The sequence below is a fragment of the Paenibacillus sp. GM2 genome (assembly GCF_900069005.2).
Lineage (GTDB): Bacteria > Bacillota > Bacilli > Paenibacillales > Paenibacillaceae > Fontibacillus.
Genome location: NZ_LN831279.1, coordinates 2020686 through 2078356 on the forward strand (window position 1 = coordinate 2020686; position 57671 = coordinate 2078356).

At 48.0% G+C, this 57671-nt stretch carries 50 protein-coding genes (1 of these 50 only partly in view); 6 read left to right on the forward strand and 44 right to left on the reverse strand.

Annotated features, from left to right (window positions below; translation table 11 throughout):
- Window positions 1–62: 62 nt before the first annotated feature.
- From BN1360_RS18835 to BN1360_RS18850, 4 genes are all read right to left on the reverse strand, one after another.
- On the reverse strand, window positions 63–1199 hold the full coding sequence (locus BN1360_RS18835) for a mannitol-1-phosphate 5-dehydrogenase (RefSeq protein ID WP_068781364.1): 1137 nt from the start codon (window positions 1197–1199) through the stop codon (window positions 63–65).
- Entirely contained in the window at window positions 1196–1633 is a 438-nt protein-coding gene (locus tag BN1360_RS18840) for a PTS mannitol transporter subunit IIA (RefSeq protein ID WP_068781365.1), read from the reverse strand. Before BN1360_RS18840 ends, BN1360_RS18835 begins: the two co-directional genes overlap by 4 nt.
- A gap of 6 nt (window positions 1634–1639) precedes the next feature.
- Window positions 1640–3787 (reverse strand): BglG family transcription antiterminator, encoded by a 2148-nt coding sequence (locus BN1360_RS18845; RefSeq protein ID WP_068781366.1) that lies wholly within the window; start codon window positions 3785–3787, stop codon window positions 1640–1642.
- Window positions 3788–3867: 80 nt separating this feature from the next.
- Window positions 3868–5331 carry a PTS mannitol transporter subunit IIBC gene (locus BN1360_RS18850; RefSeq protein ID WP_068781367.1) on the reverse strand — a complete coding sequence of 488 codons (1464 nt, stop codon included), beginning with the start codon at window positions 5329–5331 and terminating at the stop codon, window positions 3868–3870.
- A gap of 317 nt (window positions 5332–5648) precedes the next feature.
- On the opposite strand from BN1360_RS18850, the gene BN1360_RS18855 reads away from it, so the two are divergent.
- Window positions 5649–6791, forward strand: a complete 1143-nt coding sequence (locus BN1360_RS18855; RefSeq protein ID WP_068781514.1) for a family 8 glycosyl hydrolase — start codon at window positions 5649–5651, stop codon at window positions 6789–6791.
- Between the two features lie 198 nt (window positions 6792–6989).
- Entirely contained in the window at window positions 6990–7385 is a 396-nt protein-coding gene (locus BN1360_RS18860; protein WP_068781368.1) for a hypothetical protein, read from the forward strand.
- A gap of 201 nt (window positions 7386–7586) precedes the next feature.
- Here the strand turns inward: BN1360_RS18860 and BN1360_RS18865 are convergent, their stop codons facing one another.
- The 22 genes from BN1360_RS18865 to BN1360_RS18970 form a co-directional block, all read right to left on the reverse strand.
- Window positions 7587–8837 carry an MFS transporter gene (locus BN1360_RS18865; RefSeq protein WP_068781369.1) on the reverse strand — a complete coding sequence of 417 codons (1251 nt, stop codon included), beginning with the start codon at window positions 8835–8837 and terminating at the stop codon, window positions 7587–7589.
- A gap of 148 nt (window positions 8838–8985) precedes the next feature.
- Window positions 8986–9459, reverse strand: a complete 474-nt coding sequence (locus tag BN1360_RS18870; RefSeq protein WP_068781370.1) for a MarR family transcriptional regulator — start codon at window positions 9457–9459, stop codon at window positions 8986–8988.
- 188 nt (window positions 9460–9647) lie between these two features.
- The gene (gene nhaC / locus BN1360_RS18875) at window positions 9648–11036 is read right to left on the reverse strand and encodes a Na+/H+ antiporter NhaC (RefSeq protein ID WP_068781371.1); all 1389 of its coding nucleotides are present in this window, start codon (window positions 11034–11036) and stop codon (window positions 9648–9650) included.
- 184 nt (window positions 11037–11220) lie between these two features.
- A complete protein-coding gene (locus BN1360_RS18880; RefSeq protein WP_068781372.1) occupies window positions 11221–12081 on the reverse strand; it encodes an alpha/beta hydrolase in 861 nt (286 codons plus the stop codon).
- A gap of 2 nt (window positions 12082–12083) precedes the next feature.
- On the reverse strand, window positions 12084–13112 hold the full coding sequence (locus BN1360_RS18885) for an ABC transporter substrate-binding protein (RefSeq protein ID WP_068781373.1): 1029 nt from the start codon (window positions 13110–13112) through the stop codon (window positions 12084–12086).
- Between the two features lie 49 nt (window positions 13113–13161).
- Entirely contained in the window at window positions 13162–14412 is a 1251-nt protein-coding gene (locus BN1360_RS18890) for an AraC family transcriptional regulator (RefSeq protein ID WP_229521048.1), read from the reverse strand.
- Window positions 14413–14795: 383 nt separating this feature from the next.
- On the reverse strand, window positions 14796–15704 hold the full coding sequence (locus BN1360_RS18895) for an alpha/beta fold hydrolase (RefSeq protein ID WP_068781374.1): 909 nt from the start codon (window positions 15702–15704) through the stop codon (window positions 14796–14798).
- Between the two features lie 4 nt (window positions 15705–15708).
- Window positions 15709–16320 carry a TetR/AcrR family transcriptional regulator gene (locus BN1360_RS18900; RefSeq protein ID WP_068781375.1) on the reverse strand — a complete coding sequence of 204 codons (612 nt, stop codon included), beginning with the start codon at window positions 16318–16320 and terminating at the stop codon, window positions 15709–15711.
- Between the two features lie 130 nt (window positions 16321–16450).
- Window positions 16451–18220, reverse strand: a complete 1770-nt coding sequence (locus tag BN1360_RS18905; RefSeq protein ID WP_068781376.1) for an oleate hydratase — start codon at window positions 18218–18220, stop codon at window positions 16451–16453.
- 179 nt (window positions 18221–18399) lie between these two features.
- The gene (locus tag BN1360_RS18910) at window positions 18400–18960 is read right to left on the reverse strand and encodes a TetR/AcrR family transcriptional regulator (protein ID WP_068781377.1); all 561 of its coding nucleotides are present in this window, start codon (window positions 18958–18960) and stop codon (window positions 18400–18402) included.
- Between the two features lie 149 nt (window positions 18961–19109).
- Window positions 19110–20846, reverse strand: coding sequence for an ABC transporter ATP-binding protein (locus BN1360_RS18915; protein ID WP_068781516.1), 1737 nt, complete (start codon window positions 20844–20846; stop codon window positions 19110–19112).
- Window positions 20815–22647 carry an ABC transporter ATP-binding protein gene (locus BN1360_RS18920; RefSeq protein WP_068781378.1) on the reverse strand — a complete coding sequence of 611 codons (1833 nt, stop codon included), beginning with the start codon at window positions 22645–22647 and terminating at the stop codon, window positions 20815–20817. Before BN1360_RS18920 ends, BN1360_RS18915 begins: the two co-directional genes overlap by 32 nt.
- Before the next feature lie 24 nt (window positions 22648–22671).
- The gene (locus tag BN1360_RS18925; protein ID WP_068781379.1) at window positions 22672–23667 is read right to left on the reverse strand and encodes an ABC transporter substrate-binding protein; all 996 of its coding nucleotides are present in this window, start codon (window positions 23665–23667) and stop codon (window positions 22672–22674) included.
- Between the two features lie 67 nt (window positions 23668–23734).
- Window positions 23735–24922, reverse strand: coding sequence for an MFS transporter (locus BN1360_RS18930; RefSeq protein WP_068781380.1), 1188 nt, complete (start codon window positions 24920–24922; stop codon window positions 23735–23737).
- A gap of 205 nt (window positions 24923–25127) precedes the next feature.
- A complete protein-coding gene (locus tag BN1360_RS18935) occupies window positions 25128–26105 on the reverse strand; it encodes an AraC family transcriptional regulator (RefSeq protein ID WP_068781381.1) in 978 nt (325 codons plus the stop codon).
- A 152-nt stretch (window positions 26106–26257) separates the two neighbouring features.
- Window positions 26258–26914, reverse strand: coding sequence for an ABC transporter ATP-binding protein (locus BN1360_RS18940; protein WP_068781382.1), 657 nt, complete (start codon window positions 26912–26914; stop codon window positions 26258–26260).
- On the reverse strand, window positions 26904–27614 hold the full coding sequence (locus BN1360_RS18945; RefSeq protein ID WP_068781383.1) for an ATP-binding cassette domain-containing protein: 711 nt from the start codon (window positions 27612–27614) through the stop codon (window positions 26904–26906). Before BN1360_RS18945 ends, BN1360_RS18940 begins: the two co-directional genes overlap by 11 nt.
- Window positions 27607–28392 (reverse strand): ABC transporter permease, encoded by a 786-nt coding sequence (locus BN1360_RS18950; RefSeq protein WP_068781384.1) that lies wholly within the window; start codon window positions 28390–28392, stop codon window positions 27607–27609. Before BN1360_RS18950 ends, BN1360_RS18945 begins: the two co-directional genes overlap by 8 nt.
- A complete protein-coding gene (locus tag BN1360_RS18955; protein WP_068781385.1) occupies window positions 28392–29330 on the reverse strand; it encodes an ABC transporter permease in 939 nt (312 codons plus the stop codon). The genes BN1360_RS18950 and BN1360_RS18955 overlap by 1 nt, the downstream gene beginning before the upstream one ends.
- 1 nt (window position 29331) lies before the next feature.
- The gene (locus BN1360_RS18960; protein ID WP_068781386.1) at window positions 29332–30903 is read right to left on the reverse strand and encodes an ABC transporter substrate-binding protein; all 1572 of its coding nucleotides are present in this window, start codon (window positions 30901–30903) and stop codon (window positions 29332–29334) included.
- Entirely contained in the window at window positions 30900–31586 is a 687-nt protein-coding gene (locus BN1360_RS18965; RefSeq protein WP_068781387.1) for a class I SAM-dependent methyltransferase, read from the reverse strand. The genes BN1360_RS18960 and BN1360_RS18965 overlap by 4 nt, the downstream gene beginning before the upstream one ends.
- A 247-nt stretch (window positions 31587–31833) precedes the next feature.
- Window positions 31834–32376 carry a GNAT family N-acetyltransferase gene (locus BN1360_RS18970; protein ID WP_068781388.1) on the reverse strand — a complete coding sequence of 181 codons (543 nt, stop codon included), beginning with the start codon at window positions 32374–32376 and terminating at the stop codon, window positions 31834–31836.
- Window positions 32377–32695: 319 nt separating this feature from the next.
- Here BN1360_RS18970 and BN1360_RS18975 point away from each other — a divergent pair, with 319 nt between their 5' ends.
- Window positions 32696–33877, forward strand: a complete 1182-nt coding sequence (locus tag BN1360_RS18975; protein ID WP_068781389.1) for a multidrug effflux MFS transporter — start codon at window positions 32696–32698, stop codon at window positions 33875–33877.
- A gap of 102 nt (window positions 33878–33979) precedes the next feature.
- Here BN1360_RS18975 and BN1360_RS18980 read toward each other — a convergent pair whose 3' ends face one another.
- Window positions 33980–34723, reverse strand: a complete 744-nt coding sequence (locus tag BN1360_RS18980; RefSeq protein ID WP_068781390.1) for an HAD-IIB family hydrolase — start codon at window positions 34721–34723, stop codon at window positions 33980–33982.
- Window positions 34724–35099: 376 nt separating this feature from the next.
- Between BN1360_RS18980 and BN1360_RS18985 the strand changes: the two genes are divergently transcribed.
- Complete coding sequence (locus BN1360_RS18985) at window positions 35100–35789, forward strand: Crp/Fnr family transcriptional regulator (RefSeq protein ID WP_068781391.1); 690 nt, start codon at window positions 35100–35102, stop codon at window positions 35787–35789.
- Between the two features lie 65 nt (window positions 35790–35854).
- Here the strand turns inward: BN1360_RS18985 and BN1360_RS18990 are convergent, their stop codons facing one another.
- From BN1360_RS18990 to BN1360_RS19015, 6 genes are all read right to left on the reverse strand, one after another.
- Window positions 35855–39166: a discoidin domain-containing protein gene (locus tag BN1360_RS18990; protein ID WP_476445257.1), complete on the reverse strand. Its 3312-nt coding sequence runs from the start codon at window positions 39164–39166 to the stop codon at window positions 35855–35857.
- A gap of 284 nt (window positions 39167–39450) precedes the next feature.
- On the reverse strand, window positions 39451–40005 hold the full coding sequence (locus BN1360_RS18995) for a GNAT family N-acetyltransferase (protein ID WP_068781393.1): 555 nt from the start codon (window positions 40003–40005) through the stop codon (window positions 39451–39453).
- 160 nt (window positions 40006–40165) lie between these two features.
- Window positions 40166–42400, reverse strand: a complete 2235-nt coding sequence (locus BN1360_RS19000; protein WP_068781394.1) for an amylo-alpha-1,6-glucosidase — start codon at window positions 42398–42400, stop codon at window positions 40166–40168.
- Window positions 42401–42499: 99 nt separating this feature from the next.
- Window positions 42500–43378 carry a carbohydrate ABC transporter permease gene (locus BN1360_RS19005; protein ID WP_068781517.1) on the reverse strand — a complete coding sequence of 293 codons (879 nt, stop codon included), beginning with the start codon at window positions 43376–43378 and terminating at the stop codon, window positions 42500–42502.
- Between the two features lie 18 nt (window positions 43379–43396).
- The gene (locus BN1360_RS19010) at window positions 43397–44287 is read right to left on the reverse strand and encodes an ABC transporter permease (RefSeq protein ID WP_068781395.1); all 891 of its coding nucleotides are present in this window, start codon (window positions 44285–44287) and stop codon (window positions 43397–43399) included.
- 21 nt (window positions 44288–44308) lie between these two features.
- Entirely contained in the window at window positions 44309–46021 is a 1713-nt protein-coding gene (locus tag BN1360_RS19015; RefSeq protein WP_068781396.1) for an extracellular solute-binding protein, read from the reverse strand.
- Between the two features lie 269 nt (window positions 46022–46290).
- Between BN1360_RS19015 and BN1360_RS19020 the strand changes: the two genes are divergently transcribed.
- On the forward strand, window positions 46291–47835 hold the full coding sequence (locus BN1360_RS19020; RefSeq protein WP_068781397.1) for a response regulator: 1545 nt from the start codon (window positions 46291–46293) through the stop codon (window positions 47833–47835).
- A gap of 2 nt (window positions 47836–47837) precedes the next feature.
- Window positions 47838–49547 carry a cache domain-containing sensor histidine kinase gene (locus BN1360_RS19025; RefSeq protein ID WP_068781398.1) on the forward strand — a complete coding sequence of 570 codons (1710 nt, stop codon included), beginning with the start codon at window positions 47838–47840 and terminating at the stop codon, window positions 49545–49547.
- An 81-nt stretch (window positions 49548–49628) separates the two neighbouring features.
- Here BN1360_RS19025 and BN1360_RS19030 read toward each other — a convergent pair whose 3' ends face one another.
- The 11 genes from BN1360_RS19030 to BN1360_RS26030 form a co-directional block, all read right to left on the reverse strand.
- The gene (locus tag BN1360_RS19030) at window positions 49629–50288 is read right to left on the reverse strand and encodes a copper amine oxidase N-terminal domain-containing protein (RefSeq protein WP_068781399.1); all 660 of its coding nucleotides are present in this window, start codon (window positions 50286–50288) and stop codon (window positions 49629–49631) included.
- A 99-nt stretch (window positions 50289–50387) separates the two neighbouring features.
- Entirely contained in the window at window positions 50388–50768 is a 381-nt protein-coding gene (locus BN1360_RS19035; RefSeq protein ID WP_082790122.1) for a VOC family protein, read from the reverse strand.
- A 105-nt stretch (window positions 50769–50873) separates the two neighbouring features.
- Window positions 50874–51455, reverse strand: coding sequence for a YdeI/OmpD-associated family protein (locus tag BN1360_RS19040; protein ID WP_068781519.1), 582 nt, complete (start codon window positions 51453–51455; stop codon window positions 50874–50876).
- 178 nt (window positions 51456–51633) lie between these two features.
- On the reverse strand, window positions 51634–52305 hold the full coding sequence (locus BN1360_RS19045; RefSeq protein ID WP_068781400.1) for a phosphatase PAP2 family protein: 672 nt from the start codon (window positions 52303–52305) through the stop codon (window positions 51634–51636).
- 146 nt (window positions 52306–52451) lie between these two features.
- The gene (locus tag BN1360_RS19050) at window positions 52452–53171 is read right to left on the reverse strand and encodes a YebC/PmpR family DNA-binding transcriptional regulator (RefSeq protein ID WP_068781401.1); all 720 of its coding nucleotides are present in this window, start codon (window positions 53169–53171) and stop codon (window positions 52452–52454) included.
- Window positions 53172–53413: 242 nt separating this feature from the next.
- The gene (locus BN1360_RS19055) at window positions 53414–55372 is read right to left on the reverse strand and encodes a GTP-binding protein (RefSeq protein WP_068781520.1); all 1959 of its coding nucleotides are present in this window, start codon (window positions 55370–55372) and stop codon (window positions 53414–53416) included.
- Window positions 55373–55469: 97 nt separating this feature from the next.
- Window positions 55470–55961, reverse strand: a complete 492-nt coding sequence (locus tag BN1360_RS19060; RefSeq protein ID WP_068781402.1) for a GNAT family N-acetyltransferase — start codon at window positions 55959–55961, stop codon at window positions 55470–55472.
- Window positions 55962–55990: 29 nt separating this feature from the next.
- Window positions 55991–56605 (reverse strand): cyclase family protein, encoded by a 615-nt coding sequence (locus tag BN1360_RS19065; protein WP_068781403.1) that lies wholly within the window; start codon window positions 56603–56605, stop codon window positions 55991–55993.
- 16 nt (window positions 56606–56621) lie between these two features.
- A complete protein-coding gene (locus tag BN1360_RS19070; protein ID WP_157259355.1) occupies window positions 56622–56777 on the reverse strand; it encodes a hypothetical protein in 156 nt (51 codons plus the stop codon).
- Between the two features lie 23 nt (window positions 56778–56800).
- The gene (locus BN1360_RS19075; RefSeq protein WP_068781404.1) at window positions 56801–57412 is read right to left on the reverse strand and encodes a histidine phosphatase family protein; all 612 of its coding nucleotides are present in this window, start codon (window positions 57410–57412) and stop codon (window positions 56801–56803) included.
- A gap of 149 nt (window positions 57413–57561) precedes the next feature.
- Window positions 57562–57671, reverse strand: partial view of a hypothetical protein gene (locus BN1360_RS26030; RefSeq protein WP_229521049.1) — the end only. It continues 175 nt past the right edge of the window; only the last 110 of its 285 coding nucleotides appear in the window; its start codon lies off the right edge, out of view — the gene reads right to left on this strand; it ends in the stop codon at window positions 57562–57564.

Below are 57671 nucleotides of genomic sequence, written 5' to 3' on the forward strand. Positions count from 1 at the left end.
AATCCCTCCTATTGTAGAAGCCCAGCTGGAATACTCAGGAGCTCGGCTTCCTCTTTCTCTATTTATTTCTCATATGCCTCCATAACGGATTGGGTTAATTCATGCGTAAGAGCAAGCCCGCTTATGTCAGAAAAAGCCTGGCGAACGCCCTTTTCAGCAATCCATTCCTGCAGCTTCATGGCTTCATGATCCCCCGCGTAATCAAACTTGAGGGCCAGTGCCATGACCTTGGCCAAATGCTCGGTAACGCCCCCCTGTTCCCAGGCTTTAAGCGCCGGGCGAACCAGGCGATCCTCAGGTGACAGCTTACGAATCGGTGAACGCCCAACTCGAACAATCTCATCGCTTAGATAAGGGTTGCGGAAACGGTTCATAATTTTACGGATATATTCCTCATGCTCCTCTTCCTTGAAGCCGTAAGCTTCCACCAGCATGCTCCCTGTCTCCCGCAGCGCTCCATATACGAGGTTGATGACTTCTTCATCTCTCACCGCTTCCAGGATTGTTGCATACCCTTTGCGATAACCGGCGTAAGCCGTGCTGCAGTGACCCGTATTCACGGTGAAGAGCTTGCGCTCAATGTAAGGGATCAGATCGTCAACATAGCGAACCCCGTTAATCTCCTGAGCCTCGTTGAACATTTGCTGCCGATCAATAACCCACTCATAGAACGGTTCCACCGTGACTTCAAGCGGATCTTCATGGTGTTGCATAGGTACAATACGATCTACAGCCGAATCTGGAAAAGCAATCAGCGAGGCTGCCGTTTCCTGCTCCTGAACGGATAACAGCTCCATAACATGCTCTTTTAATTGCGTACTCGCTCCGATCGCATTTTCGCAAGCAATAATATGCAGCTTAGAGCCGCCGCGCTCCAGGCGTTGTTTAATTCCTGCAGCAATGCCCGGAGCGATATGTTTAAGCGTCGTTACGCCAACAGCTGTCGTAATGAGATCCGCTGAGGCCACCTCTTCGGCAATTACAGCAGGATTTCGCCCATCAATAGCCGATACATTATGCACCGGGATGCGCTGCTCCGATTCATCTGCGATCTTGACCTCATAACTTCCGCGCTCTTGCAAAGCCCGAACAACCGTCTCATTTACATCCGAGAAGACGACATCATAACCCGACTCGGACAATAAGAGCCCGATAAAACCTCTACCGATATTGCCTGCTCCAAAATGAAGGGCCTTCATTCTTCCATCCCGCTTTCAAAGATCTTCAGAATCTCTTCAGCGGATGTGGCGGTACGCAAACTTTCCATGCTGTCATCATCGGAGCAGACCATAGCGAGGTTGGTCAGAATTCCCATATGCTCTCCTCTTTGTGCCGCAACCCCGACAACAAGCACTGCCGGCTCATCCCCGCCAAAATTCACACCGTCCGGAATTTGCAATACAGCAAGTCCTGTCGATTTGATCATGGCTTTGGATTCATTGGTGCCATGAGGGATCGCCAGCCCAGACCCCATATAAGTAGACAAATTGTTTTCGCGTTCAATCATTTTGTCGATATAGTCCTCATCAACATGCCCGGTATCAACCAACATTTGACCAACCAGGCGAATCGCTTCGTATTTATCTGATACCTTTACGTTTAATCGAATCTGTTCTGCGGATAAAATACTCATCGATGATCACTCTCTCTCCAGTTTGTTTAATAGATAAGTGCGAAGATGGGCCGACATCAGCTCTCTGATCTGCTGCTCCTGACCATTCGCAAGCGCTTCCATGATTTCTATATCTAACAGGGTAGCGCTTATTTCACTTAACACTTCAATACTTTCTCTAGATAACTGCTTTGGTGCCAGCATCAGCAGAAACCGTGACAATTCAGCGGCCCCTGGCTCCTCCATACTGAAGCTGTGGTCAAGCTCAAATAACATCAGTAGAGGCCTCTTCACCGTATCCGATCGGGTATGAAAGAGCGCTAATTCCGTTCCGGGAATCATCTGCGTTCCATTCTTCTCCCGATCAAGCAGGAGTCTCGCAACTACATCGGGCTCTTCAACGGCTTCCTGAATCTGAGGATGATGACATGCGGCCTGCAGCCATTTCATGAGACTTGGCGTGCCGCTGATCTGCAGCGGAATCACACGGAATGCTTCCAATATCTCGATGCTCAGCTGAACACTTTTGTTGAGATAACGCAGATCCTCTATTGCCGCCATTCCAACCGGCTGTTCTTGATTCACTGCCGTCTTCTCAGCCGTACGCAAGTCTTCCTTTATCGTGTGATGCAGTAAACTATCTTGCATTTGCTCCTGCAACAGCTGCCTTGAGCCTCGCCCTTTAATATAGTTCCGAAGCTGAACCGTCTCCTCTTCATTCAACAGCGGACTTAACTTCAAATATTGATCTTCGCGCAGAGGAAGTTCCACCGTGCTGATGATCAGATCGTAATCCGATCTTGGAATTCGCACTGCCTCATACCATGAAGCCTGACCAACGATCTTGATCTGTGGGAACTCCCTCCGCAGTCGTACAGCCAACAGCTTGGAGGAACCGATCCCGCTCGTACAGACGATGACCACCCGCATGTTCGGATGAATCTGCCCGATCCGTTCCCGGGAAGCTCCAAAATGCATGACTAGAAAAGCGATCTCTTCATCCGGGATATTGCTGTTGGGAAAAGCCGCACGGGCGGCTTGCCGAACCCGGCCGAACAATTCCCCATATTCCTTGCGAATCGTATCCATTAATGGATTGCGAATGCGCTGTCCGGCAGTGATCCGTTCCAGAGCGGCTCCCAAATGAGTGAATAACCCGTCCCTCAACGAACGGTCCGCCATATAATCCTGATCATCGAATTCTGCCATATAATGAATCAGGGATCGGACCGCTCCCGCCAGCTCCAGGTCATCAGCAGGCAATGATTCGCTCGCGTGCCCTCTCGCCTTCTCCAATAAGCTGGCGGTATATCTCATCTCAAACGTTGAATATTCGAGCTTCAATGCTTCGCCAAGATGGTGACACAAGCTTTCGACCTCCGCGATTTGTTCGTCAGGGGCTCCCTGTCTGTCGCGGAGCATCCGACCCGCCTCCGCCTCGCTGATCTCCCTCTTCGACCCTATACGGTCCGCAGCGATCGACAGGTGAATGAGCAGATCCGTATAAGCCTCTTCACTGAACGACTCCTCCAGAGACTGCTCTTCCCACTTCCACAATATCTCTTCGATCGTCCTAATCGAGTTGACGCCAGCCATCGACGCTATCCGGCGATCCACAGGGTGAAGGAAGTTCTGATCAGCTCCCGAGATAAGTGTCAAGTCATCGAAGCGAATTCCAACAAGATCCCGAATAGCTTCACGGATGGCGGGTTCAGAACCCTTGATCTCAACTCCATAACCTCGCCGCCGTATAAGCCGAAGCTTCTGCTTGTCAATCCAATCGGTCAGATCATCGAGATCTGCGGAAATTGTGGACACCGTTACCTTCATCTCGTGAGCCAACGCATACAATTTGATCGGTTCATGAGATTCAAGCAATCTGTACAGCAGGTAGATCTGGCGTTCATCCGCTGAGTATTCCGCGTTAGCCGGAGTGAGGAGTTCTGACTTAATATGCTCAAGCCGCTCAGGCTCCCCATCCAGACTAAGACCCGAACCCGCTTTCCGGTGAAGCAAGATCCCCCTGCGATGCAAATAGCTCTCTACCGCATCGAGTTCCCTATGCACCGTTCGCGGACTCACGCGAATACTCTGGGCAATCTCGGCAACGGTGGATTCATAGGGACTGCGGAGAAGCAAGTCCAGGATCTGTCTCATGCGCTGTGTAATTTCCATAGATCATGCCTCCAAAAAAGCGGTTGCAATAAGCGTAGGATGCTGACAATTGCCTACCCTGTGGCTTATCGGTGTAACTGTTATTTCAATCGTTCAACAAGCACGTCATATTCCGGACTCTTCAGGAAATTATCGATAGAAATATGCTCGGCCTGCGGTGCAATTCCACGGGCGCGATCCGTTAAGGTCTTATGCGTAACTACGATATCTGCGTCGGACGGAATGTCGCCAATCGCGGTATTACTAACTTCGATCGCTGACCCTACCGCTTTCATTTTCTTGCGTAAAATGGAGGCTCCCATAGCGCTTGATCCCATTCCCGCATCACAAGCAAAAATAATCTTACGAACCTCTTCCTTGCTCTTCAGTCCACCTGAAGCTTCCATCGCGATGGATGCGCTTGCTTCTCTTGCTGCAACCCCACTTGCAGCGAGCGAACCTGCCGCTTTCATATCCTTGACACGCTTGGTTGCTTCCTCCAATTCATCGCGGTCCTCTTCTTGTTTCTTCTCCGTCTTTAGCAATAGCGCTGAAACACCAAAGGAGACAATCGCTGCGGTAATCACACCGCTCAATGCCGGAATAATCTCTCCACGCGGAGCCATAGCCAAATAAGCGATAATACTTCCCGGCGAAGGCGGACCAACAAGTCCGGCGTTCAGCAGCGAGAATGTAAGCGTACCTGTTATACCACCAGCTATAGCGGCGAGAATGAGTCGAGGCTTCATTAAAATGTACGGGAAGTAAATCTCATGAATCCCGCCGAAGAAATGTATAATCGCCGCTCCTGACGCTGACTGTCTGGCGCTGCCTCGACCGAAGAACATGTAAGCCAGCAGGATGCCAATACCGGGACCCGGGTTGGATTCCAGCATATACAGCAGCGATTTACCCGCACTAAGCGCTTGCTCGGCGGCAATTGGACTTAGTACGCCGTGGTTGATCGCATTGTTAAGAAACAGGACCTTGGCTGGTTCGATCAGTATGTTGACCAGTGGAATCAGATGATTGCTGACCAGAAAATCCACACCCGCCGAGAGCGCGCTTGTAACCGCTTCAATAATACGCCCGACGATGGAGTATGAGATCAGAACGAGCCCACCGCCGATAATGCCCAGCGAGAAATTGTTTACCAGCATTTCAAAGCCGGATTTGATTTTGCCTTCTACTGCTTTATCGAATTTCTTAAGCACCCAGGCGGCTCCAGGTCCAACAGCCATGGCGCCGAGGAACATCGGAATATCCGTACCGACGATCACTCCCATCGTAACGAGGGCACCGATTACCCCACCGCGCTGCTTATGAACCATCGTACCCCCGGTATAGCCGATTAAGAGCGGAAGCAGAAACTTGATCATCGGATCAACGAGTTTGGCTAAATATTCATTCGGGATCCAGCCTGTTGGAATGAACAAAGCCGTAATCAAGCCCCATGCGATGAACGCCCCGATATTTGGCATCACCATGCCGCTTAGGAAACGTCCGAATTTTTGGACTCCCACCCGTGCAGATCCAGATGAAGTGGAAGATGTTGTTTGGGCCATATGACAGCCTCCCTATAGTTTTTTGCGAGCGGACTATTGGGATAATTACCGCTCGTTATGTACCTATCGTATTGGACATCGGAGAGATACTCAACAAAATGAAAACGCTATATTGTCAGCATGACTACTGACAAGACTTCACTAATCCGCCACCAAACCTTTAAAGGTAAGCTTTCTTTAATATGTGAATTCCATCACAATTATGGTTTTTTCTTACTGATTCCCTTCGGAAATCTATATTATTTAGGGGAAACACTTTAATTTATACATCTTTCAATATGGTATACTTTGGACAAAAAGATATCCTGGAGGAAGCGATGACAACTTTCGAGCAAGCGGCTTATAACACGAAGCAATATAGAAATTTGTTCAGGGAAATCGGCTATTCTGAGGAAGAAATCAACGCAAAGCTTGAAAGCACATGGAATGAACTGTTCTACGGGGATTCGGATGTGCGGATCTACTACCAGTTGGACGAGAATAAAGGATATTTGCTGGATACCGGCAACCTTGATGTAAGAACCGAAGGCCTATCCTACGGAATGATGATGGCTGTTCAGATGAACAAAAAAGAGGAATTTGATCGGCTGTGGACATTCGCTAAGCAATTCATGCAGCATACGGAAGGACGTTATAAAGATTATTTCGCTTGGCATTGCAAACCGGATGGAACGAGGTTGTCTCCGGGACCCGCACCAGATGGTGAAGAATTCTTTGCCATGGCGTTATTCTTCGCCTCAAATCGCTGGGGAGACGGGCCAGAGCCTTACGACTACTCGGCACAGGCGAGAACAATTCTCCGCGCTTGCCTGCATCAAGGCGAAAACGGAGAAGGCGATCCGATGTTTGATCCGGCAACCAAGCTGATCAAATTCGTGCCGGAATCTTCCTTTAGCGATCCTTCCTATCATCTCCCCCATTTCTATGAGTTGTTCGCCCTGTACGCGGATGAGCAGGATCGAGCCTTTTGGAGCGAAGCCGCTGAGGCAAGCCGAAGCTACCTGCATAAAGCCTGTCATCCGGTCACCGGACTGGCAGCAGAATATGCGAATTACGACGGAACACCTGCCGAGCCCCAGCCCCATGGCGACTACCGACATTTCTTCAGCGATGCGTACCGGGTTGCCGCGAATATTGCCCTCGATTGGGAATGGTTCCGGAAGGACCCTTGGCAGGTGGAGCAATCGAACCGGATTCAACGTTTCTTCCGCGATATTGACGTGTCGGACTACCGTCGCTATACGATTGACGGCCAGCCTTTTGAAGAAGCGGCGCTGCATCCTATAGGGCTGCTGGCGACCAATGCGGCGGCATCGCTGGCTGCGGACGGACCTGATGCGGAACGATTTGTACACCTGTTCTGGAATACCCCCCTTCGCAGCGGCAAACGGCGCTATTACGACAATTGTCTGTATTTTTTTGCCCTACTTGCTCTAAGCGGCAATTTCCGAATTTATTGATCAGTCAGGCAAATCAGAGGCAGCTTCCATACTGGAAGCCGCCTCTTTATTTTATTAACCTATTCTGCCCTATTTTTAAATTGGTCTTAAAGAACAATTAAGGTTAGCTTCAGGTTCGTTGTCTACAATAGTATTAGAATTCATTTCTCACTTAACCCAACATCAGGTACTCAAAACTATGAAACGAGGTTCTTCTATATGAACATAAAGCGAGTGATGATCGTCGGAACGATGGTAGCCGTAATTTCCTTCGGAAACACCGCGTTAAGCGGCTCCATCACAAGCGCAAGTCCGGTCGCCAGACTATCAGCAACCGACAATAAGAATCCTGGTAAGGATGATTTGCTAGAAGCTTTGAATCAACCCTCTGACAAGGAACTGTACGAGTCGTTATATGAGGGAAAATCATTGTATGACATTGCGGCGGATCAAGACGGCGATATTGATCAAGTCATTGAGCTACAGACCCACCAATTGCAAAAGCAGCTGGATGAGCGCCTAAAAAGCGGAAGCATTACTGCCAAGCAGTACGAAGCACATTGCCAAGAACTCAAGGAGCTTATTGAACAAAGCGTGCTCACCTCCTTTGGCTAACGAATCATTGAAAAACCTTCTCTAACGAAACTGAGCATCGCTAATCGGCCTAAAAAGGTGGTTTCAAATTCTAACGAAACTAGGTATCGCTATTAAACGCAATGATTGGCTTAAAGCTGGTTTTTCCTTTAAATAACGATACGGAGATTCGTTAGAATAAATTTACCACCGTTTTCGAGGAAATAACGATCCGTAGTTTCGTTAGGGATGACTTATATTTCTATCCGCCTGCGTCCGCTTATACAAAATGGGGATTGCTGCTGCAATGAGGATCAACCCCATAAAAGCAGGTGCGGCATGACCCATAGTTACATAGATTTGACCTCCAATGATAGGTCCAATCATTCTCGCTAAAGCCTGAATAGATTGGCTCCCCCCTTGAATCCTCCCTTGTTCACTGGAATCTACAGACTTGGACAGCATCCCGTTAAATGAAGGCCCAAAGATCGAATCGCCAAAACCAAATATGAACATGCCAGCGATAAGAAGCGGATAGAAAGAGAGCAAAGCAGACAGCGCAATAAGGCCGTAGCCCATAATTTCTGATCCCATTCCAAGAATTGCGATTTGTTTATCAGTAAGTTTTATCAACAGCTTCGGCATGATGAAACCTTGTGAGACGATATCCTGGACACCCAATATTGAGAACATAAGCCCGATGATTGCTGGCTTCCAGCTGAAGGTATCCAGCGTAAATTGCGAGAATACCGCCTGTAAAGATCCGTTTGGCAACCAAAGCAAAAATGCGGAGACAAGCAGCCATTTCAAGTTTTTCATGGAAAGGATATTGGCAAGCTGTGCCAATGGATTCAGCCTCACAAAGGTAATCTCTTTCAGTCTGTTCTTCTTGTCGAGGCTCTCCGGCATAAAGAAAAATCCATAAGCCACATTCAATAACGTTATTACGGCTCCAAAATACATCGGTACAGCATAACCAAACTTGGCCAGTAATCCTCCCAAAGTTGGCCCGATGACGGTGCCCACACCTACAACAGCACTCACCCATCCAAAATATTTGGTTCGTTGTTCCGGAGGAATGATGTCTGCAAAATATGCGAAAATCGTACCTATGCTGCCGCCTGTGATCCCTTCTATGATGCGACCTGCGAATAACACCCATAGAGCTCCGCCGATACCAAAAACGAAGTACCCGATTGCGGAGCCCAAAAGGCATACCAAGAGTAGCGGACGCCGTCCATATTTGTCGCTCAAAGTTCCAAGTACAGGGGCCGCCAAAAATACGCAGACTGCATAAACGGAGGTAAGCAGCGTAACTACTATAGCTTGTTCTCCCGGATTGCTTATATAAGGCTGCACTAAGAATGGGACAACAGGTGCGATGATGCTGAAGCCTATTCCACAAAGAAACACAGAAATGAGACCGAATATTAAAGCGTGTTTATCTACCGCTTGATCTGTTTTCTGTTTATTATCAGATGGATGTCTAAACATTACATTCTCCTTTCGAAACTCATTGTTTTGTTTCCTCGTCAACAATAATATGGTAGTTTTGTTTCCTTGTCAACAAAAAAGTAGAGAAAAAAACAGCCCGTACTCTGTAGAGTTAGGCTGTCTGTTGGTTTTATCTTCATTATTCAATTTACTCCGACTTCATGTCCATACCCATTTTTTTTATTTCTCCATCCAGATGCTTACTATACTTTTCCACGAAGCTAAGCATGCTGTCGAATTGTTCCACAGTCACCTGCTCAAATACGGCTTTATCCCGCTCCTGAAACTCTTTGTGCAATTTCTCATGAATTTCATAAATGACTTTCCCCTGCTCAGTAAGCCTATAATAGATTTCTTTCTTATTATCCTGTTTCTGATAGCTTTCAATAAGGCCCTTTTCTATGAGCCTTTTAGTTATTTTGCTCATAGCGCTTCTAGTCATATAAAAGGATTCAGCAAGCTTGGTGACGTTGGAATCCACATTTTTCTCAATGTATTCGATGCAATGTACTTCGGTAGGCTTATATCCCTTAAGACTGTCTTCCATCTTAAACTTATTAAGCCAAGCCATCTTGTTGAATACGTCCCTTAAAGCCATCATGACCTGTTCTTCTTTATTCACGGCCTGTCCTCCCACCCATTGGTGCATTAATCCTATTATATACAAAGTGGGCACCATAAAAAAGCGATCCTCTGACACATACCATAGATTTGGCAGCAAAATAAATAAACAGGATTGAAACGGAATTAACTCGTTCCAAAACCCTGTTTGTTTGTAAGCCGGACCCCTATACCAGGCTCCATATTTTTTTACCCTGAGACTACCTGCTCCTGACCAAGCGACTTCTTCTGCAAGCTCGGGATCAGGGCATAGGCAAATGTGATGAACGGACTCAGCCACAAGAAGGTCGCGTAAGGCAGATATTCGATGACAGGAACCCCAAGGGTCGCGGCAAAGAAAGCACCACTGACTCCCCATGGAATCAACGGATTGACAAGTGTGCCGCAATCCTCCAGCGTACGCGACAGCGTCTTGGCCGGAATGCCTCTGCGATTATATTCGTCCTTGAACATTTGGCCAGGCAGCAGGATCGACAAGTATTGTTCCCCAGTCATCCCGTTTACCGCGATGGACGATGCGCCTGTCATTAGAACGATAGCGCTGCTTCGCTTCAAGGGCTGAATTACTTTGCGGAAAAAAGCATCGATTACACCGCAATGCTGCAACAAGCCACCTAGAGAAAGAGCGATCAGAATTAGCGATACCGACCACATCATCGACTGCAAGCCACCGCGATTCACGATGGAAGCTACAGTCCCGTTAGCGATCGTGCTATGATACCCACTCTGCATAACGCTGAACCAGACATCGATTGCCGTCTGATGCTGAACGAATGCCGTAATCAGAAGTCCGGTGACGATCCCTATGACTAGGGTTGGTATGATAGACACCCGTTTGACCGAACAAGCGATGACAGCGATTGGCGACAGAAGCGTCAACCCGTGGATCCGGAACCCTTCTTCCAGGGCCAGCTTGATCTGCTGGATAGAAGATAGATCCATTGCCTCAGGCCGTGGCGCGAACATAAAAAATATAGTTGTAATAACCAGTGCCGGGATCGTTGTGTACATCATATTGCGAATATGTGTGAATATGGAGACGCCTGCTACAGCGGGGGCAAAATTCGTCGTGTCCGATAGCGGCGACATTTTATCGCCAAAGCAGGCCCCACAGATGATCGCCCCTGCAGCCAAGGTTGGAGATATTCCCGTCGTTAAGGCAATGCCCATGAAGGCAACACCAACCGTACTCACCGTAGTAAATGAACTGCCGGTAAACATCGAGACGATGATCGTAACATATAGCGCACTCACCGCAAAAAATTGCGGTTTAATATAGTCCATCCCATAGTATAAAATCGTTGGAACTGTTCCGCTCATCATCCATACCGCGATAAGAATGCCGATCAGTGACAAAATAAGAATCGGCATAATCGCCGTCTGGATTCCCTGAATAATCGCCGATTCGAGCTTCTTCCAGGGGAAGCCAAACAGGCGCAGCATCGTTGCTGTACCCACGGTTGTTGCCAACAGTGGCAAATGCGGCTCCGATTTCAAGAGAAATATGGAGACAAATAAAAGCGCCAGAATAAAAACAATAAGAAAAATACTTTTTGAGAAACTTAGCTCTCGGTTCATGGTGTAAGGACTCCTTATTCAATGGTTGCTGCCCGGAAATAAATATTCTCAGCTCCGCTGAAGCTGCAGAATGATTTATCGCCTTTGCGCTTCCCTGCTTTCAGGCTTTCTTGCATTGAAGCACAAAGGTACTATAACGATAAAAGCATAAGGAGTCAATGTCTAGGTGATGAACATTCCCCGATTATTCCTCTTCAGAGCATGGATGTAATGCGAACCTCAGCGCGCGGCTGATCAATACCGGCAACACTGACACATGGCCTTCCCCAGCGAATTCCTGGTATTCGGCCCTAACCCCGATGTCCGCCGAAATTGCTGCCAGTCGTTCGCTAAGCGCTTGGGCTCGAGCACAGTTGCCGCATTCATGCGATTTTTCCAGTTCCCCTACACCAAAGAGCACCCTGACCCGGACTGGCAGCTTTCTGGCCAGAGCGATAAATTCCCTTTCCAAGTCCAGCATATATTCCTGGTTCCAGTGCAGCGATGGACTGCCTGCGATGTAATATTGAAAGGCTTCCGGCTTGCTGAACAGCGCATACACGGTGAACAATCCACCAAGAGAATGTCCGAACAGCGCCTGCCGCGTGCGATCGACCGGGAATCTCCCTTCGATTCGCGGCTTCAGCTCCTCTTCAATAAAGTGCAGGAATTCCCTTGCCCCGCCTTGCTCAGGAATCCGTTCATTATCGAAACGCCTGCGATATTCCATCGACGGCAGCGGTGTAAGGTCATAGAAGCGTTCCGGCGCATACGGACCGTTCGTCTCATAACCAATAGCGACGACTATTGCAGGCATCACTCCTGTATGATCCGGTCTGCGACATTGCAGCCTCAGCGCTTCTACCATCGTGCCGAATACGGAATTCCCGTCCAGCAAGTAGATAACCGGATATCCGGCGGGCGGAGGCTCTCCCAAGGGACGAGCTGCAATAATCCGATAGGTTCGCCCCTCGCGTGAAGTCATTCCCCATTGCTCGGCATAGGGGATGTTCACTTGCTGATATGCAGCATCCGAAGGCGCTGCTTCTGATATTATCGGTTCCATCGCTAGCCCTCCTGCGGAATCAGAAACCGCAGCACATCATCGATAATTTTCTCATAAGCAATCAGGCCGCTTCCGAGCCAATAGCCGCTGTCCACCTCATAGACATGTCCCTGCTTGACAGCCGGCATGCTCTTCCAGATCGGGCTATCCATCATCGCCCGGTCTCCCCCTTGATCGATAGCAAATATGTAATCCGCGTCCAGCTCGGGAACGACCTCCAATGAGAGGGCAGCGCTGTTGGCATCCCCGATCAGCTTTGTCTTGCCGAGTCCCAGCTCTTGATGGAGCACATACCCGGCTAAATAGTTGCCTCCCATCATATTGATTCCTTTAGGAGCAAAGCGGATAATTGCAATCTTTTTATTCTCCATAACCTTGCTTAATTTCTCTTTAGCCTCATTGATTTTCTCGCGGTAATCCTGCAATGCCGCCTCAGCCTCAGCCGATTTACCGAGTAAATCCCCTATGACAGCAAGCGACTGCTCCATATTGCCGGAGGCATTTTTAAAAACATAAGTCGGTGCAACCTTCGCATAGCTCTCATAAACCCCATTTGCCGCAAAGGTTTCCGTCTGCAAGATGATAAGGTCCGGACTATACGACATCATAACTTCAGGCGAAGGCAATCCTTCGGAAAAATCCAGGATCGGCACATCGTTTAAGCCCTCTATCCAATCGCGATGTCCATCCTTGGCATTAGAATATCGGGCAACAGGAGTTACCCCCAGCTTCAGCAGAGACTCTTCCAGATAAGGAGCAATGATCTTCGCCGGTGTACCGGTCAGCTTAACCTCGTGCCCAAGCTCGTCCTTTATGATCCGTTCTTGCTTTTCCTCACTGCCATTTCCTTTATTGCCAGAATCAGCGGATGCTTTAACCTCTCCGGCCTGCTGTTCAGGTTCGAGTGCCGCACCGCCGTTCTTCGCCTGGGAACTGCATCCCGCCAGCAGACTCCCTGCAATCACACAGCTTAATAAAACCAAAAATAGAGTTTTCCTTCCCTTTTCTCTCGTACCCCAAAGTCTTGACATGATATATCCCCCTTAGTTGATAATCGTTCTCAATCGACTTTGAGTATACTTATTTTGCCAAGGATTCACCATAGTCATTATCCGGAAGTATATTTGGACAATTTCCGGTAAATAAGAGCAGTGCTTCATCCAGCATCCGGGCCATGGCCACCGCTGAATATTCAAACCAGGGATCGGCATTAATCATATATACATGATCGTTCCGTACAGCCTGGAGCTGCTTCCACTCGGCCGAATGCTGCAATGCCAACCAGAATTTGCGTGTTGAAGCCTCCGGACATATGGTCAACAAAATCCGCTCAGGATTTATCTCTTGCAGTTCCTGCAGCGCCATAGGCAAGTGGCTGTGCAGTTCTCTGCTGCCAGCAGGCCGAAGTTTTAAATCGTCGTAAAGCAGCTCCTGGAGTCCCCGATTCCGGTATGCGAACATTTGCGTACGGTAAATCCGCAGCACCAGAATACGATCCCTCCCCAGCGAAGCGCTTAACTGCTCCCGCGCAGCCTGGACCTTACGCTCGTAATTGCGTATCCACTGCTGTGCAGCAGCCTCTTTGTCCAAATATGCGGCGATATCAAGCAGTTGATCTCTCCAGCCTTTTTGGTCTGTGATGTAATGTACTGGCGCGATTGAGTTCAACCGGTTATCTTCGCTCATTTGCAGCCGTTCAGAACCGATAATAACATCCGGATGGGCCTGACTCAGCCTACCCAGATTGGTCTCAAATGTTAATTTGTAATAAGGGCTGGTGAGAATAAGATGCGACTTGATCTCGCTGCTGTAAAGGTTGTAGTAATACGGAGTCCATTTGGGATCGAGGGGGGCGATCTGCGGAATGATATTCAGCGCAAGCAAATGTCCGATCGCTGAGGGGGAACATGCCGCCACACGCTTGCGGGTATTTTTAGCGAATTCAGAGGGCGCTACACCCACTTCCTTTTTAAATTTACGACTAAAATAAAATTCATCCTTATACCCTACCTTCCTGGCAATATCCCGCAGCCGCTCTTCGGATTCCGCCAAATACCGCTTGGCATGCCGAATGCGGACATCCGTTAAATATTCCATCGCACTTTGGCCGAACGTTTTTTTAAATAAATCCACAAAATATTTGGGGCTAATGTTTGCCATCTTGGCCAGCTGTGCGATCGACAACGGTTCATCATAGTGACTCTCCATATACGTCTTGATTTCCAGCAGATCCGCCCTATTATATGTGCCCGCTCTTTGCGCTTTAGTCGCATGCACGCCATCTGTTGCAGTAAAGCCGCTTTTTGTATGTGATGTTTCATTGGTATGCACAGAGAACCTCTCCCTTGGAAAGATGTAATAACGAAAACGATAATATGATAATGATAATCATTATCATATTATCGTTAAAATTAGCATACCTTCCCGGTGAGATCAAGTCCTGTGCTAGAATGTATACCTTTGAGACCGCAAAACGGGGTCTGCTCTAGTGCTCAACAACTTGTAACGAAACTGGGCATCGTTATTTGCCTCAAAACGAGAGATTTCAAACTTTTACGAAACTGGGCATCGTTATTTGAGTAAATAAAGGGATAAAGGGCGGATTTTCTCCAAAATAGCGTTACAGTGTTTCGTTAAATTTGAGTAGGTGCTAATTTCCCGAAAATAACGATATGGTGTTTCGTTAGAGCTATGGACTATCTACCCTACACCATCTACACCGTAACATTCCCCGCATGCTTACCCAGAAATTTCATCACCAATTGATTAATCCGCTGCTTCTGTTCAATACTTAGGAGATGCCCGGCCTTGGGCACGGTTGCGAGGGTTATATCGGGAAGCAGGCGCGCCTTCGCCTGTACATCCGAAAGGGAGTGACGGTAGATCACCTCATCTTCCCCGACGATCAATAGAGTTGGAAATGAGCATTGAGCAAGCTCCGCTTCTGTAAAGACCGTAGGAAGCAGACCCAGCCGTGGAAAACAGTTCTTATAGCTTGCTGACATCAGCGCCCGGTAAGAAGCGGGTAATTGATCGAGGCTATTATGCCTCGACATGCACCAGGCAAATGCCCGGTCGATCAACCACTGTGTCTTCAGCATCACCGCCGGAAACATATGCCAATAAAACATCCTGGACAAAGGTGCAAAGGAGCCGGCAGGCGCCAGCAAAGTCAGTGAACTCACGCGTTCCGGATGAACCACCGCAAAATTCAAAGATATAAATCCGCCCATCGAATGCCCCAGTAAATGAAACTTCTCCAAGCCAAGCTCCCGGGTCAGCTCCAATAACCACTGTGCGGCCGCCTCTTTACTGGATAACGGCTTCAGCAGCGTGCTCTTGCCAAAATCACCAGGAACATCGACGCAATATACGTAATACCCGCTGCACCACTCAGCGATATTAGCGCTCCACATCAGGGACGTAGCGGTCATGCCATGAATAAGCAGCAAAGGCGGATCGGCTGGATCCCCGCAACGGATAAGATGCGTATCCCCAAATTGGGTGGATACATAGCTTATTTCGTAGGAGACCGGCCACTCGCTTAATGCTTGGTCATAGGCTGCCACGAAGCGGTCTCTCCCCTGCTCGTTTCTATATATGGATAATCCCTTCATTTCCATAAGATCACTCCTCTGCACGTGCATGCACGAAAATTCGCAAGATTTGATCCACCTGCGGGAAGTCCTCCAGTTCGGGATAGGTCAGGCGTGTGAATACAACCCCGTTCAGCATGGAAGAATACATAAGGGCTTGCTTCAAGGGATCGGCATCAATGAACTCCCCTTGCTCCTGACCCTCGCGAAATAATCGCTCAAGCCATCGCATGCTTTGTTGAGCGTATTCCCTCGATATTGCCGTGGCCTCTGCGGGCACCGTCTTCGAAGTATTGGTTTGCAAAGCGATCAGGAAGAAATAACCGCTTTCTGCAGTATGAGCAAAGATTCCTTCCGTCAGCGCCTTCAGCCGTTCATACGGACTTCCGCCGCTCTCCACAACCTCACGGATCGTCTCATAGGACGTTATAAACGCAGTTCTGGCCAGCTCGATATAAATATCCTCTTTGGAAGCAAAATAATGATAAATCAGACCGTGGCTTAATTTGGCTTCTCCGACAATATCGCTTATTTTTGTTCCCGCATAACCTCGTTCCCCAAACACCTTCGCCCCGGCTTCGAGCAATTGCTGCTTGCGCGCATCACGAATTTGCTGATTCTGTTCATCGATTCTTGGGGACATAACGTACCGCCTCCTTCATGCAAGTTTAGCTTATAAAAGAATCATAATGTTCATTGATTAAATAGTCAATCAAAAATATATAAAAAGGAAACCGCCCATCCAGGCGATTTCCCGATTAATGCTCCCCAGTTTAAATCAACTTATATTCTTTTAACAGCTGCATGATTCTGGTGTCTGAGATCTTCTTTATCCCCGTCATTGCAGCTAGTTTCACGGTATCAGGAAGCTCCATGTCGGTAAGCTTGTTGCCATCCATCATTTTCGCGGTGGAATCCAAAAGCACACGAACATCATAAGCAGATCCGAATACTTCCGGAACACCGCGGTCAATGTCCAACAAGGTATATACGGCTTCCATCGCGGTACGGACGGAGTATTCCGTAGTAAACACCGTATCGCGCGGTGTCTCGGCGAAGTTGCCGATAAAAGCAGCGTTGACACAGCCATCAGGCACGACGTTCGGACGGTCCCCTGCTGCTCTTGGCATGAAGTATGAGGTAACATACGGCATCATGCAAGGAACACAGTTGGCGGAGTTTACGGCCATATCGTGAATCTCTGCTACAGGTACGCCCATATGATAGAGCCACTCTTCGGTGATTTCAATCCCTGTACAGTCTTTCATCGGTTTTTTGATGTAATCGCCTGGCACGTCGCAATACAAGCTATACACCCATACGACGAGCTGATCCTTCGGCTGGGATTTGAAGTGAGGCTGGCGATTCAACGTAAAGCTCATCAGCCATTTCGAATCCTTCACCGTAACAATACCGCCGGTTACAACTTTGCCGCTGAATGGGTCCCGTTTGCAAATTTTCTCGATGTAAGGAGGGATGCGGTCATCCAGCGTTGTAACGGTAGCGGATTCCCAGTTGCTTTCCGCAATGTTGCCGCAGAATTTATCCGGACGGCCAAAGGCAGGGTCCTGCTCCGCGATTTTCTTCCACAGCTCCCAGCTTCCGCCGAGGGAAGTATTCATTACAGCAGGAGTATTGTTATCTCCTAGCGTAGAGCTTTCGGTATTGCTGCCGTTTGTAATAAAGACCAGATCATTTTCAGTCAGATCAATGTGCTTTTCTTGTCCTCTTTGTACATATACGAGCTTTTTAGCCACTTTCTTTGTTCCCGTAATCTCAAATTCTACATTCGTTACGGTCGTCGCGAATTGGAAGGTTACACCATGTTCTTCCAAGTACTTCATCAGCGGCAGTGCAAGTGACTCATACTGATTATATTTAGTGAATTTCAGGGCCGAGAAGTCAGGCAATCCTCCGATATGGTGAATAAATCTAGTCACATATCTGCGCATCTCCATCGCGCTATGCCATGGTTCAAACGCAAACATTGTCTGCCAGTAAAGCCAGAAATTCGAGTTGAAGAAATCTTCGGAGAAGACATCTGTAATTTTCAAATCTTCAAGCGCTTCTTCCGGAGTAAAGAACAATTTGATAATTTCCATAGAAGCGGTTTGTGTCAGTGTAAATTTGCCATCGGTATGCGCATCCTCGCCCCGATTGAGAATCGCACGCTGTAGGGAATAGTTCGGATCCTCTTTATTGAGCCAATAAAATTCATCCAGTACCGATGCACCTTCTGTTTCCAATGAAGGAATGGAGCGGAACAAATCCCAGAGGCATTCGAAATGGTTTTCCATTTCCCGGCCACCGCGAATAATGAATCCTCTGCCGTCATCATAGATGCCGTCCAATCCGCCTCCGGAAATATCGAGTTCCTCAAGAATATGGATATTTTCACCTTTCATCTGACCATCGCGTATGAGGAAGGCAGCCGCGGACAATGAGGCTAGACCTGAGCCAATTAAATAGGCAGATTTTTGATCCACACCATGTGGTTTTTTAGGACGGGCAAAAGCTTCGTAGTTTCCATTGCTGTAATACATGCTTATAACCTCCATTTAGATTCATATTAGCGCAACCTACACATGATTATTTTCCCTGCAAACTCACTATACTGCGCCTGCCGCGCGTTTACACTAAACAGTAAAAGGGCTATGTATAAAATTTATACATAACCCTTAAAATGTCTAAATATTTAATTTTGTATTCCGGCCGGCCCGCGCTAGCTAATGTGCACATATTTATTGATCGCCTTCTCCACATCGCCTTCAACCAGGATGCTCAGTCGGTCAATAATCAAACCGGGGTCTTCCCCCATGCCATTGCGAATCCACTCCAGCATGATGCCGATGAACGCAAAAGTATAAAAGTTGGCGATAAATTTCTTATCTTCCGATCGCACCTGCTTGCCGGCATTAACCTCTTCAATCACACCCATCAACAGGTCGAACACCGCCTGGTGCAGGAAGAGATCCAAATGCTCCCGCCCCATGGAACGATAGGTACTGAGGCAGAACTTTTTGTTGTCTAAAACGTAATGGAATATTTTCAGGAAGCCATGCTGCCAGGTATCATAGGTGCGGCAGTTGGATATCGCGTCCAGCGCCTCCGTCTTATAAATCCAGCCCAGCAAATCGTATATATCCTGAAAATGATAATAAAATGTCTGTCGGTTTACTCCGCATTCGGCCACCAGATCCTTCACCGTGATTTTCTCCAAGGAGGATTGTTGCATCATCGATTTAAGAGTGGAAGCCAAAGCCTTCTTCGTCATTACGGACATCGTCGCACAGCCCTTTCAATAGATGATCACTCTACTTAACAATTAGCATTGAGAGCTTGATATACTCATAAAAGCTGTAAAAATTAACTTTTATTATTATAACTCCCTTTAGCTAATCGTTAAAAGGGCCTATGTGATCAAGTCGTTGCTCAGGAAGAAATACTCCACTCGCCGGTCTGATGCTGACGCCGCCACAGACGGGCATACAGACCGTTCAAGGACAACAGTTCTTCATGCCGGCCTGTCTCCACAATCTGCCCCTGATCCAATACAGCAATCTGATCGGCATGACGTACCGTCTTGAGGCGATGCGCAATCACGATAACGGTTCTTCCTTGCACAAGCTGGTCAATCGCCTTCTGAATCTCCGCTTCATTCTCAGGGTCCAGCGAAGCTGTCGCCTCATCAAGAAGCACGACGGGAGCGTCTTTCAGAATCGCCCTGGCGATGGAAATCCGCTGCTTCTCTCCGCCCGACAGCGTGCTGCCTCCTTCGCCGACCGGCGTGTCATAGCCTTCGGGAAGTTTCATAATGAACTCATGACAGCAGGCGAGCCGTGCGGCGGATTCGATCTCTTCCCGGGTTGCATCGCCTTTCCCGAAGCGGATGTTGTTAGCAATCGTGTCCTGGAACAGATACACATCCTGAAACACCATGGAAACCTTCTGCAGCAGCGCCTCCGGATCCATCGCATGAATCGCTTCGCCGCCCATGGTCACTGTCCCTTGATCCGGATCATAGAAGCGGGCGATAAGGCGGAGCATGGTGCTCTTTCCGCTGCCTGAAGGCCCGACCAAAGCAGTAAAGGAGCCTGTCGGCATCCGGAGACTTACCTTTTGCAGAACAGGCTGCTCCAGATAGCCGAAGGTAACCTCGCTGAACTCGATATCATGTCCTGCTGCGGGCTGTCTGTCGCCTTGCATCACAGGTTCCTGCAGCAGCCGGACGATGCGCTCTCCGGCTTGCTCATGATAACGGAACTCCGCATAACCAACCAGCGCAATCGTCAGCGGCTCGAAGATCCGGGTTCCGATGATCAGAAAGGCCACGAAGGTCATCAAATCAAGGCTGCCGCCGAGCAGCAAATGAACGCCTACAATAACCATAAAGGTTAAGCCGGCCCGAATACAGGCAATCGCCATCAATACAATCGGCCCCAACAAGCCTTCAAGCCGGATGCTCTGCCGCATTAATTCTTTGAATGAGCGTTCCAGGCGGGCAAAGCGCTCCCCGCCCAAATTATAGGCCTTAATGACGCGAATGCCGTTCAGGTACTCCTGAAAACGGTTGGCCGCATCGATCTTGGCCCGCATATGCTGGGCCCCCAGCCTGCGTTGCAGGCCGGTGGTCAATAGCAGCAGCAAAATAGCGACCGGAAGCGCAGCGAACAACGATAGGGCCATGCGCCAATCGAGCACCGATAGCCCTGCGAGAGCAAGAAGCGGCATGACAATCGCCCCCAGCATCTGCGGGACCAGATGTGAGATGCCGTGCTCCAGCAGCGTGAAATCGCCCATCATCATATTGGCCAGGTCCCCCGGATCCCGCTTGTTCAGAAAGCCCAGCGACAGCTTGCGCAAATGCTCGGCCAGACGGGCCCGGCCGTCAGCGGCGGCGCTGTAAGCAATGCGATACTGAGCGCGATAGGCAGGAACCTCACTGATATATAAAAGTATCAACGACAAGGCCATCCCCCCGCATACCCACCACAAACGTGTCATATCGAGAGCAGTCCCCGGTGTGATAAATGATTGAAAGATGATCCTGATTGCCTCCACCAGCAGCACAAAAGGAACTATGCTAATCAAATTGGCCAGCGTTGTATACAATACCGGTCTGATTAGGGCGCGGGGATTACCCGAGGTAATATTGCGCAGCATGTTCATGTTCATCCACCCCCTCCTTCTGGCCGATGCTCCAATTCTCAGTCTGCCGGTAGGAAGCCCACATTCGGGCATAGATTCCTCCAGCCGAGATCAATTTCTCATGCCTTCCCCGTTCGGCGATGCGTCCGCTCTCCATCACGAGAATCTGCTCCGCATCCTTAATTGTGGACAGACGATGCGCGATCACGATGACCGTCTTCTTCTGCATCAGCTCCTTCAGGGCCAGCTGCATCTCATATTCATTCTCGGGATCAGTAAATGCAGTGGCCTCGTCCAGCACAAGCACAGGGGCATTCTTGAGGATCGCCCTGGCAACGGCCAGCCGCTGTTCCTCCCCGCCGGACAGGTATACGCCTCCTTCGCCGATCAGTGTGTCATAGCCCTGCGGAAGCTGTTCTATAAAGGCGTGACACTGCGCCGCCCTCGCAGCTGCATGCACCTCCTCCGGCGATGCGTCAGGCCGACCGACGGCAATATTGTTATACACCGTATCATAGAACAGAAATGAATCCTGAAATACGAAAGCAACGGTATTCATCAGATCAGCGGTGGCCATATCCCGGACATCCACATGGCCGATGCGAATCGCTCCGGACTTCACATCCCAGAACCGGGGCACCAGGTTTGCCACCGTCGATTTGCCCGCTCCGGACGGGCCCACAAGCGCCGTAACCTCCCCTTGTCTGGCGGTAAACGAAATATCCGATAAGGCCTCCATGCTTCCGGCCCCCGCATCGTAAGCGAAGGAGACGCGATCGAAGCTGATATCATAGGACTCCGGCTGCTGCGGATGTATCGGTTCCGTTACAGGCTGCTCCTCGAGAATCCGGTCAATGCGTTCCACCCCTTCGCGGATATCTCTCAGCGTTGAGGTCAAAGACATGATCTTGAACATCGGAGAAGAGATGCCCGGGGCCATGATCAGGAAGAACAGCAGCACGGAAGCGAAAGCAACGTTTCCCGGATCGCGGCTTAGCAGATACACGCCTACCGGCAGAACGAACGCGGCGAAGGAGCCGAGAATCACCTTGAATACCAGATATCCGGTCTGGAATTGGTCGGTATATTTCAAACAAAAATCACGATATCGAATCATATCTTCATAAAATTGACGGAAGGATTGCACCGTTTGCCCGAATACCTTAATGGCCGGCATTCCTCTTACATACTGAACAGCAGAAGCGTTCATCCGTTCCAGTGAATCGTGATACTTCCGCACATTCTCCTGCGTCTTAGAGCCGGACATCAGCAAACCCTGGACAATCAGCGCAAGAACGATAGGTACAATGCAGGCGATAGCCAGCCATACGTTGAGCAGGAACATGACCACAATCATGAATAGAGTGGTGACCGCGACATGAACAAGATCGGGAAGCTGGTGGGCAATAAAGGTCTCTACCTTCTCTACATTTTGCTCCATCGTCTTCTTTACCGCGCCCGTTGACGTCCCATTCAACCAGCCTAGCGGCAGCCTGCCGATGTGGGCCGACAATCTCACCCTCAATCCATATAAAATTCGAAAAGCGGCCACATGCGAAACCATCCCTCCGGCATACATCATGACCAGGCTTCCCAGCAGACCGCAGAGGGCGATAATTCCCCAACGGACCATCATCGCTCCATCGGCCATGGACGGCTCGGCAGCATGCTCCAGCAGCTCCTTCAGAATGAAATATACAGCGGCATAGGGCACCAGCATACAGACGGCGCTTATCGAAGACAGCAAACCGGAGAGTATTAACAAACCTCGTCTTTCTCCGGCGATTTCAAACAATCGGGACATGCCTTTTTTGTGAGTCAATTAAATCCCTCCTTCACAAAACGCTTATTGTGAGCCTTTCAGGATATCCTCGACAAGCTGGTTCATCAGCGATTTCTTGCCCAGGGCAAAGAAGGCTTCATTGTAATTCTGGCGGCTTGTCATACGATATACCTTGCCTGCCTGAACGGCCTTCAGGCTGTTCCAGATACTGCTCTTCTCCAGAACGTTAACCGAGCTATCGGCCATCAAAATCAGATGATCAGGATTCAGCGTGGACAGCCCCTCAAGGCTAGTCACTTTGCCGCCCCACGCATCAGGCTCAGGCAAGCCCGGCGCCGGGGGAAGCCGGAGATCGTTATAGATCATGTCGGCGATGCCGGTGCGGGAATAAATTCGAATCTCCTTCTGCGTCGCCTCAATGATCGCAAAGTTCTCTGTCCCGGTTTTCGCCTGAATTCTCTCCCTGTCCTTGACGGCTTGAGCTTCGTATTCCGCCATCCATTGCTCCATCACCTCATGCTTATCCAGCACTGCGGAGACAAAAGCAAAACGGTCCCGAAAAGCATTAAAACCATAAGGAACCCGAACGGTTGGAGCGATTCTCGACAGTTGATCATAGATTTTCTCCTGCGTTGGCCCAGCCAGAATCAAGTCGGGCTCGGCTGCCATCACGGCCTCTACATCCACTTCTGTCTGGAACCAGCCGCCGATGAGCGTGTTTGGATCCAGCTTCTCTTTAAGAAGCGGCGTTGCTTCAGCGGGATTTCCCATATCGGTATTCCCGGTTAATATAGGCTGGAAGCCAAGCACCAGCAATTCTTCCGTAGAGCCGGAAATATCAGCGATTCGTCTGGGTTCAGCGGGAATGGTGACCTCTCCCTTGGCGTCCTGAACTGTTCGTGTAGGCGACTGCGATGAATTCCCTCCAGTCACCGCAGCCCTCTCGCTCGGAACTGTACCGGCCTGTCCCTTGTCAGACCTGCCGCAACCGGCGACCAGCAGCAACATAAAAATCAATAAACCAAACGTACTAATACGTGCCACTCTCTGCACTTTCATCTCTGAACTACCCCCTTATTGATCATTTCCCTTCCTATTTTCAGCTTGCCCGCTTCATTTTGAAGACTTATTGCGATAGGTCAGACGGAACACGAACCGTCTTTCTTCTTAATGAGAAGAGCCCGGTTACACAAATCAACAGCACACAAAATGAATACGGAGCGGCTATATTTGCCGTATATAATGCGGTTCCTGTCACAGGTCCGAGGAAGGAGCCCCCTCCCTGCAAAGCGGCGATATAAGAAGCGACACTCCGCTGTTCCTCATCCCGTACGGCCAGCGACGCTCCTGCACTATAGCCCAACAATGTAAAGCCAATCCCGATTCCGAGAAGCAGGAAATCAACATAGGCATATTGGATGAAGGCGACAAGCCCCAGTAGACCGAGTACAACAAACAGCAATCCAATCCGCAATACATGATCCGATTTCCACTTCAGCTTGCTGATTACGATCTGCGAGAGTACGACCATGACTCCTGACAGAGCCAATCCCAGCCCGATCAATTGTGTGGCCTGGCGGGCATCATAACCAAGATTGTCCTGGACATAGAAACCGATGGTCACTTGAACAATATTCAAGGCAAAAGAGAGCATCAGACCAACCCATAGATACAGGCGAATTCTTCCATCCAGCGGCGAGAGCGAAGAAGTCTTGGCGCTGCGGATCGCCTTCTGCTGCGGTTCATCTTCGATCAGCAACCCCAGCAGAATCATCATCAGGGCAAGCAGTATAGCTACAGCGTACATCGGGGCGGTCAGTCCAATCGCCGCCATGCCGCCGCTCATCGCCGGGCCTAATACGAACCCGAGTCCGTTCGCGGCTCCAAATAAAGCCATCCCCTTCGTCCGCGTCTCTTGTGTTGTCCAGCCCATCACATAAGCTTGCGCCTTGGCCGGGATACCGCCGAAGAAGAAGCCTGCGACCGCGCGCAGCAGGAAGAAAACCCAGAATAAACCCGCTGAACCCTGCCCATGAGCCGCTGCATAATCCGCAAGGAGAGCAAATACGACCAGCGTGATCAAATAGACAAACATAATGGACGCCAGCATCTTTTTCCGGCTCATGAAGGTTTGTTTCTCCCAGAAGTAGCCTCCGAGCAGCCAGCAAAGACCGGCTACCGACACCAGACAGCCCGACTGAAACTCGCTAAGGCCCAAATTCCGGGATAGCGGGCCGATAATCGGATTGAAGGCAGCGATCGATATCATGCCGCATAATACAATAAGAAACATTACAGTGAATCTGTATTTCATATCTTTCACTCCCATCTATCGCTGTTTCGAACCTCATTTGTCAATGCAAATGATTTTCATTATCACTTGTTCATATTACCTTGGATGAAAGCTCCCTCTCCACCACTGGACGGAATATTTATACGGTTCAAGGGAATGGGCAAGATAACAAAAAAACTGCTCCAAAGAGCAGTTCATTTGTGCAATATTTTTTTACATTTGAGCATTAAGGGCCTGAGATTGAAGAACGTCGCGTCAGACTTCCCGGGGTTACCCCATACTTATCCCGAAATGCTTGCGCAAAATAGCTTGGATTAGAATATCCGACGGCAAGCGTGGTCTCATAAACATTCATATTGCCTTCCTGAAGCAGAAGCAGCGCCTTCTCCAGCCTCTTCTCCCGCAAATATCCGAAGACCGTTGTGCCATACATCTCTTTAAAGCCAACCTTCAATTTATAATCATTTAAGCCGATCATCCGCGATAGTTCCATGAGTGTAGGCGGGTCCGCCATCCATTCCAGAATGATTTCCCGCGCCCTTTTTATTTTGTCTATATCGCTATTCGATAAATTCGATGTGTTACGTTCAATCAGCAGCGACTGAAACGAGGAGGACAGCAATTCCAGCACACTACACTCCAACTCCAGATTACTGGTGCTTTTTTGCTGTAATGTCTGCATCAGACGCCTTATAGCCATGGAAGAGGCCGGATCAACTTTCTCCTGGAAGACGCGGTAATTCCGTTGACCCAGCAGCGTATTGAAATCAACCGGCCTGCTGTGGTCAGCCCCCTCTAAGAAATGATGAAAAGTAGAAACCGGAATCCCGATTCCGAGCATTTGATAAGGCCGTTCTTCCTCGAACTCGAACCGTACCTTTGTCTCGCGAATAAGCTGCAAGCTGATCATGCCCGGAGCAAAATGATACTCCTCCCCATCCACACTAAACTGCCGAGTGCCCTGTGAACAATAGTGAAGCTCGATCATCGGCATGCCGGTTTCAAGCGAGATATCAAGTTCACGTTGAAAGGTCATCTCAGAGACGACAATATTCATATCCTGGCGAGGCACATAACGCTGAACCTGCCCCGTCCCCATGAACGAGCTCAGCTTCATCGGTTCAGAGCGGTCGGTATATTGCCGCTGTAGTCCCAGGCCATCAAAGAATAAATTGAAGTTGAGATGAAAATCGGTATTCTTCATAAACTTTTCACCTCTTTTAAATGAGAACGATTATCATATCCATAAATTCTATTACGGAAAATATGAATAAGCAACCCTTTTATCCTTAGCCTGGGTGGTCCTGACCACTTCCTGAACCATTTCTTCACCGCAGCGATATAGAATCTCTAGGGCTACAGAAACTTCCTCATATAGATACATCTATCGCACACCCGGGTAACTAATTCTTGATTATGGGAAATAAACAGCACCGCCATTTCCGTATTCCGCTTTAACAACTCAATGATTCGCAATTCATTAATCATATCCAGGCTTGCGGTGGCTTCATCACATATCATTAGCTTGGGCTGAACCAATAAAGCCAGGGCAATGCATATTCTTTGATATTGGCCGCCACTTATTTCCCGGGGCCGTTGATCCAATAGGTCCAAGGACAGACTACAGGATTCTAACATCTGCCCTATCTTTGCCAGGCCCTCCTTCTTATTAGCCAGTTGGAATAATCGTAATGGTTCAAGCAGTAATTCGCTTATTTTCTTCGTTGGATCCAGCGCATTGCGGGTATACTGCGTCACTAATTGAACCTCTTGTACCCATTCTTTCCTACTGAAGTGATCCTTGCTTCGATTACCCAAGTAAATGTAGCCTTCTGCACCGTCTTCTAAGCCCATAATAGTTTTGGCCAAGGTGGATTTCCCGGAGCCATTATCACCAATAACCCCTACCCATTCTCCTTTGTTAATAACCAGATTGAGATTTCGAAAAATAACTTGATGCCGGTAAGCCTTGGTCAACTGGGAAACTTGCAAAATATGAGTATCACCGTTCAAATATCTCTATCAGCTCCTGAGTATATTTTTCTTGAGGGTTCGTTAAGACTTGCCTGGTTGTGCCTGCCTCAATCAGCCTTCCCTCTTTTACAATGCCTACATGGGTTCCGTATTCCCTCACCATATTCAAATTATGGGTAATCAATACGATCGTCAGGCCCCTTTCCCGGTAAATATTCCACAGCAAGGTCATCATATTTTGCTGGCTTTCCGCATCCAGGGCACTGGTCGGTTCATCAGCAATAATAATTTCAGGCTGCGAAATCAAGGCCATCGCAATCGCGATCTTTTGACACATCCCGCCGCTTAGCTGAAAAGGCCGCTTGTTCAATATTTCCCCCATATTGGAGAAGCCCACTGATGCAAGGATTTGCATCATCTGCTGCTCTCTTCTTCGCTTCTCTTTAATACCTTTTGATTTTAATAAATGGTGAAACTGAGCACCGACTTTACTGTTTGCTTGCATGCTCCCGATCGGGTTTTGTAAAATAATTTCCATTTTATCTTGCTTTGCGGATATTGTGCCGCTCACCTCGAAACCTTTGGGCAGCCAACCAAGCATCAAGCGGCTAAGCAAAGTTTTCCCGCCCCCGCTTTCGCCAATTAAGCAAAAGAAATCCCCTTCATATACATGTAAGTTGATCGAGGACAGCAGCTGCTGTTCCTTCCACTGTACTGAACATTCTTCTAACTTAATCATGAGTTGGCCCCCACTTTTTACTTATTTGCCGGCTGGCCAATTGCGTAATCAGCATAATTGCACTTAGCGCAAGTCCCGGAAAAATAAATAGCCGCGGTGTGATAAAGAAATAGGCTTTGCCGTCGTATAGAATGGTTCCGAGTTCTGGTGTAGGCGGTTGAACGCCAATGCCCAAAAAAGATAATCCGGAAATACTTAAAATAACCTTGCCTAGATCCGTCATAAATAAAGAGAGCAATTCTGGCAGCACGTTGGGGAAAATATGGTGAACTAATGTATGCATGCGAAAGGAGCCTCGCAGCGGTGCCAAAATAATGTACTCTTCTTTGCGGATATTTAAGACTAGATTGCGAATATATCGGATGTATTTGCCGGACCAGCTAATCACTAACGCAAACATGACAGTCATCATGGAGTTGGTAAATAAACCTGTAAACACCAGCGCTAACAGGATGGACGGAATACTAATCATAATATCTGCCACGATCATAAGACCTGCATCTGCTATACCGCCCAGCAGTCCAGCAATTCCGCCTATAATAAGGCTGAGCAGCACCACGCCACATAAAGAAATACAAGCAACTACAATAGAATTGAGACTCCCGTAAATGACCCGACTGAACAAATCTCTTCCCAAGTAATCTGTGCCAAAACAGTGCTCCCAGCTGATCCCTTGTAAAGAATTTGCTTTATCAATGGTATAAGGACTTTGAAGCTGCATAACAACCAGCAAGCAAATGATACTGCAAGCCAAAGCAAGTATTGCCTTCCTTCTCATCACTTCCCCCTCTGAGGATGAATCTGTATTCTGCTGTCCATTTTTTCTATAAGCAAATCCATCAAATAATTTAATAAGAAGGTTGCGCACGCGACGATCAGGGTTATTCCCTGAATGACCGGATAGTCCCTTGCCGAAATGGCGTCCATCAGCAATTTTCCCAGCCCCGAAATGCTGAAAATAATCTCGATCAGGATCGTGCCTCCAAACAAATGCGTCAAGCTATTCCCGTACAAGGTAATCAACGGGACAAACACTTCTTTTAGCTGGTAATAGAAACGGTAATACCACTTTATTCCCCTGAACTTGGCCACAACCTGTCGTTCACTATGGGCCACCGTTCCTACCAGATCCCCTACCATTTTCGCTAAATAACTGCCTTCTGACAGACAAATGACAATGACGGGCAACATGAAATGCTTGCTAGTACTGCTTCCTATGAAGGGGAACCACTTTAGCTGCACCCCAAAAATAAAAATAGCTAATAAGGCGAGCCAATAAATCGGGAAGGAAAGCACAATAGATAATATTGGCTTCAGTCCCTGAGCGAAAGAGAAATTTCCTATCATACTCCCCAGGCCAAGGGAAAAAGCAACATAGAGAATAAAGGAGCTGCCCATTAACTGCAGAGTTACCGCTAGTTTGTCCACAATAGCTGACAGTACTGGAGCATTCGTCATAAATGAGCGTCCAAAATCGCCTTGCATCATATTAAAAAGCCAGCGGATATATTGCTGCCAAAATCCTCCGTTAATTCCCAAGCCTGCTCTAGTCTCCTCAATTACTTGCTGTGACGCAGCTTGCACTCCCAGCCTTCTAAGCAGCCCTAACGCCGGATCACCGGTTGAGAGATAGAGCAGCCCGTACAATAAAAAGGAAAATAAAAGCAAGCTCATTAGAAGACGCAGAGTTTTTCGGAGCAAAAACGCTTTATTCATCTTATTCCACCATTAACGCTTTAAAGTCGATTGGCGCATCCGATAAGCCGGAATATTGAAATTGGGCAATTTTACGAGACGTTACAAACTGCTCATTTTTATATTCGATAGGTATAGCCAATGCCTCTTCGGATATCCGTTTGAAAATGGCATCAAAGATGGTTTGCTGCTGCCCCGCATCTGCGGTTTGTCCAAAATCATCCAATAGCTGCGTGAGCTTGGAATCATTGGTCAGCACACCATGAGCCTCGTTTGTGTTATGGTATAAGGAATTTAAAAAGCTGTATGGCAGCAATGCATCTGTATAAGTACGGTAAAAGATTAAATCGTATTTTTTGGTATTCCACAATACATCGTAATAGCTTTCACGGTCCTGGATGCTAATATTGATTTTTACACCTGCTTTTTTCAGATCGCTTTCGATCAGCTCCGCTTTTTCTTTCCATTCAGGGAATTCCGCGGTTTGGATCACCAGGTCAAATACTAGCCCGCCGTTTTCATTTTCATAATATCCGTCTTTGTTCTCTGTATAGCCTTCTGATTCCAAGAGACGGCGGGCTTTATTCACATCATAGACTGATGCCTCTTGATTGCCGTCCGTCACATACTGAACATTAGGCTGGAATAACCCCGTCAGCTCCTTATTGGATAAGGCTGCTTTATTAATAGCCAGTTCGATGGCCTTTCGGACGGGACTGTTTAATAGCTTATTATCCGGATTGAAGGCCAAGAAGTGAGACATCGTACCCGGAAATTCATGGACCTGATAGCTCTGATCTGATTTTAGGACATCAATATCCATATCCGTAATATTGCTTAATGTCCCACCTACAATATCAATCTCACCGCTTTTGAGCGCCAAAGTTCTCGAGCTGCCGTCCTCAATCATTTGAAAGGTTACTTGGTAACTCACAGGATTCCCCTGATTAAAGTAGGGGTTGGGTTCCAAAACGGTATGCTCTGCCGTGCTGTCCTTCACGATAAATGGCCCTGACCCAATGGCCTGTTTAAACTCCCCTGTAATGTCCTGACCTGCAACCGAATGGGGACTCATAACCCTTAAGGGCCGTGTCTGGCACAATTCAGCTAACACTTGATTAGACACTTCAGAGAAATACATCTCAACCGTTAACTCATCCACGGCCTCGATTTTTTCCAGATTCATCAAGGTCTGTAACGTGGTTGATGGATTCTTATATTTTGCCCGCTCTATCGTAAATCGGACTGCTTCAGCATTGACATCGCTACCATCTGAAAACTTCATTCCCTTTTTTAAATGAAACACATATTTTTTGCCGCCCTCCAGGATTTCCCACGACTCTGCCAACCCCGGTTTAAATATTCCTTTTTCCCCATATTCTACCAACGGCTCATAAACGGCGCCATACAAAGCCATTGCCGAATCGTAAGACGTAGCATCCAATAAATCCGCCTTGCCTTCACTGGTAATCGCAATATTAATCCCAGGAACTTCCTGGCTCTGCTGGTTTGAAGCATTGGATTCATGGGATGCGCAACCCGGAGTATAGAGCATGACGAGTCCCAACAATATACCTGTAATTCGTTTTTTCATTTGCCTCTACCCACTTTTTTCGCTTTAATCAAGTAAGAATTTTCACAAGCCATAATATAGTCATCCACAGATAAATAAAATTCTTTATACTGTGTCACCTCGTAAAACGGTTTAGTATGCTCCTTTCGCAATTCAACAGAAAATCCGTGTTCAACCAGCTGATCGACTACTTCTGTCAGCGTCTTGTTTTGCATCTTTGTCGCGCCAAATTTATCGATTTTTTCCTTCATATAATGTAAGCTTGGATTTTTCGATTGATCTGCAAAAGAGGCGTAATAAACCCCGTTTTCTTCAAGTACATTGCTGATCGTGCTAAAGTGCTCATCCAAATTTTCAATTAAGTATAAAACCGAGGTGCTCACAACGGTGTGGAATTTTCTGTTTAATGAATTGGCATCTCCGGTATGAAAATATTCAATCGGGTAAGCGCCGACGCGTTCTTTCGCCACCTCAATCGCTTTTCTTGCCATATCCATACCACAAGCGTGGTCAAACGTGATGCAATCATATAAGGCTCGCAAGAACCCTCCCTGATTGCAGCCGAAATCCAATACTTTGCGATGCTCGATATCCTCGGAATCGATAAGTTCAATTACTTGTTGCCATCCCGTTTGATGGCTTTCTTCCATCTCCTGATCACCATTATCGCCTTCCTGCCACCAAATATCATATTCTTGTACCATGGTATCCCTCCAATATCTCTTTGTAATTGAGAATGATTCTCGTTATCAACGATAACATAGAATTTTTGTGCTTTCAACCAAATTTGACCTATAAAAATGAATTTATAACAAAAAAAGCTAGATCGGCTGTTTAATTCCGTCTAGCTCAAATAAAAGCCGGCGAAGACCGGCGCTCCATTCTTCATCGTCTCCACGAAGCCTGTTACAAGTCATAAGCATGAACCAATATTATCGACTTCACAGATGATCACCGGGGCTCCACAGCGCTGAATTCGGACTCCAGCAGCGAATATTGGAGAGAATCATGCCATTTTCCCCTATGCCACAAATGCTCTCGCAAATGTCCCTCATACTTCATCCCGTTCTTCTGCATGACCTTGGCGGAGCCGGGGTTATCCGGCCGACATGTCGCATAAATCCTGTGAAGGCCCAGTTGTTGGAACCCAAAACGAAGCATCGCGCCCGCAGCTTCCGTTGCATATCCCTGGCCCCAGTACGGATGGTTGAAGCAATACCCCATCTCCCCTTGTCTGGACCCGCTGATGTGAAGACCGCAGCCTCCGATAAGCTCTCCCGTTCCCCCAAGCACTACAGCAAACTCAAAATCCTGACGAACCATTTGCCGCTGCTGTCCAATGACCATTTCCATATATTCCTTGGTCTCTTCCTCCGTATTTGGCCCCCAGATCATATGTCTCGTCACCAATGGGTTCGAAGCATATTTGTGAACATCTGCTATATCCTCCAGCTTAAATTCCCTAATGATCAACCGTTTTGTTACAAATTGCATCCAACCCACCTCCAGGTCCTGTCTCTTGCTACCTCAATCATGCCAAGCTCAGGCTTATTTTTCTCATTTTACTTTGAATCCTCGTTCATTCCAACTAAAAAATGGATTTGCGTTTGACTCCACATTCCGCCATATGCTAAGGTAACCCGAGTATTGTAAATATTTGATCAACCCTCCTACACATACATATGAAAGGAATCTGAACGAAATGATGATATACGGCCGTATTGCTGTTATGATGCCCCCGTTTCCCTAGCTAGGCTCATATTCTTGTTGTCATTCATAGACAGAATATTAGCTTGTAGGAGGGCTAAATAAAATGAAAAAATATGCGGTTCCATCGCTGTTATTAATGATTGTTCTTGTCGCTTTTCCACAGATTAGCGAGACCATCTACACACCGTCCCTGCCGGATATTTCGGCATCGCTTGGTGTCTCCAACAGCTCTGTACAATTAACACTGAGCATTTATTTTATCGGCTTTGCGATCGGCGTCTTCTGCTGGGGCTGGCTTTCCGATTTGATCGGCCGCAGACCCGCTATGCTCAGCGGACTGCTTGTCTATGGGGTTGGAAGTCTAATGTGCTATTACTCAGGCTCTATCGAGCTGCTGCTGGCCAGCCGTTTCATCCAGGCCTTCGGAGCAGCCACGGGATCGGTCATCACCCAGACCATGCTGCGTGAAAGTGTATCCGGAGAGAAACGCCATGTGATGTTCGCACAAATATCTGCGGTTATCGCCTTCACTCCCGCTGTCGGGCCGCTGATTGGCGGCTGGATTGACCAATATTTTGGCTTTCGGGCAGTATTCTTTGCGTTAGTCCTCATGAGTGTTCTGCTGTTCCTGTATGCGTTCTTAAGATTGCCGGAAACGACAGATGTATCCACCCGGACGAAAGTTGCCGTTATGCCGGTTATGCGAAGAATGGCGGCATCGCCGCGAGTACTCGTATTCGGGCTGCTCATTGGCGGCATCAACGGTGTTCTGTTCAGCTATTATGCGGAAGCACCGTTCCTGTTCATTGAATATTTCCGCATGTCACCAGGAATCTACGGCTTCTTGGGTATTATCGTTGCCATGGCTTCCGTCCTTGGCGCAATGATCTCCAAGAGACTATTAACCAAGGTTGCGCCGGAGAAAATTATCCATATAGGCTGCTTGGTAATGACTGGAGGAGCATTTCTTCTAACCGGAGCCAGCAGCTTATCCATGCTGCCTGATATCTGGATGCTGCTCGGTATTTTGATTGCCTTGTTTGTTATGCTCATCGGATCGGGCATTGCCCTGCCGAACTGTCTGAGCCTTTCTCTGGTTAGTTTCCACGATGTTATCGGTACCGCAGGTGCGGTATTTAGCCTGGGCTATTACCTGCTGGTGAGCTTGGCAACCTGGGGCATGAGCCTGCTGCATAATGGATCGCTGCTGACGATGCCGCTCTATTTCCTGGCCATCAGCAGCAGCATGTGGCTGCTAGGCCGGAAATATATTATTGTAAAATAAGACGATAGGCTTTATATCACTTCATGGTTTATAAGGAGTGTCATTCGGGGCAATTATAGTAAAAAGGGCAGTCCTGCACTTAAACAGGACTGCCCTTTTATATTAAACCAGAAACTTCTCTATTCTCTTAATCACTTGGCCCTCATCCGCAGGGACCTGTTCGCTTGCCACTCTCAATAGACCCTCATGATCTCCAACGCAAACGGAGTGCTGCGCTTGCTCAAACATCGAGATGTCGTTGGTATCATTACCGAAGGCAATGAACTGCTGCGGCTGCAAGCCAAGCGCCTGAAGACCGGCCCATTTGCTTACACCTGTCGGACTGATATCGATAATATCCTCAGAACCGTGCATATGGATAACGACCGGAAGCTGTCGCAGCTCATCCAGCATCTGTTCCGGCTCCTCGCAATGCAGAATAACGGCTTTCACCAGTTCATCCAATTGTTCCAGGCGCCTGTTCTCAGCCCGCTGCTCAGGATCGAGATTGCGCCGAATGGGATGGTACTCATCCCCGGAATACGCATAATCCCATTCACTGTCGATAAGATAACCTGCTTTATATTTCTCTATCAATCCGGTGATGCGCCCCTTCGTCTGTTCATCGAAATGAATCGTCGAGAGAATCCGGCCTTGATTCGCTACAAAGGCCCCGTTTCCCCCAACCATTGGAGATGGATGCAGATGAGCCGGCAGCACCGGCAGCAAATCGCGGATCGGTCTTGCAGAAGCGAAGACAACCTCATTCCCCGCGGCCACCAGTTGATCAAGCGCCTGGGTCATTGATTCACTTAGAGGTTTGCCAGAGAAGATAATCGTCCCGTCCAAATCAAACACAAACTTCATCGTTGAACTCCTTCTTTTCCCTTAATAAGCGTATTGCCTCTACATCATAGCAATTATTTGTGCAATGAAAAGGACATATGTCCGGAATTTTGAATCTCTTCTACTTTTCGCTTCTTCCCCTCAGCTTCCGTTTTCTTGCCGGTACCCTTGGGGATTTATTGAAACTATATAATAAAACTCCGATTTTTTATACTTTTACGGGATATTCAAAAATGGCTTCATTTGAAAAAAAGTGTTAAAAATGCTTGTCAGTGATAAGCAACCATGCAAGAGATACCCGGAAAGCCAAGACGATTTGCCGGATTTCCCAATTCTGGGGTACAGTAGGATTATGTTGCTAGACGCGGCGTTTTACTATAGGAGGAGCCAGATACTTATGAAGACGAAGCTTGATCAGAAACGCATTTATGACTATATCCAGCAATATCATCTGGAGCACATATTTTCGCAGCCGGACAAGCTCCCTCTACAGCTTCGCACATACGAACGTGGCGAGGTCATACTCCGCGAAGGTGCTGACCTGGACGGCATTTATTTTCAAGTTGAAGGCAGAACCCGGGTCTCGTCCAGTGTTGAGACAGGCAAGTCCCTTCTGCTGCGGTTCTGCCATCCTTTATCCGTATTTGGAGATATCGAGCTAATTCAGAAGGTTGTCATTCAGTCCCAAGTCGAAGCCGTTCAACGCGCTTCCTTCTTATTCATAAATAAGCCAACGGTGGATACCGTTCTCATGCAGGAGCATGGCTTCTTGCATGAGCTGCTGAGACAGCTGTCTTATAAGCTGCAAACCTGCACCACCGCTTCAAGAGTCAATTTGTTAGGCTCGGTGGAGGAACGTTTCGCCAGCTACCTATTGACGACAAGGCAACAAAATGAATTCGGCAAAGAAATCCTGACCCCGCATATTTCTGAGATTGCTTCATTAATCGGTACCACCCCACGGCATCTTAACCGTGTTATTCACAAGCTGATCGATATGAACGTGGTTATCAAAGAGAAGAAGCAGCTCGTCATCTCGGACTGGGCGCAATTAGAGGAATTATCGGGGGGCATTCGTTATGAATAAATACCCGCCGAGGAAGAACCTCGGCGGGTATCATGGATTGGGATGCCGGATATCAGCATGTTTTATTAATGAATGATCAGATTAAAGCCATTTTGAACATAATTTCCGTTCGGATACGCAATATTCTGAGTGGTCAGATTATTAAACACCGCTGTGCCATTATTGGTATAGGTAAATATGGCTGCGCCCAGATGCGGGCCCGAGAAGCGTGATGACGTCACTCCGTCAAGTCCGGTGCCATCGATATGAACGTTATTGAACACGATATTTTCGAAGCCTCCGCCGTAGCCAAATTGAATGGCATCCCGCTGTGTGTCGATAATGTCGATATTATTGAAGGTCACGTTGCGAATCGAATCATTAGAGGCTTCAAGATCAATCGCTCCCCGCTCTCCATTGTAGAGATCTTTGCTCGTTCCGCATCGGAGGATTGTTGTATCGGAGAACTCAATCCCCGTGTTGTTCTGGAAGTGATATCCGGGAAAAACGGTATTCATTCTAATGGCGGAGCCGCCAACGCAATCCGTGATTACATTATGATCCGCCTTATGCCCGCTTCCCCCGAAGAAGGCAATCCCTCCAGCCCGCCAGTTATTCTCGATCGTATTATAGGAGAAGGAATTATTAACGCCTGCAGGGGCTCCGTTCGTATTGCTCGTCCAGACGGCCAGAGCATCATCGCCATTGTTGCGTAGACTGCTGTTCCGAACAATAGAGTTGCTGGTTCCCTGCGCGAAATTGACGCCATCGGCCAGATTATTCCGTATCCGGCTGTTCTCGATCACCAAGCCATTGGCATGAATAGCTGGCGTGTGCGCATAATCACCAACCCAGAAGCCGCATTCAAAATGCTCGACCCACACATCATGGATCGTGGAATTGGTTCCGAAGTTGTCCATGAAACCTTTGTAGACGGCATTCTGGCCATAACGTGAGCGCAGATTTGAATTCAGATAAATATTGCTGAAATCCAGCTTGCCGTTAATACGGAGCGAGATTCCACCTGAAGCAGCATTGGGATTTGTGAACTGGATATTCGTATGCCAGATGCCGGCACCCGTAATTTGAAGATCACCAATCATATTGTTGACAGAGCCGATCTCCCACATGCCGCCGAGATGGAAGTTGCCTTCCGGAATATACAGCGTTTTGTGGGAAGCGACCGCTGCATTTACCGCTGCTTTGAAGGCGTCAAGGTCATCCTGACCGTCATTCGCAATTGCTCCGTAATCCGTTACAGATACCGAGTTAGCCGGACGAGCGATCGCTGCCGCCACAGGCTCGACCTCAATGAAGTCCACACCATATTCCCAGGCATCTCCATTATTCTTCTGAATACGAATCTTATCTCCTGGCTGCAGAGGCGTGTCCATCTTCCAATGCACCTCATCGAACCGGAACAACGGGCGTCCTCCTCCCGGATTATCCGCCGGCATATCGCCGGAGAAGTATTGCCAGCTATAATAGGATGTCAACGGGATGGTCTTGGACTTGGTTCCGTTGACGTAGACGTCCAGGGACCCATTCAGCCCCATTCCATCGGAGGAATCCGGCATCGTAAATCTCATCGTAACTCCGTCCCCACCCTGTCCTTGCTTCACTGTCCATTCCAGATAAGAGCCGCTAGACGGCAAAGAGACATAGCTCTGGCCGGAGGCCTCTGATGCAGTCAATGCCTGATCGAAGGTGGGCGCTGTCTTCAATTGAGCACCGCCGCCAAGTACCGCATCTTCCGTGTCGTAGCGGCTGTAAGGCAGGCTTGCCCCCCGAGCTGAGTACACGGTAAGATTGGCGATACTCGTATTATTCGCCTGCTTGCTCTCAAGTTCATTTGCGTCGGCAGCGACGACGACCGTTACCGTATAACTGCCATTTACGGCTGCCCACGTGCCGGGAATATTTATATTAGCTGACGCCCCTGCAGCTAATTGTCCATTATAGGAACCCGTGAAACTCTGCACGGTAGCGCCCGCCGAATTTTTCAGTATAACCGAAACCGCATGCGCTCCATCAGCAGAAGCTACGGTTCCCTGGTTTTTCAAATTGACTGTAAACGATACGGCATCACTTTCAAGCGGAGTACTTGGAGACCAAGTGACGGTCCCCACAAGATCGGAGCTTGCAACAGGCGATACGATCAGCGATACGGGGTGCGTATAGCTGTTATTCGCCTCGTTCTGCTCAATGACCGTATTCGCTTCGTCCACCTTGGCGCTGACGCTGTATTCGCTCGCCGTCTTAACCCCGGCATTGATCGAGACAATCGCCGAATCATTCACTGCCAGAGCGTCCACTTGAGTATAGCCAACAAGCTCATTATTCAAATAGAAATGAACTGTCGTTGCTGCAGATGCAGAATTGCCTTTATTCTTGACCGTAGCATTCAACGTAATTGCGTTGACCTCCGAAGGAGATGCAGGCGACCAGGACATATCGGTAATGGTCAGGTCCGGATTGGCAGCCGGTGTACCGTATACCTGGAATTCAGCAATCTGCCCGCCCGGAGCACCGGAATTGGCCGTAATATTCAAGCGCACCTGCCTTGCTGTCGCCGTAACCGGAATCGTCACCGTATTGCCTGTTGCAGGATGAAACGCATAGGATTGGGATGGAACAAGGCTGTGGAACGAGGACTCATTCTGGTCCTGGCCCAATACCTGGATCGTCTGCGTGCGTGCACCCCATTGGGATGACGGATTTAGCTTCAGTACAATCGATGTAATATCGTGGTTCGCACCTAAATCCACGGTCAGCGTACCCGGATTGCCGTTAGCCTCCCAGTAGGTGTTGAGGTCATCATCATTAGCATTGGCAGCGATATAAGCTTGCGTGTTCGACGAAGCGCTAATCGGCTTGCCAGCAGCGATATTATTGCCTTCCGGCGGGTCTACCGGAGGAAGCGGATCATCCGCGCCATAGATTTCTAATTCGGATAACTGGGCGGCAGGCCAGCTGGTATTTCCTGTTATATACAGCCGAACATAGCGGGTGGTCGTTGCTGCAAAGCTGATCGTTACCGCGTTGCCGTTAGCTTGAGGATTGAATTCATAATCCTTGGAAGCGACTATATCGCTGTAATTTGAACTATCCATGCTGCCTTGAACCGCAAGCGTCTGTGTGCGCGTCTCCCAATGGACCGGCAGCTTCAATACAATCTGATCTATGCTGGTAGCTGTCCCCAGGTCGACTTGTATCCATTGCGGAAATGCCTGATTGGCACTCTCCCAATAGGTTGCCTGGTTGCTGTCTTTGATATTGTTTGGATTATAAACATCAGCTTGACCGCTCGCTGTTACATTTTTGCCCAAGGTCAGGTTGGTACCGCCTGCTGCCGTTGCAGGAGCACTTGAACCGATGAACAAGCTCGAGACAAGCATGACGACGACAAGGAAACATACAGCAAATCTATTATGCATTGTACTCCTCCTCAGTCATATAATTAAAAAGTAAACGATTCTACTAAAAGCGCCGGAATCTCCTGAATAATCCTCCTCTCTACGATTTTATTTAATTATAGAAGCTTTATATTTTGCATATAATGGTCAAAACTACTGAAATGATGTCTATTTTCAATAATATTCCATCTGATTAGGTCTGGCTGGTTTTATGCCGAACACAAAAAATCAGCATCTCCGTCCTGCGGATTTGCTGATTTTTAGCTTCATTTTAACTTATCGCGGTATTGCTCCTTCAATAACGAGAACAACACGGCATCGACGAACTGGCCTTTTTCATAAAAGCATTGCTTCAGATAACCTTCCTCATAAAATCCCGTCTTCTCCAGCAAATATCTGGATCTGATATTGTCAGGATCAATGTAGGCTTCAATACGGTTCAGACCCAGATCCTCGAAGCCAAAGCGCATAATCTCCTGCAGCACCTCCGACATCACTCCCTGTCCCCAGTAGGTCGGATTCAGCTCGAAGGTAATCTCCGCTTTGTAGTGATCCTTTACCCAATTGCGATAACCGCATGTACCAATCACTTTATTGCTGTACTTCTCTGCAATCGCCCAGCGGAACCCGATCTTCTTAATATAACGGCTGTTCCACGACTGGATTAGATCCTGCGCCTGCTTCAGCTCTACGAAGCTCTCTACCTCATAATACTTGGTTACTTCATCATTCGAGAAATAATGGAATAAATCGCCGGCATCCGCCGCCGTCAGCTTGCGTAGAATAAATCTTTCCGTCTCCAACTGAGGGAACAGCTTCATGATCGACCGCCCTTTCTCGCTTATTTCTTTCCATGATTATACATCTTATAATTAGGGTACGGATACCCTTTATTTGAAATTCAAAGGATGAAATGATGAAAGCATTCCCCAAATAGCTGCCCCGCTATATAAGGAATGCTTCTTAAATTGGCTAATAGTTCTATAGCTTAATTACAGGGTGGTGCCCCAAGTCTAATGGCTCCGCAAATGCAATACCAAGGAGCTGTTTGCGATTTCGCTCGGCTTCAACCGTCCGGGCTGCAGATAAGTTAGCGCTTAGCTCCTTGATAACCTTGGCGTCCTTGTCCTGCAGGGTAAGCTGCAGATGATCCTCCATCTGCTTCACCGTTAATTCGCAACCGGGCTGAACCTCAAGCCTGGCGATTTCAAACGGTGCTATGTCTATGACTACCCCGACAGCAATATCAGCGAAGCTATAATGATAAGTCCGATAAGCGTTATTCCGCTTATAGCTGGCTTGGATCTGGCCCGTCCCTACCTTCACCAGATAATTTAGCGACTGCAATTCCGCTGGAATTCTCGGCGCAATCGTCAAGGTGTGCTGAATCAGATCAGGGCGCAGACCGAGGAAATACTGATACCATACGCGAAGCTGCTCGGCATTCGACCAGGCTTGCAGATAAGCCCCGGTCAGCTTGGCCCATCTCTCGCCTGGTTGTGGATAGGCATCCATGTTCTCAGCTAATCCACCGACGACTCCAAGATTCAAAGCCTGCCAATTCATATTTTTGAACAGCTTATATGCCGTCTCCTCCTGTCCCAGCTCAATCATCCGCTGCATAGCAATCCCGTTCAGCCATAGCCATACCGCCCCGTTGTGGTAAGCCGCATCCTTATGATAGTGAGGGGTCAGATGAAAAGGATGAAATAACGGATGAGACCGATCGAGAGAAGCAACGCCCCATGGGTAGACCAGCTCTTCCCAGGCTGTGCGCGTCGCACGGCATTTGAAATCCTCATCTTCGAGCAGGTCAAAGGCGAACAATTGGTTCGGCCTTAGGGCAAATTCCGCTTGATCCTGCGCGTCCAGGCGATCCGCCAAATAAGGATGCGTCTCATCCCGGAAATCAGTAGCAAAATTCAGCCGCAATTTCGCGGCAATTTCGTTCCATTTGCCGGCGTTCTCCTTATCGTTCATGAATTCCGCGAAGTAAACGCCAGCGCGTAACTGATTGTGCCACAGCGCCTGAATATCATTGGCCCGCGTATCACGCGGCGAATAAGAGTTCAGATCGGCGTCCCTCGCATCCATCCACGTTTCATTATCCGCATGCATCAGATAGCCTTTATCGTCCACCCAATTTTTGATTGCCCCTTCAATACTGTTGCGGACGGCAGAGTAAAGCTCTTTAATAATCTGCGTATCTCCGGAATACTTCACATAATCCTGCAGTTGGATAATGAAGCGAGGTGTACCATCTGTCGTATGGTAATCAATATTTTCTGGAGCCAGGATATTGGGCACTCGACCGAAGAAGATCGACAGCTCATCCGTATTCTGGAACTCGGCGAAGGAGAGCAGAATATTCCTGGCGGTCTCGAATTGACCTGTTACAAGGCAAGCTCCTGGCAAAGAAATAAACTGATCTCTCCCCCAATATTCATTGAACCAAGGCAGTCCGGCATATATGCCGTCACCCTGCTGCTTCGTCACTAGTTGGTCCATCGTAATATTCATCCAGTCCATTGCTAGTACGAGCTCCGGATCACTGCTGGCCAGAGGAACTTGCTGCTGCAGGAACTTCTCCATACGTTGTATACGCTCTCGCTTCCAGCGGCGTCGATCGCTTCTCGCCGTATGAATCAAGGCGATCGCTTCATCCGCAGTCTTGGCGACGGCAATATAAAACCCGCCGGTATTTGCCTTCGATGATATAAGATGATCCTCAAGCTGAACCGCTTGTCCATCGATGGAACTCACAGCAATGATCCAATTCCCCTCCATGGAATGAAAGATAACCGCTTCCTCTTGGCTTCCAATAGGATCAAGCTGCTCGCCCTTTAATTCGATTCCTATCGTATTTACGGCCCCGGCGATCCCGATCTCTACAATATTTTTGGCATCGAACATCCATAGCTCTTCTGTAAGACCACCGCCATAAATCCGCTCCAGCTTGTAAGGATATACGTAAACCTCGGATTTACGGTTATCCAGCTCCACCTGATCAGCCCTCAGTCCGTAACCGCTAAAAATCCGCTGCTTGGCAATATTCAGGCCTGCAAAGTGAGCATGTTCCATATGATTCGTCTCGTGAGACTGGGTGAAGTAAAAAGCCGCCTCTTTATTGGTAAATGAAATGGCCCTGTTCGCTTGCGCGGGAACGAATATCTTCATCTCATCCAGAGCCTTGCTGCCCGGTTGATGATTATGCATAGCTAACCTCCTGTATTCATTACATTCGCCTAGACGCGAGGCCGCCATGAAAGATCACAGCGGCCCCTGGCGAGTTTATTTTATTTAACCGCAGCAGGTTTATTCTTTGACAGAACCTACTACAATTCCTGACACGAAGTATTTCTGCATGAAAGGATAGATCATAAGCAGCGGCAAGGTCGAGACAACAATTTTGGCTGCATTCAGCGTCCGGTCGGAAATTTTGGCAAGCTCCATCAATTTCTCCGGATCGGTAATGTTCTGAACCTCTACACTTAACTGCTGAATATACGTTTGCAGCGGATAGTTGGAAGTTTTATTAATATACACCAACGCTCCGAAGTAGTCATTCCAGTGACCGACAATCGTGAACAACATCACCGTTGCCAATGTTGGCAATACCACAGGCAGGAAAATCCGCAGCAGGATGGTCCATTGCGAAGCTCCGTCGATCGTCGCCGCTTCCTCCAGCGATTTCGGCACCCCGCGGAAGGCGTTCATCAGCAGGATGACGTTGCCGATCGGAACAGCCCCGGGCAGGATCAGCGACCAGATAGAATCCAGCAAATGAAGCTCCTTGACGACCATAAAGGTAGGAATCAGACCGCCCGAGAACAGCATGGCGAAAATCACGATGTTCATATACACCTTCTGGCCCCGGAATTGCCTTGGGCTCTTGGAAAGCGGGTAGGCGGTCAGAATCATTAATGTCATATTGACGAGCAAGCCTAGCACTACCCGTTCAACGGAGATCATAAATGAACGCCAGAACTGGGAGTCCGACAGCAGCTTGTCATAGGAGCTTAAGGTCGGGTTCACCGGAAATATACTTACGAGATTCGCGGAAGCTGCCGCGTTATCACTGAAAGATATCGCCACCAGATTAAGCAGTGGAACAAGACAAGATAAGGTTAATGCCAGCAATAGAATCCAAATAACAAGATCGGCAATGCGGCTTTTTAAAGTTTGAGCGGTAATGGGAGCCACCCCCTTCTTCTAGAAAATACGGTAATCAGTAAGTTTCTGAGCAAGCTTGTTCGCGGAAAGAATCAAAACAATACCGACTACCGACCGCAGTAGCCCTACTGCCGTCCCCAAGCTATATTGTCTTTCCACAAGACCTACCCGGTACACATAGGTGTCAATAATATCCGCCGTTTGATAGACCAGAGGGTTGTACAAGTTAAAGATCTGGTCGAACCCGGCATTTAGCACGTTAGGCAGGTTCAAGGTCGTTACGAGAATAATCGTTGGCAGCATTCCCGGCAGCGTTATATACCAGAGCTGCTTCCAGCGATTGGCTCCATCGATCGACGCCGCTTCATATTGCCCCGGATCTATCGATGTTAATGAAGCCAGATAGATGATCGAGCCGTAGCCAAAGCCTTTCCATACATCCGTTAATATCAGCATCGGTCTGAACCAGGTATTGCTGGCCATAAACAGAATCGGGTCAATGCCAAACCAGCCAAGGAAGGCATTAATCGGCCCCTCATAAGAGAAAATATTCATGACAACAGTGGCCAGAATCGCCCAAGAGAGGAAGTTCGGCAGGTAGACAATCGTTTGCATAAAACGCTTCGCGAACCGTATTCGAACTTCATTCAGCAGCAGAGCAAAAATGATTGATACCAATGTACCGACGATAATCTTCCACACAGCTATAACAATCGTATTGGCGAAGATTTGCTTGCTGTCGGGAATTTGCAGCATAAACTTGAAATTATCCAGACCGACCCAGTGTGAACCGCTGATCCCTTTAGCAGGAATATAGTTCTGAAAGGCCATGACAATCCCGAACATCGGAATAAAGGAGAAAATAATCAGAAAAATCATGCCCGGCAGCATCATGGCGTGAAAAGCCGCCTGATCTTTTTTATTCTTCATTACGGATCAACTCTTTCAACTTCAATTGGAAGCAATTGCTTCGTTAACTTCCTTCGTAATGGTATCCCCACCGGTCTTCTTCCAGCTGTCTACAAACTTATCGAAGGATTCGGGAGATTGATCCCCAGTAATAATCTTCAGATACATTTCCAGCTCCATTTTGGATAGCGTTGGCCATTTCAGCGACATCGAAGGGGTAGTTCCAAAGAAGACAGGATTTACTTCCTTGATATTCGCGTTCTTCACCATGCTTGCCGTAGTGATGCTGGAGGTATATCCGGCCCATGACACAGGATCCGGCTTCTCTCCGCTCTTCTTGCTGTCCATAAACTTCTTGTAGGAGTTATAAGCGGTAATATCATTGTTGCTGATCAATTTGCTGGTATCGCCGCTCTCCAGTGCTTCCTTCATAATGTCAACATTGCGATAGAAGGCATCATAATAGTCGATGTTGACGATAATCGGCGATCCGGATACGTTCAGATTACTATAATCCTCAAAGGCCTTCAGTGTATCGGCATCCTTCTCCTGGTAGCGCTGGTAGTCATATTGCAGACTGACCATTTTCATAGCCATTTCCGGATGCTCGAAGCCCTTGCGAACGACAAGATAGCTGCTGGAAGGATTGCCTGTGAACATCGTCAGCGAACCGTCTTCGGATTGAGGCGCCACATAAGATACCCATTCCGCATCCGGATTCAACTTGAGGGTATCCGCAACGGTCCAGCTTCCCCACCAGTTATCCAGGAAAGCCCCGCTCTTGCCGCTTGTCAGCAGCGCTTTACGGTCATCGCCGGTTCGTACTGCGAACTGACGGTCGATCAAACCCTTCTTGTACATTTCGGCGATCTTGGTCAGAGCGGGCTTCATTTCAGGTTGAATCGATCCGTATACCGCATTGCCGTTACCGTCGTCCATCCATTGCTTCGGATAAGCACCGTACAAGGCAAAGATGTTGTTCAATGAATATTGGCCACCGGATATCCCGGCTACATTCTCATTATCGACGACAAGTCCGACCGTTTTTCCCGATCCGTTCCCGCCTGGGTCCTTCTCAATGAACTGGGCAATAATGTTCTCTACATCTTCCAGTGATTTCGGCTCTTGAAGACCCAGCTTATCCATCCAATCCTTGCGCAGCCAGAGAATCCCCGGGCCGTGCGAGATTTCCGTCGTAGGAATCGCCATCAGTTTGCCGTCGAATTTAGCGCTGTCCAGCACCCTGCCTCCGTACGAATCATAGATTTCCTTAATGCGGTCACTGGCCGTCTTCTCATAGGCATCGGTCAGATCAGCAATCAGATCATTATCATACAATTGCTGCAGGGTTGAATAGTCAGGAACCACCATAATATCCGGAATGTCGCCGCTGACGATCGCCATCGATACCTTCTGGCTGTAATCGGTGCCATCATTCGCTTCAAACTTCGTTGTATTTTGGACGTTGAGCTTCTCCTTGAAGTACCTGGTCCACACATTATTTGTCGCGTTATCCTTTTCATAAGGCGTTCCGCTAAGTGTAGAATAGTTCGTGGCCATTTGACCCACGGTATAAGATACAGTTTCTGGATATTTGCCAAAAGGAGTCGTCATCGCCTCTCCCCAGGCCGGGTCACTCGATTTAGCAGCTGCGGAGCCATTGCTCGCATTATCGGAATTGCCGCAACCGACGAGGGATACAGCTAACAAGGCTGCTATTACAATAGAGGATGCACGTTTTGTTCTTGATAACATTAGTAGACCTCCCAGTATTTCTCTCATTCATTCAATATGATTCCATTTTATCTTGCTTGATCATTCAAATGATACGGTTTCAAAGCGCCGGCTTGCTTCAAAAACCTGCGTTCCCAATTACTCTTCTATTCTAAGATTGATCCCCAACAATCGTAAACGCAAAAAAATTACGTTTTATATCAAAAAATACTCACTTTCGTGGTTCCAAATTGCCCGCCAGACAGATGATATAATAAAATCATGCTAACAATGAGCGCAGGGGGATACAGATGTTAACGATATTGGTCGTAGACGATCATCAGGATGAACGCGAAGGGATTGCCTTTCTTATTGAAGAACTGGCCCTGCCGCTGCAGGTAGAGGCAGCCGATAACGGCCGCAAGGCTCTTGAATATTTACAGGAGCACTCAGTAGATATATTGTTTACGGATGTAAAAATGCCGCAAATGGACGGCCTCGAGCTGACCAGACAAGTGCTGGAGCTTCATGCTGAACTGAAAGTGATCCTGTTCAGCGGCTTTGCTGAATTTGAATATGCCAAGACCGCCATCGCTCTGGGAGTCTCTGATTATCTGCTCAAGCCGGTTAATGTGGAAGCTTTCCAAGCGACGATGAATAAAGTGATTGCAGAGTTGACAGATCGTCAGCAGCAGGATGAACAGTCTCTGATGAAACAAGCGTATGCCAAGAAACATATTCTGTTTACCTTGATCAATGGAGCTCAGGAACCGCCATCCATGCAGGGGCTTTGGCATGATTTTCCTACTTACTATGAAGGCGTGTTGCTGCTGGAATTCGAGAAGGATTTCTTCGAGAACGCGGATCCGGAGTTTGAAGAGTATCTATTGTCCCTGATCGGAACTCCGGCAGACTACCTTAATTTAAACGGTTGCCAGAGTTTACTCTTATTCCCTGAACGCAAAGGGGTTCATTCCAGCCTCTCCTATCAGGAGCTAGCGATAAAAATCCACGATAGCATCCTGCTCAAATACCGCGTAAATTGCTATATCGGCATCAGAAAAGGGCTGACAGCGATTCATGATCTGGCCGGAGTACTGCCTGAACTGGAGCCATTGATGGAGTACCGCTTCTTCCTGCCGGATACGTTCATCTTTGATGTAAAGAATGAGATCATGCTCTCGGAGCAAGACTTCCCTGATCTGGCCGATAACCAGTTGATCGAACAAATCCGCAGCAATATTCGGGAGCGGGATCTCTTCAGCCTGAAGGCGAATATAGAACTGCTCTATCAGAAGTATGTAAGACAGGTTCAATTCTCGCAATTATATGTCAAGCATACCTTCTCTACGGTGTATCAGAGCATCATGTCTTGGATTAACGCTTCTGAACGAGAGATCAATCTGGGCATTGAGCAAATATATAAAGCCGAGGATTTACGCAATATCAAGCATATGATCCGGGAAGGGATCGCCAAGCTTGAGCAGAGCACAGGGTATCTCGAACCGGCTCTGAACCGGGATATTGTGGCGATAAAGCAATATATCGAGGAGAACTATACCGAGGATCTGAACCTTGAGCTGCTGGCCGCCAGGGTCTACTTATCCCCCCATTATTTAAGCTCGATGTTCAAGAAAACAACCGGCTGCGGAATTAATAAATATATCAAAAATGTACGGATGCAGAAGGCCAAGGAGCTGCTGACCCATACGCATCTGAAGATAGCCGATGTTTGCAGTTCCGTCGGGTACCGTAACCTCTCGTATTTCTGCCAGAATTTCAGGGATTTCTACGGGCAGACGCCTGAGAAATTCAGACAGTACAACCAAAGCGGCTATGAAGCGGCGGGAGAATAAAGATGCAAAGCTGGCACTCTCTGAAGAAACGCATCCATGATATGAATTTCCAGTCGAAGATTAAATTTGCCTTTTTACTCATCAGCATGATTCCTGTCATCGTACTCGGGAGCTTCTGCTTCTCCGAGACAAGATCACTTCTGATCAATCAGTCCAAATCCGATCTTAACGCTGCGCTTAACCAAAGTGCGTTAACGCTTAATAGTCAATTGGAAGCGTATAACAAGATCGTCAACTTCCTCAGCTTCAACCAAGAGATTGTAAATGCGGCCAATCATACATATACCAGCACTTTTGAAATGTATGATCAGCTTGTTAATGTGATCGACCAGAACTTCTATACTGCCCGTAATTTGAACGCGAGCATAGAGCAGCTGACGCTGTATACCGACACTAATCTGCATCAGCATGGACAAACCGTACGCCCCCTTAGTGAGGTCCGCACTGCAACATGGTATCCGCTCGTGATGCAATCGACGAATATCCTGTGGTTCTCTGACCGCCACAATATTTATAGCGTGCGCCGGGTGCTTAATACGAAGATTAAAAACCCGAAGGACAATATTATCTACGCCCGCATCAATGCCAAGAGCCTGCTGGAGCCTTTTGATTCCTTGGAAACCCAAGGCGCAGAGCTGCTTATTATGGATGCCGCAGGGCAAGCGGTTTATTCGTCGGAGCCGGATCAGGTTTACCCGGAATCGCTCTTCCGTCATCCGTCCGTAGATGAAATGCATTGGAACGGCGAGGAGTACACAGTGCTGCACGCAAGCATCCCTACCTCGGGCTGGGAGGTGTTCCTGTATAAGCCTACCAGTCTGATCACGCAATCCGCATGGAGAATTGTCTCTACCGTACTGCTTATGATTATTGCCTGCATCGTTGCCGTAGTTGTGGCGGGCACCTTATTCTCTCATAAATTCATCTCTCGGATTGAGCAATTACGCCATAATATGAAGACCGTTGAGGAAGGCTCGCTTGAAGTGACGGTTCATAGCGACTCCAAGGATGAGATCGGTGATCTGATTCGCGGCTTCGGCAATATGGTCGTCAAAACGGAAGACCTGATCAATAAAGTATACAGGGAAGAAATCGCCCGTAAGGAATATGAAATGAAAGCCCTGCAGGCGCAAATTAACCCTCATTTCCTGTATAACTCCTTGTCGTTAATCAACTGGCGGGCATTGCGCATTCATGCGACCGATATTAGCGAGATGGCTCAGCTTCTGTCCACGTTCTATCGTACAACTCTGAATAAGGGGAACAATATGATTCTCGTCTCGAACGAGATTTTGAATGTCCAGTCCTATATGAAAATACAGCTGCTTATGCACAGCAACAGCTTCGACGTAGAGTACCGGATCGACGAGGCCATCCTACCGTACCATATGCCAAACCTGATGCTGCAGCCGCTCATCGAGAACGCGATTATTCACGGTATTGAGAATAGAGATGAAGGCGGCAGGATCAAGCTTTCCGGCCAATTGGAAGACGGCTGTATCGTGTTCCAGGTCGAAGACAACGGGATTGGCATAGAACCGAAGCAACTCGCTTCACTGCTTGATTCCAAGCCTATGGGTTATGGTCTGAAAAATGTGCATGGCCGTGCCAGATTAATGTATGGATCGGAGTATGGAATTACGATAACGAGCGAGGTAAATCAGGGAACCCATGTAACCCTCAGATTCCCTGCAGCGGATGAAAATAAATAACGGAAGATAAAAAAAGACGGATTGCCGGAGCAGATGGGCTGACCCTCTCTTCCTGACAAACCGTCTTCTATTAGTCTATCCTTACTCGTAAGTGATGTCCAAAGTATTTGTGCTTGAGTTGTAGGCGACCGCGGCTCCCAGGCCTCTGGCGAAGACTTGGGCAGGCACATAGGTCGTCCCTTGAATTACCTTCGGTGCAGCACTCGCGGCCTCAGCCTTGCCGTTATAATGTACCGTCTTGCTGCCCAGCTTTAAAATCATTAGGCGATCTTCTTTCTCAACCGTGATCGTTCCACCCTGCTTATCCCAGGTCACACTCGCCCCCATCGCTTCGGCGATCTCACGCAGAGGAAGCAAATTGGTGTTCTCATAGATCAATGGAGCGCTGTCAAAAGAAAGCTTCGCCCCATTCACATATACGACCAGTCCGGATTTTGCATAGGCTGGCGCCGCAGGCTTGGCTTTGCTTGGTGTTGTACTCTTGCTCTTGGTCGTTGATTTACTCTTTGTCGTCGTTGTCTTGGATTTGCTCTTGGAGGAATTGGATTTGCCAGCTCCTCCCCCATTATGGTAATGATACTCTCCATACTCAAGTCCCCACTTCTCGCAATTCGTACGACAGGTATGTCCGCCGTTGGCATCCGTCCTGCCCGGATGTGCTGATACCGAAGGCGCAGAACCTGTGAGAAGCAGCACGGCCGCTATAGCACCGGCACAGAAACTCCTTTTTGTTCTCCTCATTACAATAAGCAACTCCTTAGTATGATATATACAATTATGGTCTATGTTAGCATGTATGCTTTGCAATGAGAAGACTTAAACAACTTTACTTATAATCACTTACTTGTATTGAATAGCTCCCCACATATTCCCGTCGGGATCCAAGAATTTCAGAACCCAACCGAACCCTTCATCTTGATACGTAGTAATCTCACTTTTCAAAGACTTCAATAATTGATGCAGCTCATGAATTTTCGTTGTGTTAAATAGAAGCACGGGCATGGTTTGCCCGTTGACCGTAAAGTTGGCCCGCCCCTCATCCTGCGTCTCCCATAACATTAACATCGGCCCTTCAGACAGGGTCAAAAAAGCCTGTCGATTCCGATCTGACTTGCTCTGCAGTCGAAAATCAAGATTAGTAGTATACCATTGAACAGAGGCCTCCAGGTTTCTCACCGGAATCTGCACATGCTCCAGCTTATTCAAAAATGGATTTTCCACTAAATACACCCTTTCCGGATTTTCTTATCATAGACAATCCCTGATAACTTAATATATTCATCCATGAATATAAACATTATCGTCTCCCTTATATCCCTTTTTTGCCTACGGATAAATCTTCTCCTGCCGTTCCAGCATCAAGATAAATTGGTCAATCCGCTTCTGTCTCGTCTCCTGCTTCTTGGCATTATTAATTCTGAATACGATTGCAAATTTATTCCGACTGTCCAGCCCATCGTAAAATTGCTTCGCTTGATGATTCTTATTCAACTCATTCACGAAATCCTCCGGCAAGGTAGACTTGCTCTGTGATTCGTACGCGTTATCCCATCGTCCGTTCTGCTTGGCAGCCTCAATCGCTTGGTAACCGGACGGCTTCATTCTTCCGCTTGCAATAAGCGCCTCCGTCCTCTCCTTATTGACCTGCGACCAGATACTGCTGGCTTTGCGGGGAGTGAAGCGCTGCAGCCAGGTTTCCTCATCCGCCTTCTCCTTTCGACTATCAATCCACCCATAACATAATGCGCAGTCGAGCGCCTCACTATAGGACACTGTAGAGATGGTGGAATTCTTCTTGGCAATCTTCAGCATAATTCCTGCTGAAGTATCGTGATTCTGTGCAAGCCAAGCCTCAAAATCCTGCTGTCCGCTGAATGCCATAATCGGTAAGTCATTATTTTTCGCCATATTGCTACACTCCTTTGCCTCATGATGCATCTCCATATGTATCCCCTTAATATCACCGCAATGCATTAAAATAAATAAAATCCCGCACCAGCGCATCGTCCGTTGTAAGACCATCCTGGTGCGGGAATATCCATATCTTTCGTTGTAGAACACATTATACCTTGATCATCGTGGGATGTCACTGCGGCTGCCCCCGATAATCTCGCTTCCTCTCAGAAGAAGCCTCCAGGTACCCTTGATACAGCCAGATCGATGCCGTCAGCCAGCATGCACTGATGAAATATCCGCCCAGCACATCGCTGGGATAATGAACGCCCAAATAAATGCGGCTAATGCCGATCATTAGGATCAGACAAGCCCCGCCAACAATGACTGCGATCCTGCCCAATACATAGGGAATATGCTTCCAGACCAGGAAGACAATCGCCCCATAGAGACTGAAGGCGGCCATCGAGTGACCGCTGGGGAAGCTGAAGCCCGTCTCCTCGATAAGTCTATGCAGTGAAGGCCGCTCCCGGCGAAATAGCTGCTTCAGCAACAGGTTGAGCAGTGCCGACCCGGATACGATAACGATCAGAAACGCGAGTTCACTGCGATGATGCAGCACAAAATAGAGGAAAATCAGCGTTAGCAACAAAATAACGATAACAGGAAGCTGGCTGCCAATCCATGTGAACAGCTTCATTACTTTCGTCAGAGAGTCCGATTCCTGCCCCTGCACCCAAGAAATTATCGTATGATCAAAATGATGAAGCTGTGCTCCACCGATCCAATAAGCGATCATTCCAAATCCGGCCAAGCATAATAAGCTGAACAGGAATAGATATGAAAATGTAAGTTTAATATTCATAGCTGCCACACCGCCTGAACTATCAAAGGTATCCCTTAGTATCGGTCACGCGGGATGATCTATTCCGGATATTATCCGACAAAAACAAGAAACCCTTATGGAATAAGGATTTCTTGTCGTGGCTATTTATTATATAGCAATCGATCTTAGTCTTCAAGCTCAACGTTGTGATACACCTGCTGCACATCCTCCAGGTCTTCAAGCGCGTCCACCAGCTTCTCGAACTGAGCTTGCCCATCTTCAGGCAAGGTTACATAGTTCTGAGCGATCATGCTTAATTCCGCGATGGTAAATTCCGTTACCCCTGCTGCATTAAACGCATCCTGCACAGCCTGGAATTGATCCGGCTCGGCATATACGATGACCGATTCATCTTCTTCAAGAATGTCGCGAACATCCACATCCGCTTCCATCAGCAATTCGAGCACTTCATCCGAAGTTTTACCCTCTACCCCGAATACCGCCGCAGAATCAAACATATAAGCAACAGAACCGCTGACTCCCATATTACCGCCATTTTTATTAAAAGCGGCGCGTACAGCAGACGCCGTCCGGTTCACATTGTTCGTCAGCGCATCGACGATAATCATCGAACCGTTCGGACCAAAGCCTTCATAACGAAGATCATTGTACACTTCGTCTGCGCTGCCTTTTGCCTTGTCCAACGCACGGTCAATAATTGCCTTAGGCACATTATAAGTTTTCGCACGTTCAAGAACGACCTTCAACGCACGGTTCGATTCGGGATCCGGCTCGCCCTTCTTAGCTGCCACATAAATTTCTACGCCAAATTTAGCATAAACCCGGCTTGTATTTGCATCTTTTGAAGCTTTCTTCTCTTTAATATTATTCCATTTACGTCCCATCTTGTTCACACCTCATTATTATTTATGTTGATTTATCGGGAACAAATGGCAGGTGGTGACGATTTATTGAGTATCAAGTTCATATTTTCAACCCCAAAGCATGATGATTACCCAGTTTATTATATATCGTACAGAAGCATGAAAACAAGCCGTTCAACATACTCTACGCGAATTCAGGCGGCTATTGGCGAATTCGTTCACACCATATTCAACTGTTCAAGCAGTACAATTGGCGTACTGCATCACCTCTGCACATGCATATGATCATCCGCTTCTTCCCATGGAACGCTGTATGCCTGTCCTTTGGCGCAGAAGATCGATGCGGAGGTATACTCCGGGTCTGCATTTTTATGATAACCGCGACTCTCAATGACCCTGTCGGCCTGATGACACGGCTGGTAACCGCCAAACTGCATGGACAGTGCCCCCTTCCCCTTTGAAAAGGAAGCCAGCTCAGCGCTATAGTTCATAAAGGTAGCTACCGGTGCTGTCCCGCTAATATATGCCTGATCTCCATGCGTCTCCGGGGGTTCCAATGAACCATGTGCTTGCCGGATATCCGACATCACCCGACCGATCAGATCCAAATCGACCTTGATCTTAAAGGCATAATAAGGTTCCAGCAGGATGTTCTCCGCTTGCTCCAGCCCTTGCCGCAGAGCTCGATGCGTCGCCTCGCGGAAATCTCCACCGCTCGTATGCTTGTTATGAGCACGTCCATTCAGCAAGGTCACAATCACATCCGTAAGCGGCGATCCGGTGAGCAGCCCGTGATGCTCACGCTCCAGCACATGCTGACCTACCAGATTCTGATAACCGGTACTTAGTTGATCGGGATGACACTTATTTTGGAACACGACCCCGCAATCTCGCGGCCCAGGCTCAAGCTTCAAATGAACCTCCGCATAGTGGCCCAGCGGCTCAAAATGGCCACAACCATATACCTCGCCGGCAATCGTCTCTTTATATAATATCTCCGGCGTACCGAAGGCGACCTTCAGCTTGAAGCGATCCATAACGACCTGCTCCAGTACTTCAAGCTGAATCGCGCCCATCACATGGATATGCAGTTCCTGCAGAGCTTCATCCCAGATAACATTTAACGAAGGGTCCTCGTCGCCCAGCATTTGAAAATAACGCAGCACCTCTCTGGCCGACAGCTCCGGATCGAACAGAACCTTGGATTTGAGCGCCGGCACGAGTTCATACCTGGCGCGCTGCTGCAGCTCCCCCAATCCGGCCCCAACCGCTGCTGCCGACAGCCCGGTTGCCGCGATCAGCTGGCCTGCTTCAGCTTCCTCGACCAGAGTAAACTTCTCGCCGTTATAAATACGTAGAGAGGTAACTTTCTCTTGCAGCTTTTCACCGCTGCCGCTCATATAATTCACTTCATCGCGAACCCTCAAATTCCCCGCCGTAATCTTCAGAAAGGTAAGCCTTGTTCCTTGCAGCTCATGGCGTATTTTATAGACTCTGGCAGCGAATGGAGCCTGCCGGTTGTATGCCGTGCCGGTCAGCAGCTCCAAATTATGAAGAAAATCATCTATGCCCCGATCCATTAGCGCTGAACCGGACATAACCGGGAACAGTTCGCTCTTCTGGATCAGCCTAGCCATCACGGCGACAACTGCATGATCATCGTAATCGCCCTCCAGGTAATCCTCCAGCAGCTGCTCATCGTGCTCGGCTACGGCAGCCACTAACTCCTCTTCGAGATGCGCAGCGCTTAATTGTCCATTCACTCTTACTATGTCCGGGGTTAACTGTCGATGAATTTGCTCCACAACCGCTTCTAGATCCGCACCCGTTCGATCCAATTTATTAACGAAGAACAAGGTTGGAATACCCTGCTTCCGCAGTAATTGCCAGACCGTCTCCGTATGTCCTTGAACCCCTTCCACTGCACTAAGGATTACAATGGCATAATCCATAACCTGCAGGGATCGTTCCATCTCTGCCGAGAAATCAACGTGTCCCGGCGTATCGATAAGACAATAGCCGGACCCTTCATAATTCATCATCGCCTGGTCAGCAAATATCGTAATGCCGCGCGCCTTCTCCAGTTCATGTGTATCGAGAAAAGAGTCCTGGTGATCCACCCGTCCCTTACTTTGTATGCTGCTTGTATGATAGAGCAGCTGCTCGGCAAATGTCGTCTTCCCTGCATCAACATGCGCCAGCAGCCCAATCGTCTTATTCATCGTCCTGATCAAAACCTACCACTTCCCATTGGCAAATCATCCGCTTTGGGCTCACAATGTGAATCAGAAAACAGACTCTCAACCTCGAATCTTGAATTTACGATAAATCAGCTTCCATACATAAAAATTCAACATCTTCTCCATGAACCCTCGATAATACCAAGCCTCTTGGTTCAAAGCCGTTTTTTGCATAAACCCGTCTGGCCCGCTCATTAAAGCTGGCTACCACCAGTCTGAACCTGCTCTGCCCGTGTTGCTGCTGTAACCACTGCAAGCCTGCCTGGAGGAACTCACTTCCGAGTCCTTGACCCGTCAGAGCAGGATCCATACCAAGGCCGATGTCCAGACGCTGCTCATCCATATAGAAACCGGCTGCATAACCGCCAGGCACCCTGGCAGACAGTCCAAAGCAGAAAAAACCAGCGATATGTCCGGCCTCGTCCGTCACCCCGAAATAATCACCGTTCATCAGCTCGGCCAACCCTTCTTCATCAGAGTCCATATTATAAAAATGATATGGCGCCGGATATTCCCATTGAGAGATAATCACAGCCGTATCCCTCGTCATTTCCTTAAACGTATAACGCATCCGCGCTTCCTCCTCTATGACTATGCCTCTCAATCTATTCGGGCAACCACTCTCGCTATTGCTGAATCGGCCTGAATAAGCATGGGCAATGCGATAATCTCAAATCGCCCCACGTTTAATAGTTGCTCTACGTTCGTTAGATTTTCCAGGATCAGGATATCATGCTGAAATAGCAATTTATGTACCTCAAAGGGATACTTATCAGGAGACGGCGTGTCCAGTCCAATCATTTTAACCTGCTTTCGCACGAGCAGCTCGGCAAATTCTCTAGTCAAAACCGGATATTTCGTAAAATACTCTTCTTGACCATAAACTTTACTATGGCCCGTATAGAGAACCACAATCTGCTGAGGCTCAATTAACGACTCATACTTCTCCTCATAATCGATGATCTCCTGTCCTGAGACATCCAGCAGGCAAGCTTCACCGATAAAATGCTGCAGCGGGAACTCGCTTAAATAACGCTGAACATCCAATAGGTGCATAGGACCATCAATATGGGTGCCTGCATGCATGTTAATATCCAGCTGATGATTGTTATAGTAATCCTGCCTGATATGTTTGGATTGCCGTAGTGATGTCTCCTGATCTCCGGGATATACAGGCAGACCGTTCTGTATTAAATGAGTCAGATCCATAAACATTTGCAAGCCCCCAGCTCTAATGAAAGTTATTATCTCTGCGCTCCCCTATCCAATCCCGTATCTCTTGTATGTTCCTTGCGGTCTCAGACTTGTCGATTGCAGTGCGGACTGCGCTGTATATAACGACCCAGGTAATAAATACCCCAAAGATCCATATTACGAATTCCAGCATCCTCTCACCTCCTGTAGACAGGTTTATTTATAATGGCTTGTATCCCCGTGCAGTTGAATCTCCCAATCATCCCCTTCAACAGAGACTTTACAGAGACATGCCGGATGGATGTAAGGAAGATCCCATAAATTTTGCAGCGGACGCTCCTCGAAGTAGGCCATCAACAGCTTAACTACCACGGTATGCGTTGCGATCAGAATGGACTTGCCTTCATGCTCGCGCACAATTTCCGTTAGCCTCTTATGAGCACGGTTAAATACCTCCTGATAGGTCTCGCTCCCGGCCACGCCAAATCTTCCCGGATCCTTCCAGAAGTATTCCATCTGATCCGGGTAGACAACCTCGATCTCCTCCTGGGTCATTCCTTCCCAGGCCCCCAGATTAATCTCTTTAAATTCATCCGTCTCGAAAATATCAATCTTTCTATCGGCTCTGATCAGTTCCGCTGTTCTCAGTGCTCTGGGACTTGAGCTGGCATAGATAACGTCGATAGGCTCGTTCTGCAGCGCCTCCCCAAGCCATTGGGCCTGCTGAACTCCTAATTCCGTTAATGGCGAATCCTGGTGTCCCTGCATCCGGTGCATCACATTCCATTCCGTCTGTCCATGTCTGACAATATTAATATGAGTTTTCATATAGTCCCACTCCTTAAGCAACATAGCTTTATATATGGTGCATTCTACTTGATTCCTTGCACAACAACAAGCACTGATTAAGATTAAAAAAGCCTGCGGATGCAGGCCTGATCGAAATCCACTCATATATCATTTCCACCAAAACAACCTTATACCTGCTGCAAAAACTTAACCATTTTATAACGGCCCGGTACGGCTTTGAATTGGAGACGGTCGCGATTAATCGTTAGCATAGGAAAATTCAATGAATCATTATTGG

What these genes read in the sequence shown, in the direction of transcription:
- BN1360_RS19015 (WP_068781396.1), bottom strand. Translation starts at nt 46,021, where the DNA reads ATGTTATCAAGAACAAAACGTGCATCCTCTATTGTAATAGCAGCCTTG.
- BN1360_RS18965 (WP_068781387.1), bottom strand. Translation starts at nt 31,586, where the DNA reads ATGGTACAAGAATATGATATTTGGTGGCAGGAAGGCGATAATGGTGAT.
- BN1360_RS18925 (WP_068781379.1), bottom strand. Translation starts at nt 23,667, where the DNA reads ATGAAAGTGCAGAGAGTGGCACGTATTAGTACGTTTGGTTTATTGATT.
- BN1360_RS18860 (WP_068781368.1), top strand. Translation starts at nt 6,990, where the DNA reads ATGAACATAAAGCGAGTGATGATCGTCGGAACGATGGTAGCCGTAATT.
- BN1360_RS18850 (WP_068781367.1), bottom strand. Translation starts at nt 5,331, where the DNA reads ATGGCCCAAACAACATCTTCCACTTCATCTGGATCTGCACGGGTGGGA.
- BN1360_RS18845 (WP_068781366.1), bottom strand. Translation starts at nt 3,787, where the DNA reads ATGGAAATTACACAGCGCATGAGACAGATCCTGGACTTGCTTCTCCGC.
- BN1360_RS18915 (WP_068781516.1), bottom strand. Translation starts at nt 20,846, where the DNA reads ATGAACATGCTGCGCAATATTACCTCGGGTAATCCCCGCGCCCTAATC.
- BN1360_RS18960 (WP_068781386.1), bottom strand. Translation starts at nt 30,903, where the DNA reads ATGAAAAAACGAATTACAGGTATATTGTTGGGACTCGTCATGCTCTAT.
- BN1360_RS18980 (WP_068781390.1), bottom strand. Translation starts at nt 34,723, where the DNA reads ATGAAGTTTGTGTTTGATTTGGACGGGACGATTATCTTCTCTGGCAAA.
- BN1360_RS18995 (WP_068781393.1), bottom strand. Translation starts at nt 40,005, where the DNA reads ATGAAGCTGTTCCCTCAGTTGGAGACGGAAAGATTTATTCTACGCAAG.
- BN1360_RS18900 (WP_068781375.1), bottom strand. Translation starts at nt 16,320, where the DNA reads ATGTCCCCAAGAATCGATGAACAGAATCAGCAAATTCGTGATGCGCGC.
- BN1360_RS18910 (WP_068781377.1), bottom strand. Translation starts at nt 18,960, where the DNA reads ATGTCCGTAATGACGAAGAAGGCTTTGGCTTCCACTCTTAAATCGATG.
- BN1360_RS18855 (WP_068781514.1), top strand. Translation starts at nt 5,649, where the DNA reads ATGACAACTTTCGAGCAAGCGGCTTATAACACGAAGCAATATAGAAAT.
- BN1360_RS18930 (WP_068781380.1), bottom strand. Translation starts at nt 24,922, where the DNA reads ATGAAATACAGATTCACTGTAATGTTTCTTATTGTATTATGCGGCATG.
- BN1360_RS19060 (WP_068781402.1), bottom strand. Translation starts at nt 55,961, where the DNA reads ATGCGTTATACGTTTAAGGAAATGACGAGGGATACGGCTGTGATTATC.
- BN1360_RS18905 (WP_068781376.1), bottom strand. Translation starts at nt 18,220, where the DNA reads ATGTATTACAGCAATGGAAACTACGAAGCTTTTGCCCGTCCTAAAAAA.
- BN1360_RS18975 (WP_068781389.1), top strand. Translation starts at nt 32,696, where the DNA reads ATGAAAAAATATGCGGTTCCATCGCTGTTATTAATGATTGTTCTTGTC.
- BN1360_RS19065 (WP_068781403.1), bottom strand. Translation starts at nt 56,605, where the DNA reads ATGTTTATGGATCTGACTCATTTAATACAGAACGGTCTGCCTGTATAT.
- BN1360_RS18935 (WP_068781381.1), bottom strand. Translation starts at nt 26,105, where the DNA reads ATGAAGAATACCGATTTTCATCTCAACTTCAATTTATTCTTTGATGGC.
- BN1360_RS18950 (WP_068781384.1), bottom strand. Translation starts at nt 28,392, where the DNA reads ATGAGAAGGAAGGCAATACTTGCTTTGGCTTGCAGTATCATTTGCTTG.
- BN1360_RS18835 (WP_068781364.1), bottom strand. Translation starts at nt 1,199, where the DNA reads ATGAAGGCCCTTCATTTTGGAGCAGGCAATATCGGTAGAGGTTTTATC.
- BN1360_RS18990 (WP_476445257.1), bottom strand. Translation starts at nt 39,166, where the DNA reads ATGCTTGTCTCGAGCTTGTTCATCGGTTCAAGTGCTCCTGCAACGGCA.
- nhaC (WP_068781371.1), bottom strand. Translation starts at nt 11,036, where the DNA reads ATGAACCGAGAGCTAAGTTTCTCAAAAAGTATTTTTCTTATTGTTTTT.
- BN1360_RS18880 (WP_068781372.1), bottom strand. Translation starts at nt 12,081, where the DNA reads ATGGAACCGATAATATCAGAAGCAGCGCCTTCGGATGCTGCATATCAG.
- BN1360_RS18840 (WP_068781365.1), bottom strand. Translation starts at nt 1,633, where the DNA reads ATGAGTATTTTATCCGCAGAACAGATTCGATTAAACGTAAAGGTATCA.
- BN1360_RS18970 (WP_068781388.1), bottom strand. Translation starts at nt 32,376, where the DNA reads ATGCAATTTGTAACAAAACGGTTGATCATTAGGGAATTTAAGCTGGAG.
- BN1360_RS18945 (WP_068781383.1), bottom strand. Translation starts at nt 27,614, where the DNA reads ATGATTAAGTTAGAAGAATGTTCAGTACAGTGGAAGGAACAGCAGCTG.
- BN1360_RS18955 (WP_068781385.1), bottom strand. Translation starts at nt 29,330, where the DNA reads ATGAATAAAGCGTTTTTGCTCCGAAAAACTCTGCGTCTTCTAATGAGC.
- BN1360_RS19025 (WP_068781398.1), top strand. Translation starts at nt 47,838, where the DNA reads ATGCAAAGCTGGCACTCTCTGAAGAAACGCATCCATGATATGAATTTC.
- BN1360_RS19045 (WP_068781400.1), bottom strand. Translation starts at nt 52,305, where the DNA reads ATGAATATTAAACTTACATTTTCATATCTATTCCTGTTCAGCTTATTA.
- BN1360_RS19010 (WP_068781395.1), bottom strand. Translation starts at nt 44,287, where the DNA reads ATGAAGAATAAAAAAGATCAGGCGGCTTTTCACGCCATGATGCTGCCG.
- BN1360_RS19040 (WP_068781519.1), bottom strand. Translation starts at nt 51,455, where the DNA reads ATGGCGAAAAATAATGACTTACCGATTATGGCATTCAGCGGACAGCAG.
- BN1360_RS19075 (WP_068781404.1), bottom strand. Translation starts at nt 57,412, where the DNA reads ATGAAAACTCATATTAATATTGTCAGACATGGACAGACGGAATGGAAT.
- BN1360_RS19000 (WP_068781394.1), bottom strand. Translation starts at nt 42,400, where the DNA reads ATGCATAATCATCAACCGGGCAGCAAGGCTCTGGATGAGATGAAGATA.
- BN1360_RS19070 (WP_157259355.1), bottom strand. Translation starts at nt 56,777, where the DNA reads ATGCTGGAATTCGTAATATGGATCTTTGGGGTATTTATTACCTGGGTC.
- BN1360_RS18885 (WP_068781373.1), bottom strand. Translation starts at nt 13,112, where the DNA reads ATGTCAAGACTTTGGGGTACGAGAGAAAAGGGAAGGAAAACTCTATTT.
- BN1360_RS19050 (WP_068781401.1), bottom strand. Translation starts at nt 53,171, where the DNA reads ATGGGACGTAAATGGAATAATATTAAAGAGAAGAAAGCTTCAAAAGAT.
- BN1360_RS18895 (WP_068781374.1), bottom strand. Translation starts at nt 15,704, where the DNA reads ATGGAAATGAAGGGATTATCCATATATAGAAACGAGCAGGGGAGAGAC.
- BN1360_RS18985 (WP_068781391.1), top strand. Translation starts at nt 35,100, where the DNA reads ATGAAGACGAAGCTTGATCAGAAACGCATTTATGACTATATCCAGCAA.
- BN1360_RS19030 (WP_068781399.1), bottom strand. Translation starts at nt 50,288, where the DNA reads ATGAGGAGAACAAAAAGGAGTTTCTGTGCCGGTGCTATAGCGGCCGTG.
- BN1360_RS18865 (WP_068781369.1), bottom strand. Translation starts at nt 8,837, where the DNA reads ATGTTTAGACATCCATCTGATAATAAACAGAAAACAGATCAAGCGGTA.
- BN1360_RS19020 (WP_068781397.1), top strand. Translation starts at nt 46,291, where the DNA reads ATGTTAACGATATTGGTCGTAGACGATCATCAGGATGAACGCGAAGGG.
- BN1360_RS19055 (WP_068781520.1), bottom strand. Translation starts at nt 55,372, where the DNA reads ATGAATAAGACGATTGGGCTGCTGGCGCATGTTGATGCAGGGAAGACG.